This is a genomic window from Stenotrophomonas maltophilia group sp. Smal12 (assembly GCF_037079935.1).
Lineage (GTDB): Bacteria > Pseudomonadota > Gammaproteobacteria > Xanthomonadales > Xanthomonadaceae > Stenotrophomonas > Stenotrophomonas sepilia.
The window spans coordinates 113,678-171,348 of record NZ_JBAWUK010000001.1 but is presented as its reverse complement, the minus strand read 5'-3'; the positions used below and the strand labels follow the sequence as shown (position 1 = coordinate 171,348).

The following is a 57,671-nucleotide window of genomic DNA, read 5'->3' as shown; positions in this document are numbered from 1 at the left end:
GAGGATCTTGCGCAGGGCAGCGTAGCCACCGGTCTTCAGGTAGCTTTCGTACGACCACGGGGTGTCGTAATGCAGGGTGGTATAGACCACCTGGTGCGGCAGCGGCGCGGGGCCGACCGGACCCTTGGATTCGTGGTGATGTGCCATGCCCTTACTCCAGCCCGTCCAGCAGCTCGTCGACCTTTTCCAGGGTCAGACGCTCATGGTAGTGACCGTTGATGACCATCATCGGCGCGCCACCGCAGCCGGCCAGGCACTCTTCCTCGCGCTTGAGGTAGACGCGGCCGTCAGGGGTCGATTCACCGTGCTTGATGCCCAGCTTCTTCTCGCAATGGCGCACGATGTCCTCGGCGCCATTGAGCCAGCAGCTGATGTTGGTGCAGATGGCCACGTTGTTGCGGCCCACCTTCTCGGTCTCGAACATCGAGTAGAAGCTGGCGACCTCGTAGGCCCACACCGGTGGCAGGTCCAGGTACTTGGCCACGCCGGCGATCAGTTCGTCGGTCAGCCAGCCCTGGTTCTGCTCCTGGGCCGCATGCAGGCCCTGCAGCACGGCAGAGCGCTTGCGGTCCGGCGGGAACTTGGACAGCCAGTGATCGATGTGAGCGCGGGTCTTGTCGCTCAGCACCACCATCGGGTCGACGTCGCGCGCCGCCTCGAAATTACCTGTCGCCTTCATCGGCCGACCTCAGCGAAATGCATAACGTGAAATTCCAGAAACTGCGGCGCCGGCTTGCGCCGGCTGCCTGCAGCGGGCGTTGGCGTGGCGGACGGCATTACCGGTCAACCTCGCCGAACACCAGGTCGTAGGTGCCGATCATCGCCACCACGTCAGCCAGCATGTGGCCGCGCACGACCGAATCGATCGAGGACAGGTGGGCGAAGCCCGGCGCACGCAGGTGCACGCGGAACGGCTTGTTGGCGCCATCGGAGACCAGGTAGCAGCCGAATTCGCCCTTCGGGGCTTCCACCGCCGAGTAGGTCTCGCCGGCCGGCACGCAGTAGCCTTCGCTGAACAGCTTGAAGTGGTGGATCAGCGCTTCCATGTCGTCCTTCATGTCCTCGCGCCTGGGCGGAGCGACCTTGAAGTTCTTCACCATCACCGGGCCCGGGTTGGCCTTCAGCCACGCCACGCACTGCTTGATGATGCGGTTGGATTCGCGCATTTCGGCAACGCGGACCAGATAGCGGTCGTAGCAGTCGCCTTCCTTGCCCAGCGGGATGTCGAAATCGACGGCATCGTACTTGGCGTACGGACGCTTCTTGCGCAGGTCCCAGGCAATGCCCGAACCGCGCAGCATCACGCCGGTCATGCCCCACTGGTGGGCCAGTTCGGGAGTGACCACGCCGATGCCGACGGTACGCTGCTTCCAGATGCGGTTGTCGGTCAGCAGGGTTTCGTATTCGTCGATGCGCTTGGGGAACTCGACGGTGAAGTTCTCCAGGAAGTCCAGCAGCGAACCCTCGCGCGAAGCATTGAGCTGCTTCAGCGCCTTGCCCTTGTGCCAGCGCGATTCCTTGTACTTCGGCATGTGGTCCGGCAGGTCGCGGTAGACACCGCCCGGACGGTAGTACGCCGCGTGCATGCGCGCGCCGGAAACCGCTTCGTAGCAGTCCATCAGCTCTTCGCGTTCGCGGAAGGCGTACAGCATCACCGCCATCGCGCCCAGGTCGAGCGCGTTGGAGCCCAGCCACATCAGGTGGTTGAGGATGCGGGTGATTTCATCGTACATGGTGCGGATGTACTGGGCACGCTCCGGCGCCTCGATGCCCATCAGGGTCTCGATCGCGCGTACGTAGGCGTGCTCGTTGCACATCATCGACACGTAGTCCAGTCGATCCATGTAGCCGATCGACTGGTTGAACGGCTTGGACTCGGCCAGCTTTTCGGTACCACGGTGCAGCAGACCCACGTGCGGGTCGGCGCGCATGATGGTTTCACCGTCCATTTCCAGGATCAGGCGCAGCACACCGTGAGCGGCCGGATGCTGCGGGCCGAAGTTCATGGTGTAGTTGCGGATTTCCTGCCGGCTCTCGGCGGCGTTGCTGGCGAATGCTTCGCCGGCCTGGTGTACGTGGCTCACTTCACTGCCTCCTGCGCGCGCTCACCTTCTGCGGTCTGCAGACGGGCGTCGTCGCGGATCACGCGCGGCACGCCGACACGCGGCTCCACCGAGGTGACCGGTTCGTAGATCACGCGCTTCTTCTCTTCGTCGTAGCGGACTTCGACATTGCCGATCAGCGGGAAGTCCTTGCGGAACGGATGGCCGACGAAACCGTAGTCGGTCAGGATCCGGCGCAGGTCCGGGTGGCCTTCGAAGATCACGCCGTACAGGTCGAACGCCTCGCGCTCGAACCAGTTCAGGCCCGGCCAGATACTGGTCAGCGAGGACACCACCGGCAGCGCTTCGTCAGGAGCGAAGCAGCGCAGGTGCATCATCAGGTTGTGCTGGTAGGAACGCAGCTGCGCGACCACGGCGAAGCGCTGGGTCGGCATGTGCTGCGGGCGGGCACCGTCGGCACCGTTTTCCTCGGTGGGGAACTCGCCCCACGCGAAGCGGCCCTGGGCCTTGCCTTCGACGCCTCGGCTGAAGCCCTGCGAGGACACATCGGCGGTGTCCCATTCGTCGGAGCCATAACCGAGGTAGTCGACGCCGCACAGATCCACGGCCTGCTCGAAACCAAACTCGTCACGCAGCGCCAGGGCGGTGGCGTGCCACTCGGCGGCAGGCACTTCCAGCGTCACTTCGCCGCGGGGTTCGACCACGATGACCTTCGCACCAGCGAAACGTGCGGAGAGTCGGTCGATGAAGGATGCTTGCTCTGCCATGGGGGCTTGGCGCGCTCTAGTCAGGTGAAGGGGTCAGCGGGCGATGGTCTGTGTACGCCAGATCTTCTTCTGCAGCTGCAGGATCCCGTACACCAGCGCCTCGGCGGTCGGCGGGCAGCCCGGGACGTAGACGTCCACCGGCACCACGCGATCACAGCCGCGCACCACAGAATAGGAGTAGTGGTAGTAGCCGCCACCGTTGGCGCAGCTACCCATCGAGATGACCCACTTCGGGTCCGGCATCTGGTCGTAGACCTTGCGCAGCGCCGGGGCCATCTTGTTGACCAGGGTACCGGCCACGATCATCACGTCGGACTGACGCGGCGACGGGCGGAACACCACGCCGTAGCGATCCAGGTCCAGGCGCGCGGCGCCGGCGTGCATCATCTCGACGGCGCAGCAGGCCAGGCCGAAGGTCATCGGCCACATCGAGCCGGTGCGCGCCCAGTTCAGCAGTGCGTCGACGCTGGTGGTGACGAAGCCCTTTTCCAGCAGCGGGTTGTCGCCTTCCGGCCGCAGGATGTCATCAACCCGGCCTTCCGGCGACGGATTGTTCATGAGGCCATCGAGAGTCTGAATCACTCCCATTCCAGCGCTCCCTTCTTCCAGACGTAAATGAAACCGAGGAACAGCATGCCGACGAACAGGCCCATGGTGACCAGCGAACGGGCGCCCAGTTCCATGAAGACCTGGGTCCACGGCACGATGAAGATGATTTCCAGGTCGAAGACGATGAACTGGATAGCGATCAGGTAGTAGCGCACGTCGAACTTCATGCGCGCGTCTTCGAAGGCTTCGAAGCCGCACTCATACGGCGACAGCTTTTCCAGATCGGGGCGGCGGGGACCGAGGAATCGACCAACCAGCATCAGCGTAACGCCGATACCGGTGGCAACGATCAGAAACAGCAGAGACGGCAAATATTCGGCCAGCACAGCGATTCTCTCTTGCCTCTGCCGCCGCGCCTGCAGGCGCTTTGGCATGGGGGAGTGGACGGGAACCTGCCTGGCGCCTTGCGCGCCAGACGAACCCGCTTTACTTACAAATGGTGCCCAAGAGGGGACTCGAACCCCTACGACTTGCGTCGCTACCACCTCAAGGTAGTGCGTCTACCAATTCCGCCACCTGGGCAAACGATCACATCAGACTATCTTTCCGATGCGCCGCGTATTGTAACCGGCTTCAGTGTTTCTGGGAGCCTTCTGAAGGCTTTTCTTCACCAGAAACCGAAGATTCCGCCTGAGCCGGCACATTCGCGACCGGGACCGCATCGGCCTTCGGGACGGCCGGCAGCTCGCCCGCCGGAGCCGCCGGAGCAGCCGCTGCCGGGGCGGACATCAGACCCAGATCCTGGTCGGCCGCCGGAAGGGTGCCGTGACCGGCATACCAGGCCATGAAGAGGCTGATGCCAAAGAACACGACAGCCAGCCACTTGGTCGACTTGGACAGGAAGTTCGAGGCGCCGCGCGCACCGAACACCGTGCCCGAGGCACCAGCACCAAAGCCCGAACCTGCCGCCGCACCCGAGCCACGCTGCATCAGGATCAGCGCGATCATGGCCACAGCGACCAGCACGTAGACGACATTGAGGATCAACATCAGCATTGGAAACCGCCCTCGGACAATACTTCTAGGATTAGTTCGCGGCCGCCGCCCGTGCGATGGCCAGGAAGTCCGCGGCCACCAGGGAGGCGCCGCCGACCAGCCCACCATCGACATCCGGCTGCGCGAACAGTTCCCCGGCATTGTCGGGCTTCACGCTACCGCCGTAAACAATGGGCAGTGAATCGGCGATTCTAGCATCGATACGCGCGACTTCGCCACGGATGAACGCGTGCACCTGCTGCGCCTGCTCCTTGCTGGCGGTACGGCCGGTGCCGATGGCCCAGACCGGCTCGTAGGCGACCACGGCGCTGGCGAAACCGGCCGCACCGGCCAGTTCCAGTACCGGCGCCAGCTGGCTGGCGATGACCGTTTCGGTCTGCCCGGCCTCTCGCTGTTCCAGGGTCTCGCCCACGCACAGCACCGGGACCAGGCCAGCATGCTGGGCGGCGGCGAACTTGCGCGCGACCAGCTCGCTGCTTTCATGGTGGTACTGGCGGCGTTCGGAGTGGCCGACCAGGCCATAGCGGGCCCCGACCTCGACCAGCATGGCTGCGCAGACCTCGCCGGTGTAGGCGCCCTTCTCGTTGCTGCTGACGTCCTGTGCACCAAAGGCCAGGCCGGTCGCGCCGAAGTCCTCGACCAGCTCGCCCAGGTACGGCAGCGGCGGCAGGATCACCACGTCCACGCCCTCCAGTGGCAGCCCGGCGGCCACCTGCTCCAGCAGTTCATTGGCGAATTGACGGCTGCCGTGCAGCTTCCAGTTTCCGGCGACGATCTTGCGGCGCATGAGCGGGTGGCTCCTGTGTGAAGTCAGCCGGTCATGATACCCGCTACGGCAAAAATCCGTTTCTGTGTAAGCGGTTACATGGGTTTTCAGCCAACGGCGCAGCCCCTCGTGGCGGGGGTCGGGTTGGTCGCGGAGAGCCCGGCTGGATCTGGGGCTTGGCCGCGGCATGGTTGCCGCGAACACCCCCGTCATCCCCGCCCGCCCGGCCTCTGACACATTCCGACGGTTCCGCCCGCCACGGAAAGAAAAAAGAAGAGCAAGAGCAAAAGCGGCATTCCGGGTGCCCTGCCCCACTTCGATCTGACAGATCTCATCCACGCATGGCGTGGATCTACCGTGTCGACCAAGGTCGACACCTACCGAGAATCGGGATTTACCCACCGTCACCGGGAAACTGTCGGGGGTGGGGCGGTGTGGGTTGGCAGGACCGTTGGCGCCATGGATGGCGCCATCGAGCCCATGGACGGGTTCACGGCGTGTCCTGCCAACCCACGCCGCCCCGCTCAACCGGCACGAATCCAGAGCCGCTTTGGCTTTGGGCTTGCTGGCCAGCGGCCGGCACTACCGCGGGCGCAGGGTGCGACCCTGCAAAAAACAAGGCCGCCTTTCGGCGGCCTCACTTCTCTTTACTTCAGCTTGATCTCGCGCAGGCGCTCCTCGAGGAAGCCGTGGGCGGTGATCGGCTCCGGGTACCGGCTCGGGTTCTCCGGGGTGATGCACGAGGGCAGCACGTCGATCAGGAAGTCCGGGTTCGGGTGCAGGAAGAACGGCACCGAGTAGCGCGGCTGGCGCGCCAGCTCGCCCGGAGGATTGACCACGCGGTGGATGGTCGACGGATACACATGGTTGGTCAGGCGCTGCAGCATGTCGCCGATGTTGACCACGATGGTGTCCGCGTCCGAGGTGAACGGCACCCACTCGCCGTCGTGCGACTGCACTTCCAGGCCCGCGGCACTGGCACCCACCAGCAAGGTGATGAAGTTGATGTCGCCATGAGCACCGGCACGAACGTTCGGGATGTCGTCGGTGGTGATCGGCGGGTAGTGGATCGGGCGCAGGATCGAATTGCCGAAGTTGGTCTTGTCGGCGAAGAAATTCTCCGGCAGGCCGATGTGCAGGGCGAGCGCCGACAGCACGCGCGACCCCAGGTTGTCCAGCGCCTGGTACAGGCCGTACCCCCGCTCGCGGAAGCCCTCTACTTCGGTCGGCCACAGGTTCGGCGCCATCACGTCACGGTACTTGGAGTCGTCGGCGATCTCGCGGCCGATGTGCCAGAACTCCTTCAGGTCGAAGTGCTTGGAGCCCTTGGCGGTCTCCACGCCGAAGGGGGTATAGCCGCGGGCCCCGCCGCTGCCAGGCACGTGGTACTTGCGCTTGACCTCTTCCGGCAGGGCGAAGAAGGCCTTGAAGGCATCGTAGGCCGCGTCGATGTCGGCCTGCGGGATGCCGTGGTTGCGGATGCCCGCGAATCCCCATTGGCGATAGGCCGCGCCCAGCTCGGCCACGAAGGCCTCGCGGTCGCTGTCGAAACGGGTGATGTCGAGGGTGGGGATCTGGCTCACAGCGGTTCCTGGCTTGTCATTGGGTCTGGGGGGCCAGCGCATTCATGGCCCGCCTGAACATTGTGACAGATCGCCCGGGGGACGCCACTCGATACGAAGAAACAAACCGATACAGTGCGCGACCCGCGCGCGGATTAACGCTTCCGTCACGTGGGGCCCGACCTTTTCCCCGCTCCCTGAATCCGCTTCGCCATGTCTGCAGCCGCCCCTGCCGCACTCGCCCTTGAAGGCTTCACCCGGCGTTGGCGCCGGCTGGCCTGGTGGTCGCTGTTCGTCGCCGGCAATGCGGTCCTGGCTGCGGCGATCGCAGTGGGCAACGTGCCGCTGCGGGACAATCCAGGCGGCAGCGCGGGCCTGGCCTACCTCGCGATCGCCCTGCCCGGCCACCTGCTCGCGTTCGGCGCGCTGGCCGGCCTGCTGCCGTTGCTGCTGGGGCTGTGGCCACGCACTGCCCGTACGCTGAGCATCAGCGCCGTTCTCCTGCAGGGCCTGTGGCTGTGCCTGCTGCTGGTCGACGCCAAGGTGTTCACCCTGTACCGCTTCCACCTCAACGCCATGGTCGTGAACATGGTGTTCGGCGGCGCCCTGCAGGACCAGGTCGCCCTGTCCTGGAAGACCTGGCTGCAGGTCGCGCTGCTGGTCGCCGCGGTCTTCGCCGCCGAAGGCCTGCTGGCCTGGGCGTGCTGGAAGCTGCTGCCGGCAGTGCCGCGCCGGCGACGGGTGCTGCAGGCGTGGGCAGCGGTCGCGCTTCTGATGGCCGGCGGCCAGGTGGCCACCGCCTACTACGACGCCCGCGGCGACCGCGATGTGATCGCGCAGTGGAACTACCTGCCGTGGGCGCAACCGATCACCGCCAAGAGCTTCATGCGGCGCCTGGGCGTGGTCAGCCAGCAGCAGGCCGGCCTGCCCGACCCGCGCCATGCGCAGCTGCAGTACCCACTGCACCCGCTGCGGTGCCAGAACCCGCATCGTCCCAATGTGCTGATGGTGGTGCTGGAATCGCTGCGCCAGGACGTGCTGACACCGCAGCTGATGCCCAACACGTCGGCGCTGGCGCAGGACGCGCGCGTGTTCGACCAGCACTTCAGCACCGGCAATGCCACCCGCTACGGCCTGTTCGGGCTGCTGTACGGCCTACCCGGTGGTTACTGGCCAAGCATGCTCGACGAGCAGCGCGGCTCGCAGCTGTTCCAGGTGCTGGGCCAGCAGGGCTACGACCTGCACCTGTACGGCAGTGCGCCGTTGTACAGCCCGGAATTCGATCGCACGGCATTCGCCGATGTGCGCGACCAGCTGCACCAGGGGCCATCGGCACTGAAGTCCGACGGCCGCGACCGCGCGATCATCAGTGCACTGCAGCAGGACATCCGCGCCAGCCAGGCGGCGCAGCGCCCGTGGTTTGGCTTCGTGTTCCTCGACTCCACCCACGCGCCGTACCACATGCCCGATGGTTACCCGCCCGTGGCGACGCCGATGGCTGCGGACATCGACTTCCTCAAATTCGGCCCGGAGCATGACCCGACGCCGGAACTCAACCGCTACCGCACCGCCGTGCACTACGCAGACAGCCTGATCGGCTCGCTGCTGGACGACCTGCGCGCACAGGGCCTGGCCGAGGACACCATCGTGCTGGTCACCGGCGACCATGCCGAAGAGTTCAACGACCTCAAGCTGAACTATTGGGGCCACAACGGCAACTTCTCCGACTACCAGCTGCAGGTCCCGTTCGTGCTGCATTGGCCAGGCAGGGCCGCTGGCCGCGACGCCCGCACCAGCTCGCACGAAGACTGGGTACCGACACTGATGCGCCATGCGCTGGGCTGCGAGAACGCGCTGAGCGATTACAGCACCGGCCAGGACCTGCTGGCCGAACCGCAGGGCCCGCGTGCCCTGGTGGTCGAAAGCTGGTCGCAGCGCGCGATACGCCATGGCGACGCGATCTACGTGTTCGACAAGTTCGGCAACGCCACAGCGCTGGACCGGCACTACCTCCCGCTGCCCCAGCAGGCCCCTGATGCGGCTGCCGTACGCACTGCATGGGAAGCGTTGACCCGCTTCCGCAATCGTTGACCTTCAAGGATCGATCCCGCATGAACCGTCCGCTGCGCATCCTGCACACCGAAGCCGCCAAGGGAATGGGCGGACAGGAGATCTACATCTTCCGCCACATGCAGGTGATGCGCGCGCGTGGCCATGAGGTGGCGCTGCTGTGCCAGCCCGAAGCGCGACTGGCCAAGCTGGCACGCGACGACGGTTTCACCGTGCACACCCTGCGCATGGGGGGCCTGCTGCGCCTGCTGCGCGGCATCTGGTCGGTCTCGCGCCTGGTGCGTCGCGAGCGCTACGACGTGGTCAACACCACCAGCCGCCGTGACGCGCTGATCGCCGCCGCCGGTGCACGCCTGGGCGGCACACCGCTGGTAATACGCTCGCGCCACCTGATGAGCCCGGTCAACTCGCTGCTGACCTATACCGGCCTGCCGCACCGGGTGATGACCGTCAGCAGCTTCGTCAAGCAGCTGCTGACGGAGCGCGGCATTCCGGCCGAGCACATCGGTATCGTGCCGCCAATTGCAGTCCCGCCGCGCTGGAGCGAGATCCGCAAGGCCGATCCCTGGCAATGCCTGCAGGAGGTGCGCGCGGAGGTGCGCGCCGAGCTCGGTTTCGGCGAGCAGGACATCGTGGTCGGTTGCGTGGCGGTGCTGCGCGGACCCAAGGGCCATGCCGACCTCCTGCAGGCGATGGTGCCGCTGTGCAGGACGCATCCGAACCTGCACCTGGTGGTGATCGGCGATGGCCAGCCGGTCATGGATCGGCTGCAGGCGCTGCGCGACGAGCATGGGCTGCAGCAACAGGTCCACCTGCTCGGCTATCGTGACGGCGCGTGCCGGCTGATGGCCGGCTTCGACATCTTCGCGCTGGCTTCGCACAAGGAAGCGGCCGGTACCGTGTTGCTGGAGGCTGCCTATGTCGGGGTACCGATCGTGGCCACGCGCGTAGGTGGCGTGCCGGAGATGGTGGTCGAGGGCAGCAATGCGATCCTCACCCGATTGGGCGACAATGCAGCCCTGACAGGCGCACTGCGCCTGCTGGTGGAAGATCCGGAACGGCGGCGGCAGATGGGCCGCGCCGGGTGGGACTGGATGCACAGCGCGCACCGGTTCACCCCCGATGGCCACGGTGAGACCACCGAACACTACTACCGCCAGTGGCTGAAGGAGCTGGGACATGGCTGATGCCCGAACCGTACCGGTGCTCATGCACCACCACGTCAGTCCGTCGCCGGGCATGATCACCGTGTCACCGGAAAATTTCGAAAGCCAGATCGCCTGGTTGGCCGGCAACGGCTGGACTTCGCTGACACTGGACCAGTACGCCGGCTTCCTGGCCGGCAAGCCGGTGCCGCGCAAGTCGATCGTGATCACCTTCGACGATGGCTACCTGGACAACTGGGTGTATGCGCACCCGATCCTGCAGAAGTACGGCATGCACGCAGTGGTGTTCGTGGTCACCGGCTGGATGGGTGAAGGCCCGGAGCGGCCCCACGCGGGGCTTGCCGGGGCAGTGCTGCCTGCCACGCCGGACCACCGCGGTTGCGAAGCGGCGATCTACGAGCAGAACCGCAGCGACGACGTGATGATGCGCTGGAGCGAAGCGCGCGCGGCCATCGCCGCCGGCACCTTCGAAGTGCATTGCCACACCCATACCCACACCCGCTGGCTGCGCCGCGACGACCTGGACCGCGCACAGCGCCGTGCGGGCCTGAGCCACGACCTGGCAGTCTCGCGCGAAGTCCTGCGGGACAAGCTCGGCGAGGTGTCCGATACGCTGTGCTGGCCTTACGGCGATTTCGACCAGGACCACATCGAGGTGGCACGCGAGCACGGCTTTCGCTACCTGCACACCACCCACCCGTTCGGCCGTAACGTGGTCGGCGGCGATCCGGAACGCATCTACCGCTTCGCGATCCGCAACCGCCCGGCGAGCTGGTTGCGCAAGCGCATCGCCCAGAGCTACACCCCCCTGATCGCGCCGCTGTTCAATGGCTTCAAGGCGCGGCAGAAGAAGATGGTGCCGGGGCCGTGAGCCTCGCGCAGCCTTGCCGCCTGAACGAAAAAACGCCCCGGCATTGCGGGGCGTTTCTGTTTGGGCAAATGCACAGCTGCCTCAGGCGGCGGCTTCACGGACCGCTGCAGACAGGCGGTCCAGCGTGTCCTGCATCAGCGTTGCATCATCGGCCTCGACCGTGACACGCACCACCGGCTCGGTACCGGACGGGCGCAGGAACGCACGGCCACGGCCGGCCACTGACTGCTGCGCGACGGCCAGCGCGGCCTGCACGCTGTCGGCCTGCACGGTGGCCTTGGCCGAGACATTGCCCAGCCGCACGTTGACCGTCTTCTGCGGCACCCGCACCAGCCCCTTCAATGCCTGGCGCAGGGTCTGCCCGCTGTTGCGCAACGCCACCAGCACCTGCAGCGCATTGACGATGCCGTCACCGGTGGTGGCCCGATCCAGGCACAGCAGGTGGCCGGAGGCTTCGCCGCCGAGCACCCCACCGCCTTCGATCAGCGCCTGGTGCACATAGCGATCACCGACATTGCTGCGCACGAACGGAATCTGCAGATCGGCGAAGGCCTTCTCCACGCCGTAGTTGCTCATCAGCGTGCCGACCACCGGGCCGCGCAGGCGGCCTTCGGCTTTCCATGCCCGGGCCAGGATGTAAAGCAGGTCGTCGCCGTCGACCGGGTTGCCCTGGTCGTCGGCCATCAGCACGCGGTCGCCGTCGCCGTCGAAGGCAATGCCGAGATCGGCGCGGGTTTCGCGGACCTTGGCCGCGAGATTGTCGATATGGGTGGAGCCCACGCCGGCGTTGATGTTGACGCCGTTTGGCTCGGCGCCAATGCCGATCACCTCGGCACCCAGCTCGCGGAACAGCAGCGGTGCGATCTGGTAGGTGGCGCCGTGCGCGCAGTCCAGCACCAGGCGTACGCCACGCAGGTCGAACGCGCGCGGCACGCTGGCCTTGCAGAACTCGATGTAGCGGCCGACCGCCTCGCGGCCACGCGACGCCTTGCCCAGCTTCTCTGATTCGACGGTGGTGAACGGAACGTCCAGCGCCGCTTCGAGGGCAAGCTCGGTGGCATCGTCGAGCTTCTCGCCCTGGGCGGAGAAGAACTTGATGCCGTTGTCGTAGTGCGGGTTGTGCGAGGCACTGATGACGATGCCGGCATCCACGCCCAGCGTACGGGTCAGGAACGCCACCGCCGGCGTCGGCATCGGCCCCAGCAGCTGCACGTCGGCACCGGCGGCCACCAGGCCGGCTTCCAGCGCCGCCTCGAACATGTAGCCGGAAATGCGGGTGTCCTTGCCGATCACAACGATCGGCCGGCGCCCGTCCTGGCCGCGCTGGGCGACCAGGACACGGCCCAGGGCGTTGCCCAGGCGCAGCACGAAGTCGGCCGAGATCACGCCCTGGCCGACCCGGCCACGGATGCCATCAGTACCAAAGTACTTGCGGCCTCCCATCAAGCCACCTCCGGCGCCGGCTGACGGCCCAGCATCGCCAGCAGGTCGGACAGGCGGTCGCGCAGCTCGCGGCGATCGCAGATCTGGTCGATGGCACCATGTTCGAGCAGGAACTCCGAGCGCTGGAAGCCTTCCGGCAGTTTCTCGCGCACGGTCTGCTCGATCACGCGCGGGCCGGCGAAGCCGATCAGCGCCTGCGGTTCGGCGATGTTGATGTCGCCCAGCATCGCAAAGGAGGCCGAGACACCCCCGGTGGTCGGATGGGTCAGCACCGAGATGTACGGCAGCCCGGCTTCACGCAGCTTGCCCAGCGCGGCCGAGGTCTTGGCCATCTGCATCAGCGAGAACAGGCCTTCCTGCATGCGGGCGCCACCGCTCTGCGAGAAGCACACGTAGGGCGCCCCGATCTCGACTGCGGTTTCTGCGGCCAGTGCGAAACGCTCGCCGACCACCGAGCCCATCGAGCCGCCCATGAAGGCGAAGTCGAAAGACGATGCCACCAGCGCACGGCCCTTGAGCAGGCCGCGCATGGCGATCAGCGCGTCGTACTCGCCGGTATTCTTCTGCGCGATCTTGATGCGCTCGCTGTACTTCTTCTGGTCCTTGAACTTGAGCAGGTCGGTCGGCCCCAGGCGCGCACCGATCTCGGTGGTGCTGTCGGCGTCGAACAGGGCGGCCAGGCGCGCGCGCGCGCGGATCGCCATGTGATGGCCGCACTTCGGGCAGACTTCCAGGTTCTCTTCCAGTTCCGGACGGTACAACGCGCTGCCGCAGTTGCTGCACTTTTCCCACAGGCCCTCGGGGACACTGCGCTTCTTGCTGGGGGTGTTGTCGGTGCGGATGCCGGACGGCATCAACTTGCTGAGCCAACTCATGCGGGAGGACACTTCCGTTCAGGGCGGCCCTGGGGCCGCAAAGGCGGACAGTCTAGCTCCGCTTTCCCCGCCCGTGCACCCCCTTGCCAGCCGCGGGGCAGCGGGAAAAAACCATGCTGGGACGTACGTTTAGGTGCTGGACGGTGCCCGCCGCCGGCCGGCAGCCTTTGCACGCCAGCCATCAGGAGGACGCCGGCCAGCGGCCGGCAGTCCTGTTACGCGTCCAGCGCCTGCCGCAGCGGGGCGAGGAAGGCCCGGGCGCGCTGCACCGCGTCTTCCGCCGAGCCCGCTTCCGCCAGCGCCGCCACCAGCGCGCTTCCGACCACCACGCCATCGGCCTGGCGGGCCATGGCCGCGGCACTGGCGGCATCCTTGATACCGAAGCCCGCCACCACCGGCACCGATGCGCGCGCGCGCAACGCCTGCAGGCGGGTACTGGCGGCATCGCTGTCCAGGCGCTCGGACGCGCCGGTGACACCGGCAAAGCTGACGTAGTAGAGATAGCCACGGGCCAGCGCCAGCAGCTTGTCGGCTCGCGCCTCGCTGGTGGTCGGCGACGCCAGCAGGACCAGTGCAAGGCCGGCTGCGTCGAACGCCTGCTGGGCATCGCCCGCTTCTTCCGGCGGCAGGTCGACCAGCAGCACGCCGTCCACGCCGGCGTCGACGGCGGCCTTGGCGAAGGCCGCGTAGCCATGGATCTCCACCGGGTTGAGGTAGCCCATCAGCACCACGGGGGTCTGCGCATCGCGTTCGCGGAACTGCGCCACGGCCTGCAGGACGTAGCGGCTGCCGGCGCCGCGTGCCAGCGCGCGCTCGGAGCTGCGCTGGATGGTCGGGCCATCGGCCATCGGGTCGGAAAACGGCACGCCCAGTTCGATCACGTCGGCGCCGGCCTCGACCAGTGCGTGCATGACCGGCACGGTCGCCTCCAGCGAGGGATCACCGGCGGTGACGAAGGGAATCAGCGCCTTGCGCTGCTGTTCGCGCAGACGCAGGAAACAGGCATCGAGTCGGGATACGGGCATTTCAGGCACATCCTTCAATCAGTTCAATCGCATCGCTGGTTCCCCAGTACATCCGGGTGACCTTCCCTTCAAACAGTTCCAGGCGGATGCCCAGGTCCGAACCCGGGTCCTGCCAGGTGAGGTACTCGCCCTGGTCACCGTCGTAGGCATGCGGGCTGGATACCGGCGGCTTCGGGAACTGCGCCATGGCCTGGGCACGGGTCATGCCGATGCGCAGGCCGAAGGGACCGGGCTGTTCAACCGGCAGCTCCGGGTCGTCGCCCGGCTTCAGATCAAATCGGACCACGCGGTCGTCGTCAGTCATCATCGACACGCCCGGCGGCAACCCCCTGCCGTCGTAGTACTCGCAGTCGCCTTCGAAGAACTCTTTCGCGCCCTGTGCCTTCCACGGCCCCAGTGACTTCAGGTCCCCCATGTGCTGGCCAACCAGCACTTCGCCGGCATGGTCCAGTGCAACCGAGGCGACGGCGGGGGCGTTGTCGCCGTTGCTCTCTTCCGCAGACGGCGGATCGACGATCGGCGTACGCGCCATCGGGTCGAGGTCATCGTTGGCGGCCGGCTGCCGTGCGGGCTGCGCGGTGGCTTTGGCAGCCGGCGCAAGCACTGGCGGTTCCGGCGGCTGGCACGCGGCCAGGCCCAGCACCAGCAGAAGCACCCCGCTGTTCCGCAGCAGCGCGCTCACAGCACCAGCCCTTCGCGAGCGGCGATGGTGTGCACGTCCTTGTCGCCACGGCCGGACAGGTTGCACAGCACGATCTGGTCACGCGGACGCTCACGCGCCAGCTTGATCGCCTGTGCCAGTGCGTGGCTGGACTCCAGTGCCGGCAGGATGCCCTCGGTATGCGCCAGCAGGTGGAAGGCCTGCAGCGCTTCTTCATCAGTGATGCCGAGGTAGCGCGCACGGCCGGTATCGGCCAGGAAAGCATGCTCCGGGCCGACGCCCGGATAGTCCAGGCCGGCCGACACCGAGTGGGTCTCGATGATCTGGCCGTCGTCGTCGCACAGCACATAGGTGCGGTTGCCATGCAGCACGCCCGGCCGACCGGCGGCGATCGATGCGGCGTGGCGGCCGGTGCCGATGCCGTCGCCGGCGGCTTCGGCGCCGACGATCTCGACCTGGCGATCGTTGAGGAAGGCGTGGAACAGGCCGATGGCGTTGCTGCCGCCGCCGACGCACGCGGTGATCGCATCGGGCAGGCGGCCATACTCGGCCAGCATCTGCTCGCGTGCCTCGCGGCCAACGATGGCGTTGAAGTCACGGACCATGCGCGGATACGGATCCGGGCCGGCCACGGTGCCGATGATGTAGAAGGTGTCCTGCACGTTGGTCACCCAGTCGCGCATCGCTTCGTTGAGCGCGTCCTTCAGGGTGGCCGAGCCGGAGGTGACCGGCACCACCGTCGCGCCAAGCAGCTTCATGCGGTAGACGTTGATCTTCTGCCGCTCGATGTCGGTGGCGCCCATGTACACCACGCATTCCAGGCCCAGGCGGGCGGCAACGGTGGCACTGGCAACACCGTGCTGGCCGGCACCGGTCTCGGCGATGATGCGCTTCTTGCCCATCCGCGCGGCCAGCAGCGCCTGGCCGATGGTGTTGTTGATCTTGTGCGCGCCGGTGTGGTTCAGGTCTTCGCGCTTGAGCAGGATCTGCGCGCCGCCGACATGGTCGCTCAGGCGCTGGGCGTGGTAGATCGGGCTCGGCCGGCCCACGTAGTGGGCCAGGTCGCGGTCGTAGGCAGCCTGGAATGACGGGTCCTGGCGGGCCTGGTCATAGGCCTGGGCCAGTTCCTGCAGCGGACCCACCAGGGTTTCGGCAACGAAGCTGCCGCCGTAGCGGCCGAAATGGCCCTGGGCATCCGGGAAGGCGTGGTAGTCGGCAATGGGGGAGGCAGACATGGAAGCGACCGCTGGTTCGAGACAGGTGGATACTCTAGCGCACGGGTCTTGACCGGAAAATGGATATTATCTGGCGCATATCGTCAGGAAATCTCACATGAGCCGTTCCCTGCTGCCGCCACTCAATGCGCTGCGTGCGTTCGAGGCCACCGCCCGTCTCGGCGGCGTCGGCCGCGCCGCACACGACCTGCATGTCACCCACGGTGCGGTCAGCCGGCAGCTGAAGCTGCTGGAAGACCATCTCGGCCTGGCGCTGTTCCAGCGTGCCGGTCGCGGCCTGCGCCTGACCGCTGCGGGCACGCGGCTGCAGGCAGCGTGCAGCGAGGCCTTCGGCGGCATCGAAGACTGCGTGCGCGAACTGCGGCGGCCGGCGGCGGCCCCGGCGCTGGTACTGGGCTGCAGCGGCAGCGTGCTGGCGCGCTGGATGATCCCGCGCCTGCCTGCGCTGCAGGCCGCCCTGCCCGGCGTGCGCCTGCAGTGGTCAGCGCTGGATGGCAGCTTCACCGAGGCACAGGCGGCACTGGATGCGGTACTGCTGCTGGCACAGGGGCCGTGGCCCCGGGGCTGGCAGGTGCGTGAGCTGGCCCCGGAACGGGTGGGCGTGGTGGTGGCCCCCTCGCATCCGGCCGCGCAGCGCCTGCGGCAGGCACCGCCCTCGGCGCTGCTGCAGGAGACGCTGCTGCACACCCGCTCACGGCCGCAGGCGTGGCCGGCGTGGGCGCAGGCGCACTCTCTGGACCCCGCGAAGCTGCAGCTGGGCACGGCCTTCGAGCATCTGTACTACCTGCTGGAGGCAGCGGTGGCCGGGCTGGGCCCGGCGATCGCACCCGAGCCACTGGTGGCCGAGGACCTGGCCGCCGGACGACTGGTCGCGCCGTGGGGGTTTGCCGCCACTGGTGGTTTCTGGGTGCTGGCGCAACCGGACGGACCACCTGATGCGCGCGTGGATGCGCTCGCCGACTGGCTGGGCCAGCAACTCCGATGACAACAAAAAGGGGACGGAGGGAATTAAGTCGCAAGTGGCACAAACGACTTAATTCCCTCCGTCCCCTTTTTTCAGCTGGCGGTCGGTGTGGCCAGGCGCTGCTGCAGGTCTTCGCGCAGGCGCGACAGCTCCGCTTCCGCCTGCTGCCGCTGCTGCATTCCTTCGCGATGGATGCTGCGCACTTCTTCCACCGTGGCGATCAGCTGGTCGTGTACATGGCGCAGCGTGGCAACGTCGATCACGCCGCGCTGGTTGCTGCGCGCGGTATCCACCGAGGCCTGGCGCAGCAGGTCGGCATTGCGGCGCATCAGTTCGTTGGTGGCGTCATCGATGGCCGTGGACAGTTCGACCGCAGCCTTCTGTTCGCCCAGCGAGAGCTGGATGGCGAACTGGCGCTTCCATGACGGAATGGTGATGTCGCGGACGGTGTTGAACTTCTCGATCAGCTGCAGCGCGTTGGCCTGGATCAGGCGGATCATCGGCAGCGACTGATCGGCGGCGTGCTGCATCAGCTGCAGGTCGGACACGCGCTTCTCGATCAACCGGATCGCATTGTCGATCTCGCCCTGGCGGATGCGCTGCTGGGGGTCCTCGCTGGCCTGCCCGGCCAGCTGTTCGGCCTGCAGTTCGGCCAGCCGCTGCTTGCCCGCTGCCGCATACAGGCCGAGCGCACGACGTTCTTCGCGGACGATATCGTGCATGCGGTCGAACTCGCCCACGCGCTTGCCCATCAACGCCTGCTGCACGCCGACGTCGGCCAGCAGCTGTTCGATCTGCGCGTTGGTGTCGCTGAACTTCTGCACCAGCTCGCCCTTGGAGGCGCGCATGCGGTCGATCAGGCCACCGATCACCGGCACCTTCGAACGCTGGGCGAAGCCATCCAGCTTCAGGCTGCGCGCGATGCGCACCACCTCGCCCAGCTTCTCGCCACTGGCATCCAGGTCACGATTGCGCACCTGGTCCAGCAACTGGCTGGAGAACGCGGCGGTGCGCGTGGCCGCCTCGCGGCCGAACACCTGCAGGTTGCCCGGGCGCAGATCGTCCAGTTCCAGACGGATCTCGGCGATGCGCGGCAGATCCTCGCGGACCAGCCCAAGCGCCTGCAGTGCACCTTCGTCGAGCGCAGTGGCGGTGGTCGTGCCGGGTACGAGGGCACCGGGGGTCTGGCTGTCCTGGGTCATCGGGCAGTCTCCTTGCAGTTGGGTAAGCGGCAGCGGCGGCCGGCTCAAGGCAGTCTAGCCTGAGCCGCGGCCACCTCGTCATCGATCTGTGCGTGCAACGTGGCAGCCTTGCCGGCCAACGCAGCGCCCGCAGCGGCCTGGCCCGCCAGTGCAGCCTGCCGCCAGGCTGGCAGCAGCACGTCATGGATGCGCGCGAAGCGTTGCAGCAGCATGTTGTCCTGGTCCTGCAGCAGCTGCCATTGGCCGGCTTCCAGGCGGCGCAGCGAGGCCAGCCGGCGAAGATGGTCCAGCCGGTGCGACAGCGCGGCCTGACCGGCGATATCCAGCGTCGTCAGCCGCGACGCAGCCAGTTCGGCCCAGCCGTCCAGCGCCGCGGCCGCCGCGGAATGCTCAACGATGGCCATGGCCCGCAGCTGCATGTGCTGCTGCAGGTGCTGGGCCTGCTCACGCGCCTGCAGGGCCAGTACGCCCAGCTGCGACTGCAGCGCGTGCCCTTCTGCTTCGCGAGCGACATCGCGCCCCAGCAGCCGTCCCCACCAGCCTTCCTGCTGCCGGATCTGCGCCGGGTTGCCGGCCTGCAGGGCCAGCGCGATGCGCGCAAGCGCAGCCACCAGGCGCTCGCCCGCACCCGGTGGCAACGGCGTTTCGCGCCGCGCCAGCGCCTGCAGCAACGGCGCACCATAGTCGGCCAGCGCAGCGACATCGACCGTATCCGGCAGCATCGGTGGCGGCAGTGGCACGCGCGTGGTCACGGCAGCGGCGGCGGCTTCGGCGTGGATGCCGGCATGCCATCGCCGTCTTCCGGTGGCAATGACTCGCCGTAGAAGTGGCGCATCAGCGCCTCATCCAGCGCCCGCTCCTCCGGCGTCGCGGCGCGGCGCACGCGCGCGCGCTGCGCCACCACAGCGCTCGGCGTGCCCCGCTCGACCTGCTGTCGCGCCCAGCCGGCGAACGCGGCCAGGGTCTGCGACACCTGCACCTGCTGCGCCTGCGATGCCGCCAGCAGCTCCACCAGCGGCGCCAGGCCCGCCTGCAGGTCTTCGGCCAAGGCCGTGGCCGGCACGCCGGGGGCTGCCGCGACCGGCGCCGGCGCAGCGGCCGGACGCGCCTCTGAAAGGCGATGCAGGGCCTCCAGCAGCGCCGGCCACGGCGCCGGGTCCGCAACGGCGATCGCTTCCGGCGCGGGCGGTGGCAGCTGCAGCGCGGTGGCGATATCGGCCAGCTGCGCCACCACGCGCCCGCCGACATCGCTGTCGTCGGCCCCCATGGCCTTGTTGCGCAGGAAGTCGCGCTTGATCTGTGCCCAGCGCTGCGCCTGCGTGTCATCCAGTAAGCCGCGCAGTTCGGCCAGCTTCAACAGGTTCTCTTCGGCACCGGTGGTCAGCAGCTGCGCCTCGCCCAGGTAGTGGTCGGAGATCAACTGCTGCAGTTCGTCCTCGTTCATCACCGGGGAGATCTTCTCGGCCAGCTTGTTCATGTTGCGGTAGCTGCCTTGCAGGCGGAACGGCGGCTCGGTGCGGTAGCGGTCGTCCTGTGCGGCGCTGGCGATGTACTGCTGGTTGACCCGGTAGACTACGTCACGCACACGCAGCATGCGCTGCAGGGTGGCGGTGATCTCGTTGATCTCCGCGCTGCTGTAGGCGTGGCTGAGGCCGTTGGTCGAGACCTCCTTGCCCATCGCGCGGTCGACCAGTACATACAGGTCGGCCATGTCGCGCGTGGCCAGCGGCGCCAGCACCGGATTGGAGGTCAGGCTGTTCTCGATGTAGCTGAGGGTGAAGGCGGCCTCCATGCCACCGAGCACGTCACCGAGGTTGTAGATGTCGGCACGGTTGGCCAGCATGTCCGGAATCTTGAACACCTCGCCGGACTCGGTGTACGGGTTGCCGGCCATCACCACGCAGAACTTCTTGCCGCGCATGTCGTAGGTGCGGGTGCGACCGCGCCACACGCCCTCGATACGGCGGGTGCCATCGCACAGCGAGATGAACTTCTGCAGGAACTCGGGATGGGTGTGCTGGATGTCGTCCACATACAGCATGGTGTTGTTGCCCATTTCCAGCGCCAGGTTGAGCTTCTCCAGCTCCTGCCGCGAGGTCGCGTCCGGTGCCTGGGCCGGGTCCAGCGAGCGCACCTCGTGGCCCAGCGCCGGGCCGTTGATCTTCATGAAGACCAGGCCCAAGCGGTGCGCCACGTATTCCATCAGCGTGGTCTTGCCATAGCCCGGGGGCGAAATCATCATCAGCAGGCCCATCAGGTCGCTGCGCTTGTTCTCGCCGACCGTGCCCATCTGCTTGGCCAGGTTGTCACCGATCACGCCCAGGTAGACATCGTTGATCAGCTTGTTGCGTACGAACGAGGACAGCGGCCGCGCCTTGAACTCGGAAAGCCGCAGGGTCTCGCGCTCGCGACCGATGATGCCCTGGCGCAGCGCCTGGTAGGCATGAAACGCTGGCACGAAATGACGCAGGTGCTGCTGCAGGCGCGCGAGGAAATCATCCAGCGATACCATCAGCGCGCCATTGCTGATGCGTGCGTGTTCACCCAGCAGGCCATTGACCTCCGCCTGCAGTGCGGCATCGCTGGCACGGGTGCGCAACTGGCGCTGCACCAGCAGCAACGCGGCGGCTTCGTCGACATAGCCGGCATGCTGCGCATGCGCCGGCATCCGCGCCACTGCGCGCAGCCACTGCCCAGCCAATGACCAACGCGTAGCCAGTGGATCCTGGCCGCGCTGCAGGGCACGCTCGACCGCCTCACGCTGCCCCGCCTGTTCCAGCTGCTCGGCCAATGCCTCCAGCAGCGCCACCGCGTGGCGGCTGCTGCTGAACACCGGATCGCCCGCCGCCAGTTCTTCGCCCAGATAGGCGGCTGCAGCCTCCGCGGCATCGGCATCGAACGGCAACGCGTGGGACTGCGCATACCCCAGCAGCGCCTCGGCCATTTCTGTGCGCAACGCCAGGCGCCCTTCGTCGGACCCCAGCAGGCGTGCCAGCGCCTCGGCGCCCACCTGCCGCGCCGGCCATTGCGCCACCGCTTCGCGCCGCTGCTCAGCGGCCCAGAACAGCAACGCCAGCGCACGCACCCGCGGTGCGTGACGCAGGCTGCCGGCCGCCTGCTGCAAGGGCAGTAGCGCACGCAGGATCAGTGCCGCATCGTGGTCATGGATGCCACGCTCGTAGCCTTCGCGATAGCGTGGTGCGGCGAACGCACGCACACGCTGATCCAGCGCTTCCGGGTTGGCGACGTCGTGCTGCAGCGCAGCCAGATCGAGGCCATCGCGCCCCTCCTGCGCGGCCAGCAGCAGGCTGCCGGCCAGATACTCGCCGCGATACAGCGTGGGCGATTCCGAGTCGAGGGTGACCGGCCAGAACGGCTTGAGTGCGTCCAGCTCCGGATCGTGCAGGGTCTCCAGGAAGTCGGTGCCGGTCAGATGGATGGCCAACGTGTCGCCACGCGGCAACAGGGTCAGGTCCAGTGCCTGCGTATTGACGCTGAAGCGATGGCGCGGGCCCAGCCGCACCACGTTGCCGCCGGCTTCGTACAGGTCACTGCGGTCGCGCAGCTGGCGCACCGCCTGGTCACGCACGCCCTTCAGCCGCGCCTCGATGTCGTCGGCCTTGACGTTGTCGTGCAGCGTGCGCAGGCGCTCGGCCAGCTCACGCAGCTTGAGGATCAGCGGATCACCGGCAAAGAACGCGTTGAGCTCATCGGCGGTGTCGAAGCGCTCGGTGCGCCTGGCCAGGCCGTCGAGGATCCGATTGGCCGCATCCAGTACCGAGCGCGCCTTGCGCTGGCGGTCATCCAGCAACGCCTGCTTGTGCGTTTCGAAGGCCTCGACCAGCTCTTCGCGCTTGCTCAGGATGTCGCCGAGGAACTGCTCGTGTTCGCCGAACTGGCTCTCCAGTTCCTCCAGCTGCACCAGCAGGCGCGACAACTGCTCGTCGGCACGTTCGGGATCGGTGGCCAGCGCCAGCGCGCTGGTGATCGACTGCGAGAACAGCGCGAACTGGGCGGCGAACTGCGCCACGGCCTCGGCCGAACCGAGTGACCTGCGGCGCTGGTCAGCACGCGCGCGCGCCTGGTTGAGGCGACCGTACAGCACCGAGATCGACTCGACCACGCGGGTGCGGGCAGTGGCATCGTCCACCTTCAGGCCGGCCATCAGCTCGGACAGCATGTCCAGGTCGGACGCCATGCCACGCAGGCCTTCCAACTGCTCGTCCAGCTGGCGCGCCGTCTGTGCCTGCTGCGCGGCATCATCCAGCGCCTGCAGGCGCGTGGCCAGCGGCGCCAGCGCTTCCTCGCCAGCGAGGAAGTCACCGGTGGCGGCGCCAACACGGTCCTGTGCCTCCACCAGTTCGACGGTCATCGCCTCGATGCGCGCGGTGTCGATGTAGCGCAGCTCGCGGAGGGTCAGCAGCCGCCCGCGCAATGCGGTGATCGCGTTGAGGGCCTCGACGAAGGCCTGCACCTCGCTCCAGTTCTGCGGTTGCAGCCGGCCCAGCAGCGCCTTGTGCGCGGCCTCGGCCTCCCGCATCGCCTGTGCCGATTGCTGACGGATCGACTGCACCTTCTCGTACTCGTCCAGCACCGATTCGCCGGTCGCGCTGATCTGCCGCAGCAGCGCCTCGGCGCCATCGCAGGCCGCGTCACCCAGCCAGTGGTGCGCATCGAACAGACGCCGCGTATCGGCCACCAGGCGCTGGTAGCGCTGTACCGACACGTCCTGGCCATCGATCTCGCGCGCCAGGTTGAACAGGTTGGAAATGCCGCGCACCAGCTCGGCGTTGCCGATGCGGCCCATGAACGTGTTGCCGGGCGGCCGGTTGGCGGCGAACTCGTCACTGCTGAACGGCGTCTGCCAGACCTGCATCGGATGGATGCGGGTCGGTTCGCTGCCCTCGGCATGGAACAGCACCATGCGCCCGTCCTGCATCAAGGCGTAGCCATGGCCGAACACCGGGTTCTGCAGCACGCGCTGGATGGTGTTGTAGACGAACAGCGCCGAGCGCCCGCCTTCGCGCTCGTAGAAGATGTACAGCACGTCCTCGCCGTTTGGCGAACGGATGCTGCGCTTGAACTGCATGCCGGCCATCGAGGCAACAAATGCCTTGTGCTCGCCGCCCTGCAGGTAATAGCCACCCGGGAAGATCACGCCATGGTCTTCGGGCAGCTGCACGCAGGCCTGCACGATCGCATCATTGCGCACGATGCCGCCGGTCAGCGTGTTGTAGATCAGGCCGCGCCATTCGGTCTCGCGGTACGGCAGCACCTTCAGCAATACCAGCGAGCCGACCCGGGCGAACTCGAACTGGGCGTCGTCCAGCGACTGCGTGCTGTCCTCCACGGGTTCACTGTAGATGCCCTGCCCGGTTTCGGTGTTGTTTTCGACCTTGATGGTGAGGTCGCCACCGGTGGTTTCCACGAACAGGGTGTCGAGGATGTTCAGGTGCGAATGGCGGCCGTTGACCGCCAGGTCGCGGGTCGCCCGGGTCCATTCGAAGTCGAACGGCGGCGGCAGCGCGATATCGCGCTCACCGCGCGCATCCAGGTAGGTCAGCTCGCCCTCGCGCGACAGCGCCCAGCGGAACACGCGCACGTCGCTGCTGCGCTCGCCGATCTGGAACGAGGCCAGCAGCTTGTCGCCGACCACGATCAGCTGCAGCAGGCGCGCGTGCTTGTAGTAGGCATACAGCTCGTTGAAATCGTGCACGAAGCCGGGCTGGTCGAGGAAGCTGCCCTTCAGCTCCAGGGCAGCGACGTCGTAGCCATCGCTGCCCTGCACCAGCCGGTACAGGCCGAACACATCCTCGATGCGGGTCTGGGTCTTCAACCCGATGAACACGTTGTAGCCGAACAGCAGGCGGTCCGGGCCCACCTGCACGATGTCACGGCCGACGCAGTTGTTGTCGCTGCGGATGCGGAAGCGCCCGACCACCTCCAGGCGGCTGTCGCCGAACTCGGCCAGGCGCTGGCGGTTGAGTGTTTCGGCCAGGCCCTGCAGGCGCTGGCCCTGCTCGGCCAGGCGGCGGCGCAGGACTTCGTAGGCGCCGCCCTGGGCGACAGCCTGGTCGACGGTGCTGCCGCCGGCCTCCGGCGCAGTGGATTCGGCGGACGGATGGGTTTCAGACATCAGCAGGTTTCCGGCTCACGGGCGGACGGCCGCGGTTGCGGCCGGCGCGGGCGGGCGATGGCGGCGGCCATCGCCCGATGCATCAACGGGCGCTGTCGACCACGGTAGCCGACACGGTCGGTACCGCTTCGGCATCCTCGGCGATCTGGCGCGGCGCCGGTTCGGCCACGGCCACGCCCAGGTAGCGCTGCATCAGCTCCTGCACGATCGGGCTCTTGCCGGCGAAGCCTTCGATCGACTTGCCCAGCGACACCGCCTTGACCAGGTTCTCGAACATGCCGCCGTCGCCGCCGACCAGGTCGATATCGGCGTTGCGCAGCGCGCTGGCGATGACATTGGCGTTCTCGCGCGAGACTTCCTTGCCGGCTTCGATCGAGGCCAGCGCCTGCTTCAGGCTGTTGTCCAGCATCATGCGGAACTCTTCATGGCCACGTGCCTGGTCACTCAGCGAGGCGATGGCTTCGAACTTGCGCACCAGGCCCTCGGCCTCGGCCAGCAGCTTCTTCTGCACCACGCCGGCTTCGGCATTGCCCAGCGACTCGGTGGCGGTGGCACGGGCCAGGCCCATCTTTTCCTCACCCTGCGCCTGCGCCTGCAGGGTCTCGGCCAGAACGCGGGCTTCGTTGCTGCCCTGCTTCAGGCTGGCTTCGGCCTTGGCTTCGATCACGCGCGCTTCGGCAATGCCGACCTTCTCGATGGCCAGCGCCGAAGCTTCACGCACCTGCGCTTCGGCCAGGCCCGGCGCTGCCTGTTCGGCACGCAGGGCATCGGCCAACAGGCGCTTGGCTTCGGCCTGCTTGCCGGCCGCTTCATGCTCGGCCTGGGCCAGCGTGGTCAGTTCCACCGCGCGATGCTTTGAAGCGGTCTCGCGCGCCTGCGCTTCCTTGACTTCGCGCACCAGCGCTTCCTGCGCCTTGGCCTCGGCTTCCAGGATCAGCACCTGCTTCTGGCGGTCGGCCTCGGAGACTTCGCGCACTTCCTTGATGCGCTCCTCTTCCTGCGCCACGGTCTTGTCGATGGAGATGCGTTCACGGGTGATGTTGGCCACGTCCATCTTGCCCTGCTCGACCACCTTGTCACGCTCCACGCCCTGCAGCTGCACTTCACGATCGGTGGTGACCTGCTCCAGCTGGCGTGCGCGCTCCACGCGCTCGGCCTCGATGGCCACGGCACGCTGGCGGTTCTGCTCGGCCACTTCCACTTCGCGCAGGCGGTTCTGGTCGCGGATCTCGATCAGCTGCTGCGCTTCGATGCGGGCGTTCTCGGACAACTGGCGCTGCTCCTCCTGCACCTTGGCGGTTTCGGCCTCCTCGCGTGCGCGGATGGTCTCGATCTCACGCTTCTGCCGTGCTTCGGCTTCGGCCTGCTGGCGTTCCAGGGCCAGCAGCGCTTCGCGCGCTTCCACGTTCTTCTTGGTGATGGCGAGCTTCTCGTTCTGCTCCAGCTCGTTGGTCACAACGTTCTGCGCGGCCGTCAATTCGGTGATCTTGCGGATGCCCTGCGCATCGAGAATGTTGAACTGGTCCAGCAGCGACTTCGGGGTCTGCTCCAGGTAGTCGATCGCCACGTCCTCAAGGACGTAGCCGTTCAGATCATTGCCGATCACCGCGATGATCTCGTCGCGGAACTCCTGGCGCTTCTCGAACAGTTCGGTGAAGTCGAACTTCTTGCCGACCGTCTTCAGCGCTTCGGAGAACTTGGCGTTGAACAGCTCGTCGACGGCATGCTTGTCCGATGCACGGTCGGCACCGATGGCCTTGGCCACGCGCAGGACGTCGGCCTGGGTCTCGTTGACCCGCAGGTAGAACGCCACGGCGATATCGGCACGCATGTTGTCGCGGCAGATCAGGCCTTCCTTGCCGCGGCGGTCGATCTGCAGCGTGATCAGGCTGATCCGCATCAGCTCGGCGCGGTACAGCACCGGGATGATCAGCGCACCGGTGAAGTGCACCTTGGGCGTGGAGCTCATGTCGTTGACGATCAGGGCCACGCCCTGGTCGACCTTGCGGTAGAAGGCCTTGAACAGGCCGGCCAGGCCGAGCAGTGCGACCAGCAGCACGGCTACGCCGATCAGGAAGGGGGCCATGGTTGCCAACGTCATCAGTGATTCTCCTTGTTGCCCGGAAGCAGGTTGTCCTGGAAGTCGAGGGCGACCGCGTCGGCGCGGACCACCCGGTAATGGTGTTGATCAGCCACGTGTTCGACCAGCACGATGCGCTCGCCACGCTGCAGTTCGATCTCGCTGCGCACCTGCAGCACCAGTCCGGCGCCGCCATCGTCGAAGGTGGCGTGACCGCCGCGGGCATCCACCTTCGGCGAGGCAACCACGCCGGTACGCCCCAGCAGCGAGGCCTGCGCCACCGGGCGCAGGCGCAGCAGGAACCTGCGGACGGGGCGCAGCAGCAGCGCGGTGAACGGAACCGCCGGCAACGGCGCCAGAAGGGCCACGACCGCACCGATCGCCCAGCGCAGCAGGTCCGGCAGCGGCAACAGCACGAACAGATGGACGAAATAGGTGACGATCCAGGCGAAGAAACCCAGCAGCGTCACCACAAGCATGAGGGGAACCCCACCCAGGCCCCAACGCGCCAGCAGTGCGGACAGTCCCTGCAGATCATGTGGGTCGCCATGCAGCGCCCCATCGGCGCCGGCATCGCCAAACCCGTCGTCGACCAGGCCGAAGGCCGCCAGTGCCCAATACAGCACCGCCACCGCCAGCACGATGCTGTACGGCAGGGTCGGGAAACCGAACACGACGGTGAGGAACTCCTGCATCGCTTGCCCTCCTGGGCGGTGGGCGGCGGCCGCCCGTTCGGGGCACGCCGAGCGCGTCCCGTCGATCCCCGCGCCAGCCCTCATGGCAGGCGCGCTTGGGACCATCCTATGTGAAGAATGCGTGCAGGCTCAAATCCAGGTCCAAATCACGACAAATAATGACGCCAATCACTCGAGAACCGTGCAATCGGCGCGGCGCACTTCCTCGACGAAGGTGCGCATCTTGTCGCCGTCCTTGATGCCCGGCTCCAGTTCGATGCCACTGGAGACATCCACGCCCCACGGCAGGGTACCCAGCACCGCGTCGTAGACGTTTTCCGGGTTCAGGCCACCGGCCAGCAGGAACGGGCGATGCAGGCCGGTCGGGATCCGGCCCCAGTCAAAAGCCACGCCGGTGCCGCCACCGCCGCCCGGCGCGTGGCTGTCGAACAGGAAGCCGGCGGCGCTGGGATAGCGCAGCTGCAGGGTGCGGGCGTTGATCTCTTCACGGCCGCCCATGGCGATCGCCTTCAGGTACGGCATGTTGAAGCTGCGGCAGAAGCTCTCGTCTTCCTCGCCGTGGAACTGCAGCAGGGTCGGTCGTACCGTGCGCAGCACCTCGCGCACTTCTTCCTTGCTGTTGTTGCGGAACAGCGCCACCACGTCGACCATGGGCGCGATCGCCTGGCGCATCGCGCGTGCCTCGGCTGGAGCGACCCGGCGGCTGCTTTCACGGGCGAAGATGAAACCCACCGCGTCCACGCCCAGCTCACCGGCCAGGCGGACGTCGCCGGCCCGGGTCATGCCACAGAACTTGATGCGTGTGCGGTAGTAGGAACGGCTCATAGCGTGACCTCGGCGGGCAGGTGCCAGTTGTCGGGGTACAGGGGCCCAAGGAACACCAGGCCCTGCGGCGGTGCGGTGGGACCGGCTACGGTGCGATCGCGCCCGGCCAGCAGTTCGGCGATCCATTCCACCGGCTTCTCGCCACTGCCCACCAGGATCAGCGATCCGACGATATTGCGGACCATGTGATGAAGGAATGCATTGCCCTGCACGGCGACCTCGATCACCTCGCCCTGGCGGCTGACCTGCAGTGACTGCAGCTCACGCCGGGCGTGCAGCGCCTGGCACTGCACCGAACGGAACGCGCTGAAGTCGTTCTCACCGAGCAGGGCCTGGCCGGCGGCGTGCATCAGGGTCTCGTCCAGCGCGCGGCGCTCCCAGCTCAAGGTCTGCCGGTCCAGCGCGGGCCGCACTTCGCGGTTGAGCAGGCGGTAGCGGTAGCGGCGTGCGCGCGCGGAGAAACGCGCGTGGAAATCCTCGGCCACCGGCACGCACCAGCGCACTGCGATCGAGCGCGGCAGGCGGGTGGTAGTGCCCAGCATCCACGCGCGCGGATCGCGCACCACGTCGGTATCGAAATGCACGACCTGGCACTGGCCGTGCACGCCGGCATCGGTGCGGCCGGCACAGACCACCTGCAGCGGCGCATCGGCCACCGACGACAGGGCCTGCTCAAGGCTGGCCTGCACGCTCGGGCCACCCTCGCCCAGGTTCTGCCAGCCCCTGAAATCGCTGCCGTCGTACTCGACGCCAAGCGCGTAACGCATGTGCTACCTCAGATGTTGCGGGAGGGGCGGCGCTCAGGCCGGATCGCGTTCGGACCACACCGCCAGTTCGTTGCCACCAGGCTCGACGAACTGGAAACGGCTGCCGCCGGGGAAGGAAAACACCGGCCGCACGATCTCACCGCCAGCGTCAAGCACCGCCGCTTCGATCGGTGCCAGCTGGTCAGCGTACAGCACCAGCAGCGGGGCACCGGCATCGCTGGCACGCAGCGGCTGGCCGCGGAAGAAGCCGCCCTGCAGGCGGCCGTCGTCGAACGCGGTGTAGTCGCTGCCATAGTCTACGAACGACCAGCCGAACGCCTTCTCGAAGAAGGCGCGGCTGGCTGCAGGATCCGTGGAAGCGAATTCAACGTAGTCGATGCGGCGCTCGCGGCTCATGACGGGGTCCTTGTCGGCGGGTTCGATCACGGCAGGCGGGCCAGCAGTTCGCGGGCCTGGGCCTGGCAGTGCAGGTCGCCGCCCTCGGCCACTTCCTGCAGCAACGTACGCGCGGTCTGGGCATCGCCCAGGTCGAGGTAGGCGATGGCCAGCTCAAGGCGTTCCTGGCCGGCGCGCGGCGCCCAGCCGGCATCGCTGGCCGGCGGCGCAGTACCGTCTTCATGCGCCGCCGCGGCCAGCGCGTCATGCGGCGCTGCGCCCGAAGCCTCGCCGTCATGGTGCTCGGCCGGCAGGTCGAACACGCCGCGGAACTGCGGCTGCTGTTCGGCGTGCAGCGCGTAGTCCGGCACTGCCACCTCGCCAGGGGCCGCCTGCGCGAGCGGCTCATCCTGCGCGGCGGCGGCCGGCGCGGAATCCTCCTGCGTGACCACCGGCTCGTCCCAGCGCGGCAGGTCGGTCACTGCCTCGGGCAGCTCCATCACTTCGTCATCGCGCAGCGTCTGCGCCTGCCAGTCAGCCTGGGCGGCGACGTCGGCGACCGGTTCGGCAGCCACGTCATCCTGCCCCCCGGTTTCGCTCGCCCAAGCCGGCATCGCCGGCTCCTGGCGGCCCGCTTCGGGCACCACAGACGACCATGAGGACTGCTCGGCCAGCGTATCCAGCGCCGCGCCCGCCGGTACCGCAGCGGTCAGGCCGGCGGCATCGTCTTCGTCGCGCAGCGGCGGCAGCGGCGATGGCTTGCGACGACGCAGCAGCCAGGCTGCACCGGCCGCCAGCAGCAGCACCGGCAGCCCCAGCCAGTACCACGGCGTTGCCGCATCGCGGGTATCCGGTGCCTGCGCCAGTCGCTGCTGCGCGGCGGCCAGGTCGTTGTCCTTCATCGCGATCAGCGACTGCTGCTGTTCCTTGAGTTTTTCCAGGTCGGCGACGCGCTGCTTCAGCTCGCCAATCTCGGCATCGCGGGTCGCGATGTCCTCGCGTGCCTGGCGCAGTTGTTCGTTGCCCAGCATGTCACCCTCGCTGCCGGCTCCAGTGCCGGTGGTTGTGCCCGCGCGCGCGGCGTCGGAAGCCAGCGCCGGAGCGATTTCAAGTCGTGCCCCATTGGCCGCGGCCGGGGAAGAAGCGTTCGTGGTTGCGGCCGCGGCCACCGGGGCGACGGTACCCGCCGGTTGCGGCACGGTGCGCGCCTGCCGCCACTGCGCGGCGTGCTCGCGCACCAGCGCTGCGGCCTCGGCGGCATCGACCGCCGCCAGTGCATCGCTGCCGGGCATGCGCAGTACGGCGCCTTGCTTGAGCAAGTTGACGTTGCCGCGGATGAAGGCCTCCGGGTTGGCCCGCAGCAGGGCGATCATCGCGCGGTCGCGGCTGACCTGGTTGCCGCGGGCCACCGCGCTGGCGATCTGCGACAGGGTCTGCCCACGCTGGACGATGACGCTGCCATCGGCTGCCTGCGCGGCAGCGGGTGCAGCCCCTGCACGCGGGCGAGCCGATGCAGGTGCCGGCGCTGCCGCAGTGGACGGCGCAGGTGCGCTTGCGCTCTCCGCAGCGGCCGGTGCCGGTGCAACGTCACGGACGATGGTGTTGGAGAGGGTACCGGCCGGCGCGACGATTTCCGGTTCGGCCACCGCCAGTGCGCTGGAGGGCGCATCAACCAGTGCCGAGTATTCGCGCACCAAGCGGCCCTGGCCCCAGTCGGCCTCGATCAGGAAGCTCAGCGACGGGGTTTCGACCGGCGTCTGCGAGGTCACCCGCACCACCGCCCTGCCCTGCGCATTGCGGGTCAGTTCGAACTGCAGCTCGCTGACCAGCCCGGCCGGCCGCTGCAGGCCGACGCGTTCGAAGGTGACCGCAGAGGCCAGCGCGACGCGCAGGTTCTCCAGTTCGGATGGATCGGCCGAGACTACCGGGATTTCGGCCAGCAGGGGCTGGCCCGGCTTGGACAGGACACGGATGTCACCCAAGCCCAGGGCAAGCGCCGAACTGCTGGCCAGGGCCAGCAGCGCGGTGGAAAGATAGAGGAGCGGGCGCTTCGCGCCCCTGGCCCGTTTATTCATGGGCGACACTATAAAGCGTGCGGACCGGGGTCCGCACCCACCGAGGGGACCTTCGGTAGCGCCGGCCGCTGGCCGGTAGCACCACATGCCAATCACGGCAATGCCGGCCAGCGGCCGGCACTACCGGTGAGGCAACCGCTGTGATCAGCGCTGCTCGGCGGCGACCAGCTCGGCCAGCTGCACGGCGTTCAGGGCAGCGCCCTTGCGCACGTTGTCCGACACGATCCACAGGTTCAGGCCACGCGGGTGCGACAGGTCCTCGCGGATGCGGCCGACGTACACCGCATCGGTCCCCGAAGCATGGGTAACCGGAGTCGGATAGCCACCGGACTCGTGACGATCCACCACTTCGATGCCCGGCGACTGCTCCAGCAGCGCGCGCGCTTCAGCGACGGTGACCTTGTCGCGGGTCTCGATCGCCACCGACTCGGAGTGGCCGTAGAACACCGGCACGCGCACCGCGGTCGGGTTCACCAAGATGCTGTCGTCGCCGAGGATCTTGCGGGTCTCCCAGATCAGCTTCATCTCTTCCTTGGTGAAGCCATTGTCCTGGAAGTCATCGATGTGCGGGATCAGGTTGAAGGCGATCTGCACCGGGAAGCGCTGCGGATCGATCTCCTGGAAGCTGAGCAACTGGCCGGTCTGCTTGCCCAGTTCCTCCATCGCCGAGCGGCCACCGCCGGACACCGACTGGTAGGTGGACACATTGATGCGCTCGATACCGTACTTGCGGTGCAGCGGCGCCAGCGCCACCAGCATCTGCATGGTCGAGCAGTTAGGGTTGGCGATGATGCCACGCGGACGGTTGGCGACCTGTTCCGGGTTGACCTCGGACACCACCAGCGGCACGTCATCGTCGTAACGGAAGGCCGAGGAGTTGTCGATCACCACCGCACCGGCGGCGGCGAACTTCGGTGCGTATTCCTTGGACACGCTGCCGCCAGCCGAGAACAGCGCGATCTCGACACCGGTCGGATCGAAGGTGGCCAGGTCCTGGACCTTGACCTTCTGGCCGTTGAATTCAATCTCGCCACCGGCCGAACGCTCGGAGGCGAGGACGCTCAGGGTGCCGACCGGGAAATCACGCTCGGCCAGGATCGACAACATGGTCTCGCCAACGGCGCCGGTGGCACCGACGACGGCGACGTGGAAACTGCGCTGTGCATTGCTCATGGGGAACTCTCACGAAAACGGGAATGGGGGAAAACACGCACGACAGCTGGGTTCGGGGAACCTCCTCAAGCGGGGCGCGCGGAGGTTCCCTATCGTTTCCCGGTTTTTTTGCCCAGCATCACGCGCGCGGCCATCGCCGCGTCAGCGTTGATCGAGCTCGGCATGCGCGACGGGCCGCCGTCCAGGCCGAGCCCGGCAGCCAGATTATCCACGGCCAGCTGTACCATCGCCGTGCGCGTGGCCAGCGAGGCGCTGCCGATATGCGGCGTGAGCACCACGTTGCGCAGCGCCAGCAGCTCCGGGCGCACCTTCGGCTCGCCCTCGTACACATCCAGGCCAGCGGCCGCCAGGTGGCCGTTGGCCAGTGCGTCGGCCAGCGCCAGTTCGTCGACGATGCCGCCGCGGGCGATGTTCACCAGGGTTGCCGTCGGCTTCATCTTCGCCAGCGCAGCTGCGTCGATGATGTGATGCGAGGCCGGCGTGTAGGGCAGCACCGTTACCAGATGGTCGGACTGTGCCAGCAGTGTATCCAGGTCCACGTAGGTCGCGCGGAGCGACGCCTCGGTGTCGGCCGGCAACCGTGAACGGTTGTGGTACAGCACCTTCATGCCGAAACCGTGCGCGCCGCGGCGGGCGATGCCCTGGCCGATGCGGCCCATGCCAAGGATGCCCAGCGTGCTGCCATGGACATCCGCGCCCAGCATGGTCTGGAACGACCACTGCTGCCACTGCCCGTCACGCAGCCAGCGCTCGGACTCGGTGATCCGGCGCGCGGTTGCCATCAGCAGCGCGAAACCGAGATCGGCGGTGGTTTCGGTCAACACGTCCGGCGTGTTGCTGGCCAGGATGCCGGCCGCGCTGAGCGCGTCGACATCCAGGTTGTTGTAGCCGACGCCGACATTGGCGATCACCTGCAGCTGGGTGGCATCGGCCACCTGCGCCGCACCGATGCGCTCGTTGAGGGTGATGATCGCGCCGTCGGCGCTGGCCAGCTGTGCGGCGATCTGGTCCGGCGACCAGGCGGTGACGGTGTCGGTGCTGCGCAGCTGCACGCGATCGCGCAGCGGCGCGATGGCCGCCTCGATCAGCGGCTGGCTCACCCACACGGTCGGCCGCGTGTCAGCCATCGATCTGCCCGGGAATGCGCGGGGTGATCGTGCCGACATCGCCGCACTGCGCGCGATGACGCAGCGCCTGATCCATCAGCACCAGCGCCACCATCGCTTCGGCGATGGGCGTGGCGCGGATGCCGACGCAGGGATCGTGGCGGCCGGTGGTGACCACCTCGACCACGTTGCCGTCCGTATCCAGCGACGGGCCCGGCAGGCGCAGGCTGGACGTCGGCTTCAGGGCGATCGACGCAACGACCGGCTGGCCGGTGGAGATGCCACCGAGGATGCCGCCGGCATGGTTGCTGGCGAAGCCCTGCGGGGTCAGCAGGTCGCGGTGTTCAGTGCCCTTCTGCGCGGCGCTGGCGAATCCGTCGCCGATCTCCACGCCCTTCACCGCATTGATGCTCATCAGCGCAGCGGCCAGTTCGCCATCAAGCTTGCCGTAGATCGGCTCACCCCAGCCCGGCGGCACGTTGTCGGCGACCACGTCCACGCGCGCACCGACCGAATCACCGGACTTGCGCAGCGCATCCATGTACGCCTCGAGTTCCGGCACCTGTGCGGCGTGCGGCCAGAAGAACGGATTGTCTTCCACCGCCGACCAGTCGAAACCGGCCGGGGTGATGTCGCCCAGCTGCGACAGGTAGCCACGCACGGTGACGCCGAAACGCTCGGCCAGCCACTTCTTGGCGACCACGCCAGCGGCCACGCGCATGGTGGTCTCGCGTGCCGAGGAACGGCCACCGCCACGCGGATCGCGGATGCCGTACTTGTGCCAGTAACTGTAGTCGGCATGGCCCGGGCGGAACTGCTGGCCGATATTGGCGTAATCCTTGCTGCGCTGGTCGGTGTTACGGATCAGCAGCGCGATCGGGGTGCCGGTGGTCAGGCCCTCGTATACGCCGGACAGGATCTCGACCTCGTCGGCCTCGCGCCGCGCGGAAGTGTGCCGGCTCTTGCCGGTCGCACGGCGCTGCAGGTCGTGGGCGAATTCGGCCGCGTCCAGCGCCAGCCCCGGAGGGCAACCATCGATCACGCAGCCGATGGCCGGCCCGTGCGACTCGCCGAACGTGGTGACGGTGAACAGCTTGCCGAACGAATTGGAGCTCACGGGCGCTGCGCCGCCAGTTCGGTGATGCGTGCGCTGTGGGCGATCAGCTCGCGGCATTCGACCGCAAAGATGCCCATCTGGCCGACCTTGAACTCGATCCAGGAAAAATCGACTTCCGGCAGCAGCTTGACCAGATGCTGTTCGGACTCACCCACTTCACAGATCAGCAGACCGTCTTCGCTCAGGTGCAGCGGGGCGTCGCGCAGGATCTTCAGCACCAGGTCCAGGCCATCGTCACCGGCACGCAGGCCCATTTCCGGCTCGTAGGAATATTCCTGCGGCAGGGCATCAGTCTCGTCGTTGGTGACGTACGGCGGGTTGGTGACGATCAGGTCGTAGTGGCGGCCGGTCAGGCCATTGAACAGGTCCGACTTGATCAGGGTGACGTTGTGCGCCTGCAGGCGCTCCTTGTTCTCCTCGGCCAGCGACAGTGCGTCGTCACTCAGGTCGACGCCGTCCACTTCCCAGTTCGGGTAGTAGTGGCCCATGGCGATGGCGATGCAGCCCGAACCGGTGCAAAGATCCAGCGCGCGGCTGACATCGCGGCCGGCCAGCCACGGTTCGAAACCACATTCGATCAGTTCGGCGATCGGCGAGCGCGGCACCAGCGCGCGCGTGTCACTCTTGAAGCTCAGGCCGGCGAACCAGGCCTCACCGGTCAGGTAGGCAGCGGGGATGCGTTCGTCGATGCGACGCTGGAACAGTTCCAGCACGCGCAGCTTTTCGGCCTGCAGCAGGCGTGCCTGGCCGTAGGCCGGGCCGAGGTCGTGCGGCAGGTGCAGGCTGTGCAGCACCAGTTGGGTGGCCTCGTCCAGCGCATTGTCGTAGCTGTGCCCGAAGGTCAGCCCGGCTTCGTTGAAACGGCTGGTGCCGTAGCGGATCAGATCGATGATCGTATGGAGTTCGGCGGCCGTTTCAGCGGTCATGGCGGTACTGCGGGCAAAGTGGCCCCCGATTATAGGGGCTGGCGCCCGTGGCGGCATCCGTTGCGGCGGAAACAATCGGGCCACAGCCGGTATGATGGAGCCCATTTCGCGCGGGAGCCCCCATGTTCAATCGCAACGCCGGCATCATCCTGCTGATCGCCCTGGCCGCGGGGCTCGGCCTGCTCGCCGCCCAGCAGGTGTTCGCGCCGAAGCCGCCGGCCAACGCCCCGGCCACCGAAGCGATCACCCTGTACCCGCAGCCGCGTGAACTGCCCGACTTCAACCTGGCCCAGTCCGACGGCACCCGCCTGATCCCGGGCGAACTGAAGGGCCACTGGACCCTGGTGTTCCTGGGTTTCACCTTCTGCCCGGACGTCTGCCCGACCACCCTGGCCGAGCTGGCCGGCGCACAGAACCAGTGGGAAGCCCTGCCCGACAGCCTGCGCCCACGCGTGCTGTTCATCTCGGTCGACCCGGACCGCGACAGCGCCACCCGCCTTGGCGAGTACGTGCACGGCTTCCACAAGGACACCCTGGCCGCCACCGCCGATATCCCCTCGCTGGAGCGCTTCGCCACCTCGCTGGGTTTCGTGTTCCAGAAAGTGCCGGGCAAGCATTTCGACGAAAACCCCGAGGATTACACCGTCGAGCATTCGGCCAGCCTGGCCGTGCTCGACCCGCAGGGCCGCCTTGCCGGCCTGGTGCGCCCCCCGTTCAATGCGCCGGCGATCGCCCGCGACCTGCACAAGCTGACCGAGAAAACCGCCCCATGAGCCTCACCACCGCCCTGACGTACGCCCTGCCCCATCGCCTGCTGTCCTCGATGGCACGCTCGCTGGCGTACTCGGACGATCCGCGCGTGTCGCGCTGGCTGATCGACACCGTCACCCGCAAGTTCAACGTCAATCTGGACGAAGCGGCCAACCCGGACCCGCGCAGCTACGCAACCTTCAACCAGTTCTTCACCCGCGCGCTGAAGCCGGGCGCGCGCGTGGCCGATGCCGATCCGCGCAGCCTGGTGATGCCGGCCGACGGCCGCATCAGCCAGCTGGGGAAGATCGAGGCCGGCCGCATCTTCCAGGCCAAGGGCCAGTCGTTCACCGCCGCCGAGCTGCTGGGCAGCGACGAGGACGCCAAGCCGTACAACGACGGTCTGTACGCCACCGTGTACCTGTCGCCGCGCGACTACCACCGCGTGCACATGCCGTGGACCGGCACCCTGCGTGAAACCGTGCACGTGCCAGGACGCCTGTTCAGTGTCGGTCCTGCGGCCGTCAACGGCGTACCGCGCCTGTTCGCACGCAACGAGCGCCTGGTCTGCCACTTCGACACCAGCTTCGGCCCGATGGTCAGCGTGATGGTCGGCGCGCTGCTGGTGTCCGGCGTGGAAACCGTGTGGAGCGGCGAGGAGATCCCGGCCTACGGCGATCGCATCACCCGCAAGGACTACCGCGGCAAGGGCATCAAGCTGGAGCGTTTTGCGGAGATGGCACGCTTCAATTACGGCTCGACCGTGGTGGTGCTGCTGCCGCCGGGCGTAGCCGAATTCGCACCGCATCTGGATGCCGAGCATCCGGTGCAGCTGGGCCAGGCGCTGGCAAAGCTGCGCTGACAAAAAGGGGACGGAGGGGATTAAGTCGTTTATGCATAAACGACTTAATCCCCTCCGTCCCCTTTTTCCACAACGGAATGCCGGCCAGCGGCCGGCACTACCGGTCGCGCGTTACTGCAGGACCGGTGCTGGGCCGACGTCCATGCCGTCGTAGTCTTCCACGCCGTGCTCCGCGGCCAGCGCCGCGAATTCCTGGTTGCGGCGGTCCAGCGAGGCTTCGTCGTGGATTTCCACGCGCTCCACGTGCAGCACGTGGAACGGCGCGTCGCCCTCTTCCGGTTCCTGCTCGAAGAGTTCCACGAAGGTGTAGCCCTGTGCCTGCAGGTGCTGGGCCAGCGCCTGCAGCGGCTCGGCACTGGCGTGGACGAAGAAATACCCCCACAGCAACGGGCCGTTGATGTCCCAGTCGGTGTTCTCGCGGAGGTTGGCGAACAGGTTGCGGGTGGCTTCGAGGTCCATACAAATTCCAGTGGTCTTGGGAATTACTTGTCGCAGCCCTGCAGCTTCAGCGTCTGGCCCTGGCGCAGGCTGTAGGCCGGCGCCTTCAGGCCGTTGGCGCGGGCCAGGGTCGGCAGGTCGCACTGGAACTTGGCGGCGATGGCGCCCAGGGTCTCCCCCCGGCCCACCTTGTGGCTGCGCGCCGGCTTCGGCCGGGCGGCCGGCGCCGGGCGCGGTGCCGCCACTGCAGCCACCGGTGCGGTCGGCACGCTGGTGGATGCAGCCGCGTCGGCCACCGGCACCACGCCGCCCACCGCCACGCTACCGGTATAGCTCGACGCGGCCGGGCGCTTGATCGCCGCGTTGAGATCAGCGGTGATCAGCGTGCGGGCGAGGTCGGCACGCGGGCCACTGACGCAGTTGCGCTGGTACAGGCCGGCGATGCGGGTGGTGGCATTGATCAGCGTGCCGGCCGGGATCCAGCCATCGGCCTCATAGCGCGGGTTGAGGTTGCGCAACGCACGCATGTAGCCATCGCGGGTACCGTGGCTGCCCAGGCAGATGGTCAGTTCATAGATGGTGGTGGACTTGGCCAGCCGCAGCGTGGCCGGCTGCGCGCTGATCTTCGGGAACTCCACGCCGTACTGCTGCGGGTGCAGGAAGATCCATGCCGCGGCAATCACCATCGGCACGTAGTCCTTGGTCTCGCCCGGGAACTGGTTGTAGACGCTGTCGGTCCAGAAGCTCTGCCCACCGCTCTGCTTGAACACGCGCGCAGCACGGCCTTCGCCACCGTTATAGGCGGCCACCGACATTTCCACGTTGTTGTTCAGTTCGCGCAGGCGCTCGTTGAGGTAGCTGGCGCTGGCCTCGGCGGCGCTGCGCGCGTCGAAGCGGGTATCGAAGCCGGTGCCGTCCGGGCCCAGGCCGAAACGGCGGCCAGTGGCTGGCATGAACTGCATCAGGCCGGCGGCGCCGGCGCGCGAGGAAGCATGCACACGGCCATTGGATTCCTTGGCCATGATCCCGAACAGCAGCGCCTCGGGCAGGCCGCGCTTTTCCCACTCCGGCCACATCACCGCGCGCAGGTTCTGGTAATTCTCGTAGCTGGTCAGCAGCGCCGGGCGCATGTCGGTCAGCCAGCGGCGGATGCCGGCCTGCACCGCCGGGTTGTACTCGACCATCGTGTCGAAGGCGTGCCGCTTGTCGTTCAGCAGCGCGGCAGCGCGTGCGGCCTCGGGCACGTCGGCGGTGAGCGGGCCGATGTGATCCGGGTCGGCTTCCAGGCGGTCACCGCTCTCGTCGGCCACGTCATCGCTGGCGGCGGCATCGGCGTCGTGCTTGAGCAGCCGCTTGTAGCTGGCCAGCAGGGTCCCCATCTGGCAGCCCTTCTGCTTCACGCAGTCGTTGAGGACATCTTCCATGTCCTCCAGCGCGGCATCGGCCTCGTTGCTGCCCTTGGGGTCGGCATTGGCGACCAGCAGCAGGGCATCGCCGTAGCGCTTTTCGGCGGCGGTCATGCGCTGCTGCAGCGCATCCACCTTCACCTTGTCCCGGGCCGAAACCCGCTGTGCGTGGGCGTCGGGCGCCAGGGAAACCAGGCCGGCCAGGGCCAGCAGCGGCCAACCGCGGGAAATCAGGACAGGAACGGGCATTGATGGCACTGTGTGCAAAACAGGCAGGCAGAGTAGCGGCGCCGCCAAGGTCCGGGCAAGCCGACCTTCGGACCGTCACTGCCGGCGGTTAACATTGGGCTATTCATCACAAGGGCTGGACAATGGATCCGATTCTGCTCGGCAAAGGCATTACCGACGATATTGCCGTCACCCTGCTGCCGAAACTCGGCAACCGCCACGGTCTGGTGGCCGGCGCCACCGGTACCGGCAAGACCGTGACCCTGATGACCCTGGCCGAGGGCTTCTCGCGACGGGGCGTGCCGGTGTTCCTGGCCGATGTGAAGGGCGATGTCTCCGGCCTGGCCGTGCCCGGCAGCGGCGCCGAGAACCTGCTCGAGCGTGCCGTCGAGATCGGCGTGGCCGACTATGCGCCGGCCGCCAGCCCCACCATCTTCTGGGACCTGTACGGCAAGCTGGGCCACCCGGTGCGCACCACGGTCAGCGAGATGGGCCCGACCCTGCTGTCGCGCATCCTCGAATTGAACGACACCCAGGCCGGGGTACTCGACATCGTATTCAAGCTGGCCGACGACCGCGGCCTGCTGCTGCTGGACATGGACGACCTGCGCGCCCTGCTCGGCCTGGTTGCCGAGGAGCGCAAGGACATTTCCACCGAGTACGGCCTGGTCAGTGCGCAGTCGATCGCGGCGATCCAGCGTTCGGTGCTGCGCCTGGCGCAGGACGGTGGCGAGCATTTCTTCGGCGAACCGGCGCTGGAACTGGCCGACATCATGCGGGTCAACCACGACGGCCGCGGCATGATCGGCATCCTCGCCGCCGACCAGCTGGTGCTCAAGCCGAAGCTCTATTCCACCTTCCTGCTGTGGCTGCTGTCGGAGCTGTTCGAGCAGCTGCCGGAGGTGGGCGACCTGGACAAGCCGAAGCTGGTCTTCATCTTCGACGAAGCGCACCTGCTGTTCGACGATGCACCGCCGTCGCTGGTGCAGCGCATCGAGCAGGTGGTGCGCCTGATCCGTTCCAAGGGCGTGGGCGTTTACTTCTGCTCGCAGTTCCCCGACGACGTGCCGGGCAACATTCTCGGCCAGCTGGGCAATCGCGTTCAGCACGCACTGCGTGCGTTCACCCCGCGCGACCAGAAGGCGGTGAAAACCGCGGCCGAGACGTTCGTGCCGAATCCCAAGCTGGACGTGGCCAAGGTGCTGAGCCAGCTCGGCACCGGCGAGGCACTGGTATCCACGCTGCAGGACAAGGGCGTGCCGATGCCCGTGCAGCAGACGTTGATCGCGCCGCCGCGCTGCCGGATGGGACCGATCACCGAGGCCGAGCGTGCACAGGTACGCGCCGGCAGCCCGGTCGGCAGCCGCTACGACACCGCGATCAACCGCGAATCGGCCGCCGAACTGCTGGCCAAGCGCGCGCAGAAGAGCATCGAGCAGGCACAGGCGCCGGCCGCGCGCAGCCGCGAGCAGGACGAAGCTCAGGAAGGGGGTTTCGGCCAGGCCATCAAGGACGCGATCTTCGGCACCAAGCGCCGCCAGGGCATGATCGAGACCATGGCCAAGCAGACCACGCGTACTGTCGGCACCAAGCTGGGCAACCAGATCGTGCGCGGCATCCTCGGTGGCATCTTCGGCGGCAAGCGCTAGCTGCCCCTGCTGGGGTCAGAGCCCTTTCCGCTGGAAAGGGATCTGACGCCGCTCTCTCATTCGTCATCCAGAAAAGAAGTCGTATTGCATGTCTCGTTGGCGTCCCCCCGCAGAAAAAAGCACCGCCCTGATCACCGCTTCCGGGCATGCGCGACTGAAGGCCGAACTGGATGAGCTATGGCGCGTGCGCCGTCCGGAGGTGGTGAAAGCGCTCGCCGCCGCTGCCGCAGAAGGCGACCGTTCCGAGAACGCCGAGTACACCTACCGCAAGAAGCAACTGGGCGAGATCGACCGCCGCGTGCGCTACCTGACCAAGCGGCTGGAATCGCTGCGCGTGGTCGATACCACGCCGACCGATCCGCTGGCAGTGTTCTTCGGCGCGTGGGTGGAACTGGAGAACGTGGACAGCGGCGACACCAGCCGCTACCGCATTGTCGGCCCGGATGAGACCGATGCGGGCCTGGGCTGGATCAGCATCGATTCCCCCCTGGCGCGTGCGCTGCTGAAGAAGCGGCTGGATGATGAGTTCTCGGTGGAGCTGCCCGGCGGGCAGTTCACCTTTGCAGTGATCGGCGTGGAGTACGAGCCTGTGTAGCGTCGAGCCATGCCCGACCTCGCCGCCGTTGTAGAGCCGAGCCCATGCTCGGCTGAAGCGCCGCGCAGCCGGGCATGGGCTCGGCTCTACAACGGTGGCGGGTACGTGCGCCCTGCACGCAGCGGGCGGAAATAGTCGGCATTGCGGTAGAAGGCGGAATCCTGCACGTCGTGCCAGCCTGGGATTCCAGCCAACGGCAGCGGACGCAGCTGCAGCGGATCGGTCACTGCCCTGCCCTCGGCAATGGCCGCAGTCATCACGTCAACGCAGGCAGCATCGGCATCACCCTGCACCACCACGCACTTGCCGACCAGCAATCGCCCCGGCAGCAGTGCCTGTTCCATCAGCGCATGCCCGAATACCACAGTGATGGCGATGTCACCGCTCTGCCAGTTCACCGGCTCAAACAACGCGGGCCAGTCGTGTGCGTCCCAGGCAGCCAGCAGTGAGTCATCGCGCACACGCACGATCACGCCGGTTTCGTCGAACTGGGTCAAGGCGGCCTGCGCGCGGTTGCGCTGGCCGGGTGGCATCGCCTCGATATGCAGGCACTGCCGCACGTTGAGCGCGCGCTTCAGCTGCGGCTGTGAGGCCCACACCAGCGCATTGAACAGGTCGTGCCAGTTGCCGGCACGGGTGGCGATGCGTCCCTGCGCGATACGCACTTCGTAGTGCAGGCCATCGGCCAGCAGCGCGGCGTCCTGTTCAACCAGGCGCTTGCCAGGCACGGCCAGGCGTGCATCGAGCGCCGCGATGGACGGCCATGCGGTGCCGTCCAGCAGGTCACGGAAGTCCTGAAGCCCGGCAAACAGCGGGTGCTCGAACCGCCGTGCAGCTACCGCCGCACGTGGCGGCGGTACGAAGCGCCGTGAACCGCCGCCGTTGCCGGTGGCGGCCGTCGCTGCGATCACAGCACCTTGAGGTCGAACACCGGACGGGGGGCGGCCGCCAGCGCGTCACCGTACAGGTCATGCTCGTCGCTCTCGGTGATCTCCACGTCGACGAATTCGCCCACGCGCAGCGGCACCTGGTCGGCATTCTGGATGTGCACCAGGCCGTCGATCTCCGGGGCATCGGCCTTGGAGCGGGCCACGGCGATGTCGCCTTCGATGCCGTCGACCAGGCACTGCTGCACGGTGCCGATCTTGGCTTCCAGGCGCGCGGCGGAAATCTGCGCCTGTTTCTCCATGAAACGGGCCAGGCGTTCCTGCTTCACCTCTTCCGGCACGGCGTCAGGCAGGTCGTTGGCGGTGGCACCCTCGACCGGCGAGTAGGCGAACGCACCGACGCGATCCAGCTGCGCTTCGTCAAGGAACGACAGCAGTTCCTCGAACTCGGCTTCGGTCTCGCCCGGGAAGCCGACGATGAAGGTCGAACGCACAGTGATGTCCGGCGCGATACGGCGCCAGTTCTGCACGCGCTCCAGGGTCTTCTCCACCGCGCCGGGGCGCTTCATCAGGCGCAGGATGCGCGGGCTGGCGTGCTGGAACGGGATATCCAGGTACGGCAGGATGCGGTTCTCGGCCATCAGCGGCACCACTTCATCCACGTGCGGATACGGGTAGACGTAGTGCATGCGCACCCACGCATCCAGCTCCGACAGGCCTTCGCACAGCGCCTTCAAACGGGTCTGGTAGGCCTTGTCGCGCCACATCTTTTCGGCGTACTTCACGTCCACGCCGTAGGCCGAGGTGTCCTGCGAAACCACCAGCAGCTCGCGCACGCCGCCACGCACCAGGCGCTCGGCTTCACGCAGCACCTCGTCGACCGGGCGCGAAACCAGCTTGCCGCGCATCGACGGAATGATGCAGAAGCTGCATTTGTGGTTGCAGCCCTCGGAGATCTTCAGGTACGCGTAGTGCCGCGGGGTCAGCTTGATACCGTAGTCGGGCACCAGGTCCACGAACGGGTCGTGCTTGGGCGGCAGTGCTTCATGCACCGCTTCCATCACGCTCTGGTAATCCTGCGGGCCGGACACCGCCAGCACGTTGGGGTACGCCTCGCGGATCTGCTCCGGGCGCTTGCCCAGGCAACCGGTGACGATCACCTTGCCGTTCTGGTTCATCGCCTCGCCGATCGCGTCCAGCGACTCGGTCACCGCAGAATCGATGAAGCCACAGGTGTTGACCACCACCACGTCGGCCGAATCGTAGGACGGGACGATGTCGTAGCCTTCCGAGCGGAGCTGGGTGAGGATGCGCTCGGAATCGACGAGGGCCTTCGGGCAGCCAAGGCTGACGAAGCCGACTTTGGGGTTCAGCTGGGACATGGAAATCGCGGGACTCTGGGGGCCTGGGCCCCTGCCGCCATGGCAGGGGTTCCTGGGGGCCGGGGCCTGAAAGGGCGCCAGTATACCGGGGTTGGCGGCCGCGCTCTGAATGCCCAGCCGACCGATACGGCACAGCCACTGACGCCGCGCTAACCGGCGCAGCACCGACAATGCAGTTCTGTTTCCAGCAACGAGGAAGATGACGATGGCCGAGTGGATCACCCTGGATACGCATCACGGCCCGGTACGGGCCTGGCAGGCCCTGCCGGAAGGCACCGCGCGCGGCGGCCTGGTGGTGGTGCAGGAGATCTTCGGCGCCAATCCGCATATCCGCAGCGTGGCCGAGCGCTTCTTCGCGGCGGAAGGCTATGCGGTGCTGGCGCCCTCGTTCTTTGACCTGCTCGATGGCCCCGACGCCGATCCGGACGCGCTGCCCTACGACGCCGACGGCGTGAAGCAGGGCCTGGAACGGGTCGGCGCGCTGGGCATGGAGCGGGCGCTGGAAGTGGTCCGCGCGGCGGCCACCCGGCTGGCCCCCTACGGCAAGGTGGGCACCGTCGGCTACTGCTGGGGCGGCACGGTGGCGATGCTGTCCGCAGTGCGCCTGGGGCTGCCGTCGGTCAGCTACTACGGCGCCCGCAACGTCCAGTTCCTTGATGAGACACCCAAGGCGCCGGTGATCTTCCACTTCGGCGCCCAGGACCGCAGCATCCCACCGGAAGCCGTGCAGGCCCACCGCGAGAAGCTGCCGCAGATGGCCACCTACGTCTATCCGGCCGATCATGCCTTCAACCGGGAGGTCGGACATGCGTATGATCCAGACAGCGCCGCCCTGGCGCTGCAACGCACCCTGGACTTCTTCTCGGAGCATCTTGGATGAGCGAATTCGAACTCGATTCACGCCTGGCCACCGATAGCGTGCTGGTGGCGGAAGGACCGTTGTCGCAAGTGCGGCTGATGAACGACGAACGATTCCCCTGGCTGGTGCTGGTACCGCGCCTGGCCGGGGTCACCGAGTGGATCGAGCTGGACGGCGAGCAGCAGGACAAGCTGCGCACCGAGCTCAACCGCGCCTGCAAGGCCCTGAAGGGCTCCGACGGGGTGGAAAAGATCAACATCGGGGCGCTGGGCAATATCGTGCGCCAGCTGCACTTCCATGTGATCGGCCGCCATGACGGTGATCCGGCCTGGCCGGGCCCGGTCTGGGGCAGCGGCCCGGCGCACCGCTACGAGCCGGCGGCGCTGGACCAGCATGTCGCCTACTGGAAGGAACGGCTAGGATATCCGGCCCTGTCCTGAGCCTTCGCCGACCCGATGCGATTCAACCTCGTTGCCGCCGTCCTGCTGATCCTGATCGGCCTGTTCATGCTCGCCAGCAATCTCGGCTGGACGCACCTGAACCTGTCCAAGCTGCTGCTGACCTGGTGGCCGGTGGCCCTGGTGGGTGTCGGCATCGCGATGCTGTTCGGTCGCGGCAAATAAGAAAGGCGGCGCATTGCGCCGCCTTCCTTCATGTGGAGCCGGGCCATGCTCGGCTGCCCTGCCTTGAAGCCGAGCATGGCTCGGCTCTACAAATCGCCTGCAATCTTCAGGTCCGCGGCAGGGTCACGCCGGTCTGGCCCTGGTACTTGCCGCCACGGTCGCGGTACGACGTCTCGCAGATGTCATCGGCGGCCGCCTGGAAGAACAGCATCTGCGCCACGCCTTCGTTGGCGTAGATGCGCGCCGGCAGCGGCGTGGTGTTGCTGAATTCCAGGGTGACGTGGCCTTCCCATTCCGGCTCCAGCGGCGTCACGTTGACGATGATGCCGCAGCGCGCGTAGGTGCTCTTGCCCAGGCACACCACCAGGGTATCGCGCGGAATGCGGAAGTACTCCACGGTACGCGCCAGCGCGAAGCTGTTGGGCGGGATGATGCACTCATCGCCGACGATATCCACGAAGCTGCCCGGATCGAAGTGCTTGGGATCGACGATCGTCGAGTTGATGTTGGTGAACACCTTGAACTCGCGCGAGCAGCGCACGTCATAGCCATAGCTGGACGTGCCGTAGCTGACGATGCGCTGGCCGTTGGCCTGCTTGACCTGCCCGGCCTCGAACGGCTCGATCATGCCGTGCTGCTCGGACATGCGGCGGATCCAACGGTCACTCTTGATGCTCATGCTTTGTCCTGGGGGTACGAGGGGGCGCGAGGATTCTAGCAGGGGGCCGGCCTGCGCCGGCGGCCCCTGCCCCAGCACTTACAGCAGCGAGGACAGGATCGGGATCGAGGCCCGCGGGCGCTTGCCGACTTCCTCGATCAGGCGCTGCGCGGCATGGCGGTAGGCCTGGGCCGGTGCCGAATCCGGCTGGGCCACGGTGATCGGCGTGCCTGCATCGCCCTGCTCGCGGATGCCGATCTGCAGCGGCAGCGACCCCAGCAGCGGCACGCCGTACTGCGCGGCCATGCGCTCGCCGCCGCCCTCGCCGAACAGGTGCTCGATGTGCCCGCAGCTGCTGCACGTGTGCACCGCCATGTTCTCGACGATGCCCAGCACCGGCACCTCGACCTTCTCGAACATCTTCAGCGCCTTCTTCGCATCCAGCGTGGCGATGTCCTGCGGCGTGGTGACGATCACTGCACCGGCCAACGGAATCTTCTGGGTCAGGGTCAGCTGGATGTCACCCGTGCCCGGCGGCAGGTCGATCAGCAGGAAATCCAGGTCGTCCCACAGGGTATCGTTGAACAGCTGGGTCATCGCCGAGGTGGCCATCGGGCCGCGCCAGATCATCGGGGTGTCTTCTTCGATCAGGTAGCCGATCGACATGGTGTCCACGCCGAACGCACGCAGAGGCTCGATGCTCTTGTTGTCCGGGCTTTCCGGGCGGCCGGACAGCCCCAGCATGGCCGGCACGCTGGGGCCGTAGATGTCGGCGTCGAGCACGCCCACCCGCGCACCGAGCTGCTGCAGCGCCACGGCCAGGTTCACCGAGGTGGTGGACTTGCCGACGCCGCCCTTGCCCGAACCGACCGCGATGACATTGCGGATGCGGGCATGCGGCGTAAGTCCCTTCTGGACCTGGCTGGCATGGGGACGGCGGGGAGAACTGTTCACAACGAGCACCGGCGGAGTCAGGGGGATAACCCGACATCATACAAGCTGGACGTAACCTGACTGAAATTCAGGATTGCGACGGATCCGTGCACAGATTGTTAAGTTCATGTTACGTTCGATCAGCACTGTTTTGAGCTGCGGAGCCCGTTGTTCCGGCCCGCGCGATGGCGCATGCGCAGTGCCGTTTTTGTTTTTTGCTCTCCATTGGAACTACATGAAACACGTCAGCAATACCGCACGTCGCAACACGCTCGCCGTCGCCCTGATTTCCGCTCTGATGGCCGCCGCCCCGGCAATGGCCCAGGACAAGGCGACCAACCTGGACAAGATCACCGTCACCGGTTCGCTGATCCCGCAGACCCAGGTCGAAACCCAGACCCCGGTGATGTCCATCACCGCCGAAGACATCCAGACCCGCGGCTTCAGCAGTGTTGCTGAAGTGCTGCAGCAGTCATCGCTGACCACCGGCGGCCTGCAGGGTGGCCAGACCTCGGGTGCGTTCACCCAGGGCGCCGAAGCCGCCGGCATGTTCGGCCTGAATCCGGGCTACACCAAGTACCTGATCAACGGCCGCCCGATGCTCTCCTATCCGGCGCTGTACAACGGCAGCGAGTCGTTCAACAACATCAGCGGCATTCCGATCGACATCGTCGAGCGCATCGAAGTCCTGCCGGGCGGCCAGTCGTCGCTGTACGGCTCGGACGCGATCGCCGGCGTGGTCAACATCATCCTGAAGGAACGCATGGACGGCGGCACGATGTCGATCCGTGGCGGTACCTACACCGAAGGTGGTGGCAGCAACATCCGCTTCAGCGCCGCCAAGGGCTTCAACGCGTTCGACGACCGCTTCCACGCCCTGGTCAACGTGCAGATCGAAAACGGCAGCCCGATCTGGGGCTACCAGCGTGACATCACCAAGCAGAACAACCCGGTCGGTTACACCGCGCAGTTGCCGTCGAACGACTTTGCTGTCATCGGCAACGCCGACAACAAGCTGTACATGATGGACCCGACCCGCTGCGCCAACGTGGCAGGCCTGTACGACGGCACCACCACCGTCGGCAAGCGTGCATCTGGCGAATCGTGCGGCTCGGTGTACAGCGCCGGCTACAAGACCCTGAAGAACGGCAAGAACAGCGGCCAGTTCTACTCGTCGATGACCTTCGACGTGAACGACAACTTCCAGCTGTTCGCCGACGTGCTGTACAGCAAGGAAAAGACCGAATTCACCTCCGGCTCCAGCGCCCTGTGGTGGGGCACCAAGTCGGTGATGGGCGGCTTCTACGACCAGGGCCTGGGCAAGGTCGTGAACCTGCAGCGCGCCTTCGCGCCGGAAGAAATCGGCCCGGGCCACTACAACAACATCCTGAACTCCGATGAGAGCCGTTCCTACCAGGTCACCCTGGGCGGCAAGGGCATGGTCGGCGACTGGGACTACAGCGCCAGCTTCACCCGCGGCGAATACCGTCTGGACCAGAACCGCTTCGCGCGCTGGAAGGACAAGATCGAAGGCTTCTTCGGCGACACCGTGCTGGGCCCGCGCCTGGGCACCACTGCTGATGGCTTCGGCATCTACAACCCGAACTACACCGCCTTCTACTCGCCGATCACCCCGGACCAGTTCGCCAGCTTCACCGGCTATGGCACCCACCGCAGCAAGACCTGGCAGAACCTCGGTCGCGTGCAGGTGACCAACGGTTCGCTGTTCTCCCTGCCGGGCGGCGACGCCGGCCTGGCCGTCGTGCTGGAAGGCGGCAGCGAAGGTTGGGACTACTCGCCCGACCAGGCCTTCGTCGATGGCAACGCGTGGGGCGCCAGCGCCGTGGCCGGTGCCGGCCACCGCAGCAACTACGCGGTGACCAGCGAACTGCGCATGCCGGTGTTCGAGTCGCTGACCATCAGCGCCTCGGGCCGCTATGACGCCTTCAAGATCGCCGACAAGACCGTCGACAAGGCCACCTACAGCATCGGCCTGGAATACCGTCCGGTGGAAAGCCTGCTGCTGCGCGGCAAGTACGGCACCGCGTTCCGCGCGCCGACCCTGTCCGATGCCTTCCAGGGCATGAGCGGCTCGTTCGCCTCCGGCCAGAACGACTACTACCGCTGCAGCCAGATGGGTTACGCGCTGCGTGACGAAGCCTGCTCGTTCTACAAGACCACCTCGGTGTACAGCGAAAAGTCCGGCAACCCGGACCTGAAGCCGATCACCGCCGACGTGTGGAGCGCAGGCGTGGTGTGGGCCCCGGTGAGCAACTTCTCGCTGTCGGTCGACTACTACAACTGGAAGATCAAGAACGAGGTCAAGACCCTGAGCACCGACCAGCTGCTGCTGGCCGAGTACCAGTGCCACAACGGCCTGCCGAACAACACCTCGGCCAGCTGCCAGAACGTGACCGACTGGGTGACCCGCGACGCCGGTGGCAACCTGACCCGCGTGTACACCCCGAAGCTCAACGTGGCCAGCCAGAACCTGGAAGCGGTGACCGTCGGTGCCAAGTACCAGCAGGACCTGGGCCGCTTCGGTTCGCTGATGTTCTCCGGCAACTACACCAACATGCTCAAGCGTGAAGTGGTGGCCCTGCCGGGTGCGCAGAAGCTGGACCTGCTGAGCGATCCGTACAACATGTGGTACTACGACAACTTCGCCAAGGTACGCGGCGACGTGTCGGTGGGCTGGGCCATCTCCAAGTTCACCACCACCGTGTACGCCAACTACGTCGGCAGCACCCCGAACTACCTGGCCTACACCGGCCGCAGCTACGACTACGTCCACTCCTCCGGCGCCAAGGCCGGCAAGTGGGGCTCGTACACCACGTACAACATGAGCCTGAACTACCAGGCACAGGACGATCTGACCCTGTCGCTGATGGTCAACAACGTGTTCAACAAGCTGCCGGAAGGCCAGCGCTACAACTACCCGGGCAACGAATCGACCCCGTTCAACGACGGCTTCTACAGCGTCTACGGCCGTCAGATCTCGGCCCAGGTCAAGTACGACTTCTGATCCCGTCGTATTCCGGACCGCGTGTCTGGACCAGGCCCCGCTTCGGCGGGGCCTTTTTTTTGCCTACGATCAGGCCGAACCGTCCCGTTCAGAAAAAAGTCACTTTCGAACGGAATGGTGACAATGCGATACAGATCAACCAGATACGTTGATTTCGACGCGCGTTCTCGCAGTCAGCACGGCTGACCAATCACACCTCCATGACTGCATCATGAATGCTTGACAGCCTTGGTTAATGTGATGTTAATCTCGAGTCATCGGCACGTGAAGCCGGTACCAGCGCCGGGCGGCGGCACGCTGCCGACACTGGGCAAGGGACACACGGAGACGTCGACAAGGACCAGTCCCGGTGTACGACGCAATCATTCGATTCAAGGGGATTTCAGATGATCAATCGCAAGTCGCTCAGCAAGCATCCGCTGAGCTTCGCCCTCGCCTCTGCCGTGCTGCTCGCCGCAGCCGCCCCGGCGATCGCCCAGGACGCCTCCAGCACGACGCAGACCGAGGAAGCGCCCAAGTCGAAGGCCACCAACCTGGACACGGTGACCGTCACCGGTTCGCGCATCAGCCGCGACGTGTTCAACTCGGTTTCGCCGGTGCAGGTCGTCACCCGTGAAGAAACCACCCTGGCCGGCTTCAACTCGACCACCGCCGCCCTGCAGAGCACGGCGGTCACCGCCGGTGCGGCACAGATCAACAACGCCTACGGCGGCTACGTCACCGACGGCGGCCCGGGCGCCAACACCCTGGGCCTGCGCGGCCTTGGCCCGACCCGCACCCTGATCCTGCTCAACGGCCGCCGCGTATCGCCGGCCGGTACCCGCGGCTCGGTCGGCTCGACCGACCTGAACGTGCTGCCGAACTCGATCGTCGACCGCGTCGAGATCCTGAAGGACGGCGCCTCGTCCATCTACGGCTCCGACGCCGTGGCCGGCGTGATCAACATCATCACCAAGACCAAGGTCGACGGTGTCACCTTCGAAGCGCAGCACAACGCCACCGACGGTGGCGGCGGTGAAGAGCGCCGTTACTCGATCATGTTCGGTTCCACCGGCGAGCGCTCGCACTTCTCCGGTTCGTATGAGTACTACACCCGCAACGAACTGACCCTGGCCGACCGCAGTTGGGCAGGCGGCTGCCCGACCGACATGTACCGTGACATCGAGGCCGGCGACTCCTGGGGCAGCGGTGACTTCATCGATCCGCTGACCGGCAAGCCCAAGTGCTGGTCGCTCGATGCCGGCGGCACCACCCTGAACACCATCGGCACCAACACCCGTACCGGTGTGGCCGCTCCGGGCGGCGTCGGCACCCGCTTCAACCGCTGGCGCCCGAACGCGGCGATCACCACCGGCCTGGTCGGCTACGAAGGCGTGGACCTGAACACCCGCGACACCTTCGACCCGGCCATGCGCAACGAGTCGCTGATCTCGCCGACCAAGACCCACACCCTGTACTTCCAGGGCGGCTTCGACCTCAATGCACTGGGTGATGCCGAGCTGTACTACGAGTTCCTGGGCAACAAGCGCAAGTCGACCCAGACCGGTTACCGCCAGCTGACCCTGGACTACGCCGTGGGCAGCCCGCTGATCCCGGCCAACCTGCGTGACAGCGTAGCCGGCGCCCCGACCGACCAGACCAGCGGCAGGAACCTGGGCGTGCGTGCGTTCATCGGCTTCGGCAACGACACCAACAAGCAGAACGTCGACTTCCTGCGCTTCAATGCCGGCCTGCGTGGCCACCTGAGCTCGGAGTGGAACTATGACTTCAACGTCATGCACGCCCGCAGCGACGCCGACTACACCTTTGAAAGCTTCCTGACCAGCCGCCTGCGCCAGAGCCTGGACGTGGTCTCCAACGGTGCGGGTGGCTATGTCTGCCGCGACGCTTCCAACGGCTGCATCGCCGCGCCGGCGCTGAACACCAACACCATCGGCGGCAAGCTGCCGCAAGACTGGAAGGACTGGGTGTTCGTGCCGGTCACCGGCAACACGCTGTACAAGGAAACCACGGTCAACTTCAACGTCAACGGCCCGCTGTTCGACATGCCCTACGGCTCGGCCGGCGGCGCGTTCGGCGTCGAGTACCGCAAGGCACGGATCGACGACACCCCGTCGCCGTACTCGATCAATGCCGACCTGTACAACCTGACCAACGCCACCCCGACCCGCGGTTCGGACTCGGTGCTCGAGGCCTACGGCGAACTGGAACTGCCGCTGCTGTCCGGCGTCACCGCTGCCGAGGAACTGACGGTCAACCTGTCCGGCCGCTACACCGACTACAAGTCCTACGGCTCGGATGAGACCTACAAGATCGGCGCGCTGTGGACGCCGGTGAAGTGGCTGTCGTTCCGTGCTTCGTACGGCACCTCCTACCGCGCACCGGCGCTGTTCGAGCAGTTCCTGGGCGGCACCACCGGCTTCCTGAGCAGCAGTGCCGACCCCTGCAACGAGTATGGTGATCGCAACCCGAGCTCGCCGCGCTACCAGAACTGCGCATCGCTGGGCCTGGCACCGGACTACCTAGCCACCCAGGGCGTGACCGTGGTCACCCAGGGTGGTGCCGAGGCCGGCCTGGAAGCCGAAACCTCCAAGGCCAAGACCCTGGGCGTGGTGATCCAGCCAGAATTCGGCAGCGGCTTCGGTGACCTGTCCTTCGCCGCCGACTACTTCGACATCGAAGTGAAGAACGGCGTCGACAGCGCGGGCGGCGCGAACATCCTGTCGCGCTGCTATGACAGCGGCAGTGCCGACTTCTCCTCCGGTTCGGGTCTGTGCCGCCTGGTGGCCCGCAACCCGGTCAACAACCAGCTGGTGGTGACCAACGGCTTCATCAACCTGTCCACCGACAAGGTCCGTGGCCTGGACTTCACCACCCGCTATGTCCGCGAAATCGGCCCGGGCACCCTGCGCACCACGCTGCAGTTCACCCACTACCTGGAACAGGCCAGCAAGGTCTTCTCCGACGATCCGCTGGTGGACTACAACGGCATGCTGTCGCGTCCGGAAAACACCGCCTCGCTGGACCTGAGCTACAAGTGGAAGAACTGGCAGGTGCGTTACGGCCTGGACTGGATCGACAAGATGGACAGCTACGCGTACTACGAGGAGCGCAACCCGGGTGACTTCGATCCGGCTACCTCGGCGTACAAGCTGTACACCCCGAACTACTTCCTGCAGGCCATCTCGGTGAAGTATGAAGCGGATAAGTGGTCGGTCACCGGTGGCGTGCGCAACTTCGCCGACCGCAAGCCGCCGACCATCTCCCAGGGTGTCTACAGCACCGTCGGCAACGCGCTGTTGTACAGCGGCTTTGACTACTTCGGTCGCAGCTACTTCCTGAACATCACGCGTTCGTTCTGATCCTGCTCCCTGCAACCGCCGCCCTTCGGGGCGGCGGTTCCATTTCAGGCACTGCCTTTTCCACAGGCAGCTGCCACTGCATTCCGAGGTTGCAATGAAGCGAACCCTGTTGCTGGCGGCCCTGGCCAGTGTTTCCCCGTCCCTGCACGCCAAGCCCGAAGCTCCGACCATTGAGCAGATGGCGGCCTTCCCCGCCATCTCCAGCCTGTCGCTATCGCCGGATGGCCAGCACATCGCCGGCCTGCGGGCCAATGGCGAAGAGCGCGTGATCGTGGTGTGGCGCACCGATGCACTGGACAAGCCGCCAACGGTGATCGGCGCCAACCGCATGAAGTTCCAGAGCGTGTCGTTCATCAAGAACGGGCAGCTGGCGGTGGTGCTGTGGCAGCCCTACGACCTGCGCGCGGACCGGGTGACCAAGACCTTCGTCAGCAAGTTCTTCATCACCGACATCGAAGGCAAGCAATGGAAGGAGCCGATCACGCCGCCACGTGCCAGCAGCCGCAGCGAGGAGCTCGAGCAGGCCCTGGCCAACGCCACGGTACTGGACACCCTGCCCAACGATCCGGACCACATCCTGGTGGTCAACGGCAGTGGCAGCAGCTCCGGTGACGTCTACAAGGTCGACCTGCGCAACTTCACCTCGCAGCGCATCCAGAAGACCGAAGAGCGCGTGGCCGGCTACATCACCGACCTCGACAGCGAGCTGCGCGCACGCCTGCGCCAGGATGTTGACGGCACCGGTGCCTACGTCGCCACCGAGTTCCGGTCGCCCGCCACCGGTACCTGGGAAGAGCACTTTCGCTCCTATGTGAAGAACCGCGACGTCAACCAGGTGATCGGCTTTGCCGACGACCCGAACATCGCCTTCGTGCTCAGCAATGTCGGCCGCGACAAGGCGATCGTGTATGAGTACGACATCAGCGCGCGCAAGCAGAAGGAAGTGCTGTTCGAGCACAAGCTGTTCAACGCCGGTTCGATGCTGATCAACCGCTTCCGCAAGGGTGCGGTGCCGTTCGGCGAGATCATGGGCATCGGCTACGCCGGTCCGCGCGGTGACGACATGCAGTGGACCTCGCCGCGCATGAAGGCGCTGGACCAGGGCCTGCGCCAGGCCCTGGGCATCACCCAGGAACCGCTGGCGATGGTCGATACCGCCAACGGCCAGCGCTTCACCGCCAACTACGATACCGGCGTGAGCCTGCGCATCGTCGACTACACGGCGGACCTTTCCAACGTGCTGGTCGTTACCTCCGGGCCTTCCAATCCGCCCGAATACCACCTGCTGCACGACGGCAAGCTGACCCTGCTGGCGAAGACCTACCCGCAGATCCAGCCTGCCGCGCTGGGCCAGACCCGGCTGGTCTACTACAAGGCACGCGACGGGCTGGACATTCCTGCATTCCTCACCACGCCCAGCACCGAGCTGTGCGGCGCCGGCCCCTGGAAGGCGGTCGTGCATCCGCACGGCGGGCCCTGGGCGCGCGATGGCATGGACTTCGATGGCTCGATGTGGGTCCCGCTGATGGCATCGCGCTGCATGGCGGTGCTGCGCCCGCAGTTCCGTGGCTCGGCCGACTGGGGCCGCAAGCTGTGGATGGCCGGTGACGCCGAGTGGGGCCAGAAGATGCAGGATGACAAGGACGACGGCGCGCAGTGGATGATCGACCAGAAGATCGCCCGCCCCGGCCACATCGCCATGTTCGGCTTCTCCTATGGCGGCTATTCGGCGTTTGCGGCCTCGGTGCGCCCCAACGGCCTGTACAAATGCGCCATTGCCGGCGCCGGCGTCTCGGATATCAAGAAGATCTGGTCGCGCTTCTATACCAACCCATTCTTCCGCCAGGCCCAGGCCCCCACGGTGGCCGGCCTGAACCCGGTGGACAAGGCCGGCGAGATGAAGATCCCGTTGATGGTCTACCACGGCGATCGCGACCGCACGGTGCCGATCGAACAGTCGGAGTGGTTCGTGAACAAGGCGAAAGGTTCCGGCCAGCCGGTCGAGTTCCACGCCATCGCCGACTACGCCCACGGGCCGGCCTGGACGCGCCGCATCATGGCCGACCAGTTGCAGCTGATAGACGACTACCTGGGCAAAGGCTGCGGCGGCGGCGGCCTGTAAGCGTTACCGGCCTACAGCAGGGGCGCCCGGCGGGCGCCCTTGCACGTTCTGGCCCTTGCGCGGGGACATGACCTTCGACACCCTTGCAGGTCTGGCCGGCGGCGTATCGTTCGGCCCACGGTCGCACCTGCGGCCACTCCCTGACTCACTCGGCCCGGAGGCCATTCAAGTGACCCGTACTCCCAAGATCGTGCTGCTGACCCTGGCCGTTTCGGCCGCGCTGGTCGGCTGCGGCAAGACTGAAACCCCGGCCAAGGACGCCGCCGCCTCCGCCCCGGCCACTGCCGAAGCCACCTATAAGCTGGACGAGAGCAAGCTGCCGGCCTACAACGCCTTCCAGCCGAGCGACCTGGACACCACCAAGGACGCCTGCACCGCCTTTGGCGACTACGTCAACAGCAAGTGGCTGGCCGCCAACGAAATCCCGGGCGACCGCACCAGCTGGGGCGCGTTCACCATCCTCGACGAGCGTTCGGTGGCCGTGCAGCACCAGCTGGCCGAACAGGTCGCGCAGGTCAAGAACCCGAACCACATCGAGAAGATCGTCGGCGACCTGTGGGCGACCGGCATGGACGAAGCGAAGATCAACGCGCAGGGCATCGAGCCGCTGAAGGCGGACCTGGCGGCGATCGACGGCCTGCAGGACAAGGCAGCGATCGCCAACTACCTGCGCACCAGCGCCGCCAAGGGTGACAACGTCCTGTTCGGCTTCGGTGCCGAAGCGGACTTCAAGAACTCGGCCATGAACATGGCCTACGCCAGCCAGGGCGGCCTGGGCCTGCCGGATACCACCTATTACACCGATGCCAAGAACGCCGACAAGCTGAAGGCCTACCAGGCGCACGTCGCCAAGGTGCTGGAGCTGTCCGGCGTCGCCGCGGCCGACGCGGCCAAGCAGGCCGAGGACGTGGTCAAGTTCGAAACCCGCCTGGCCAAGGCTTCCAAGTCGCGCGTCGAGCTGTCGCGCAACGTCGAGCTGTACTACAACCCGGTCACCCTGGCCGACGCCGACAAGCTGACCCCGAACTTCAGCTGGACCGAGTTCTTCAAGTCGCAGGGCGTGGCCGCACCGGAGAAGTTCTCGCTGGCCATGCCGGCTTTCCATGAGGAAGTGAGCAAGGCGCTGGGCGATACCGACCCGTCGGTGTGGCGCGCCTACCTGCGCTTCCACACCGTGGACAGTGCCTCGCCGTACCTGGCTGACGCCTTCGTGCAGGAGAACTACGAGTTCTACGGCAAGACCCTCAACGGCCAGAAGGAACAGAAGCCGCGCTGGAAGCGCGTGCTGGGCACCATCGAGAATGATGCCGGTGAAGCCTTCGGCCAGCTGTACGTGAAGGTTGCCTTCTCGCCGGAAGCCAAGGCGAAGATGGAAGAACTGGTGAAGAACCTGGCCGCCGCGCTGAAGGACCGCATCCAGGGCCTGAGCTGGATGAGCGAGGAAACCAAGGCCAAGGCCATCGCCAAGTGGGAGACCTTCACCCCGAAGATCGGTTACCCGGACAAGTGGCGCGACTGGTCGGGCCTGCAGACCCAGCGCGACAGCTTCCTCGGCAACGTGCGCGCGGCCAACGAGTTCAACTACAAGTTCAACCTGTCCAAGATCGGCAAGCCGGTGGACAAGACCGAGTGGGGCATGACCCCGCAGACCGTCAACGCCTACTACAACCCGCTGCAGAACGAGATCGTGTTCCCGGCCGCCATCCTGCAGCCGCCGTTCTTCGATCCGAAGGCCGACGACGCGCTGAACTACGGCGGCATCGGTGCGGTGATCGGTCATGAGATGACCCACGGCTACGACGACCAGGGTGCGCGCTTCGGGCCGACCGGCAACATGGAAGACTGGTGGACCCCGGCCGACAAGAAGAACTTCGAAGGCCTGACCGGCAAGCTGGTCAAGCAGTTCGACCAGTACAAGGTGGACGGCCAGGCCGTGAACGGCCACCTGACCCTGGGCGAGAACATCGCCGACCTGGGTGGCCTGGCCACCGCCTACGACGCCCTGCAGAAGGCCTCCGCCGGCAAGGAAGATGCGAAGGTCGATGGCTTCACCCGAGACCAGCGCTTCTTCTTCAACTGGGCCACCGTGTGGCGCACCAAGTACACCCCGGAAAACGCCAAGGTCCGCCTGGCCACCGACCCGCACGCCCCGGCGCAGTTCCGGGCCATGGGTGCGCCGTCGAACCTGCCGACCTTCGCCGCCGCGTTCCAGTGCAAGGCCGGTTCGCCGATGGCCCGCACCGGCGAGCAGCAGGTGGTGATCTGGTAAGCAACGGCTGACGTTGCGGCGTACCTGCAAGGGCCCGGGAATTCCCGGGCCTTTGTTTTTCACAGCGCCCGTC

General features: G+C 66.7%; 48 protein-coding genes and 1 tRNA gene (1 of these 49 cut by a window edge). 15 read left to right on the top strand and 34 right to left on the bottom strand.

The window, feature by feature from the left end; translation table 11 throughout:
- From nuoF to WDC87_RS00730, 10 genes are all read right to left on the bottom strand, one after another.
- On the bottom strand, positions 1-147 hold the beginning of the coding sequence (gene nuoF, locus WDC87_RS00775) for an NADH-quinone oxidoreductase subunit NuoF (protein ID WP_072168489.1). 1,194 nt of this gene lie to the left of the window's left edge; only the first 147 of its 1,341 coding nucleotides appear in the window; it begins with the start codon at positions 145-147; the stop codon falls past the left edge of the window.
- A 4-nt stretch (positions 148-151) separates the two neighbouring features.
- On the bottom strand, positions 152-679 hold the full coding sequence (nuoE, locus tag WDC87_RS00770) for an NADH-quinone oxidoreductase subunit NuoE (protein ID WP_005410460.1): 528 nt from the start codon (positions 677-679) through the stop codon (positions 152-154).
- A gap of 97 nt (positions 680-776) precedes the next feature.
- Complete coding sequence (locus WDC87_RS00765; protein WP_005417935.1) at positions 777-2,084, bottom strand: NADH-quinone oxidoreductase subunit D; 1,308 nt, start codon at positions 2,082-2,084, stop codon at positions 777-779.
- On the bottom strand, positions 2,081-2,830 hold the full coding sequence (locus WDC87_RS00760) for an NADH-quinone oxidoreductase subunit C (protein ID WP_010486428.1): 750 nt from the start codon (positions 2,828-2,830) through the stop codon (positions 2,081-2,083). The genes WDC87_RS00765 and WDC87_RS00760 overlap by 4 nt, the downstream gene beginning before the upstream one ends.
- Positions 2,831-2,863: 33 nt before the next feature.
- Positions 2,864-3,418, bottom strand: a complete 555-nt coding sequence (locus WDC87_RS00755) for an NADH-quinone oxidoreductase subunit B (protein WP_005417936.1) — start codon at positions 3,416-3,418, stop codon at positions 2,864-2,866.
- The gene (locus WDC87_RS00750) at positions 3,409-3,765 is read right to left on the bottom strand and encodes an NADH-quinone oxidoreductase subunit A (RefSeq protein WP_005417937.1); all 357 of its coding nucleotides are present in this window, start codon (positions 3,763-3,765) and stop codon (positions 3,409-3,411) included. The genes WDC87_RS00755 and WDC87_RS00750 overlap by 10 nt, the downstream gene beginning before the upstream one ends.
- Positions 3,766-3,876: 111 nt before the next feature.
- Positions 3,877-3,961 (bottom strand) — tRNA-Leu (locus WDC87_RS00745).
- Positions 3,962-4,012: 51 nt separating this feature from the next.
- Positions 4,013-4,435, bottom strand: a complete 423-nt coding sequence (gene secG, locus WDC87_RS00740; protein WP_301655258.1) for a preprotein translocase subunit SecG — start codon at positions 4,433-4,435, stop codon at positions 4,013-4,015.
- Positions 4,436-4,466: 31 nt separating this feature from the next.
- On the bottom strand, positions 4,467-5,222 hold the full coding sequence (tpiA, locus tag WDC87_RS00735; protein WP_072168490.1) for a triose-phosphate isomerase: 756 nt from the start codon (positions 5,220-5,222) through the stop codon (positions 4,467-4,469).
- A gap of 626 nt (positions 5,223-5,848) precedes the next feature.
- Complete coding sequence (locus WDC87_RS00730; RefSeq protein WP_049414703.1) at positions 5,849-6,826, bottom strand: 2-oxoglutarate and iron-dependent oxygenase domain-containing protein; 978 nt, start codon at positions 6,824-6,826, stop codon at positions 5,849-5,851.
- 150 nt (positions 6,827-6,976) lie between these two features.
- On the opposite strand from WDC87_RS00730, the gene WDC87_RS00725 reads away from it, so the two are divergent.
- The 3 genes from WDC87_RS00725 to WDC87_RS00715 are packed head-to-tail and all read left to right on the top strand — an operon-like array spanning position 6,977 to position 10,870.
- Positions 6,977-8,854 carry a sulfatase-like hydrolase/transferase gene (locus WDC87_RS00725; RefSeq protein ID WP_301655185.1) on the top strand — a complete coding sequence of 626 codons (1,878 nt, stop codon included), beginning with the start codon at positions 6,977-6,979 and terminating at the stop codon, positions 8,852-8,854.
- Between the two features lie 20 nt (positions 8,855-8,874).
- A complete protein-coding gene (locus WDC87_RS00720; RefSeq protein ID WP_088497825.1) occupies positions 8,875-10,020 on the top strand; it encodes a glycosyltransferase family 4 protein in 1,146 nt (381 codons plus the stop codon).
- Positions 10,013-10,870, top strand: a complete 858-nt coding sequence (locus WDC87_RS00715) for a polysaccharide deacetylase family protein (RefSeq protein WP_061480014.1) — start codon at positions 10,013-10,015, stop codon at positions 10,868-10,870. The genes WDC87_RS00720 and WDC87_RS00715 overlap by 8 nt, the downstream gene beginning before the upstream one ends.
- Before the next feature lie 81 nt (positions 10,871-10,951).
- Here WDC87_RS00715 and glmM read toward each other — a convergent pair whose 3' ends face one another.
- The 5 genes from glmM to trpB form a co-directional block, all read right to left on the bottom strand.
- The gene (gene glmM / locus WDC87_RS00710) at positions 10,952-12,313 is read right to left on the bottom strand and encodes a phosphoglucosamine mutase (RefSeq protein ID WP_252745400.1); all 1,362 of its coding nucleotides are present in this window, start codon (positions 12,311-12,313) and stop codon (positions 10,952-10,954) included.
- Entirely contained in the window at positions 12,313-13,188 is an 876-nt protein-coding gene (accD, locus tag WDC87_RS00705) for an acetyl-CoA carboxylase, carboxyltransferase subunit beta (protein WP_005417947.1), read from the bottom strand. The genes glmM and accD overlap by 1 nt, the downstream gene beginning before the upstream one ends.
- A gap of 215 nt (positions 13,189-13,403) precedes the next feature.
- Positions 13,404-14,213 (bottom strand): tryptophan synthase subunit alpha, encoded by an 810-nt coding sequence (gene trpA / locus WDC87_RS00700; protein ID WP_005417949.1) that lies wholly within the window; start codon positions 14,211-14,213, stop codon positions 13,404-13,406.
- A 1-nt stretch (position 14,214) separates the two neighbouring features.
- A complete protein-coding gene (locus WDC87_RS00695; protein WP_072168496.1) occupies positions 14,215-14,895 on the bottom strand; it encodes a hypothetical protein in 681 nt (226 codons plus the stop codon).
- Positions 14,892-16,109 carry a tryptophan synthase subunit beta gene (gene trpB / locus WDC87_RS00690; RefSeq protein WP_072168497.1) on the bottom strand — a complete coding sequence of 406 codons (1,218 nt, stop codon included), beginning with the start codon at positions 16,107-16,109 and terminating at the stop codon, positions 14,892-14,894. Before trpB ends, WDC87_RS00695 begins: the two co-directional genes overlap by 4 nt.
- Positions 16,110-16,206: 97 nt before the next feature.
- Between trpB and WDC87_RS00685 the strand changes: the two genes are divergently transcribed.
- Positions 16,207-17,094 (top strand): LysR family transcriptional regulator, encoded by an 888-nt coding sequence (locus WDC87_RS00685; protein WP_252745399.1) that lies wholly within the window; start codon positions 16,207-16,209, stop codon positions 17,092-17,094.
- Positions 17,095-17,165: 71 nt separating this feature from the next.
- Here WDC87_RS00685 and WDC87_RS00680 read toward each other — a convergent pair whose 3' ends face one another.
- From WDC87_RS00680 to prmB, 13 genes are all read right to left on the bottom strand, one after another.
- Positions 17,166-18,275, bottom strand: coding sequence for a toxic anion resistance protein (locus WDC87_RS00680; protein WP_072168499.1), 1,110 nt, complete (start codon positions 18,273-18,275; stop codon positions 17,166-17,168).
- A gap of 44 nt (positions 18,276-18,319) precedes the next feature.
- A complete protein-coding gene (locus WDC87_RS00675) occupies positions 18,320-19,027 on the bottom strand; it encodes a hypothetical protein (protein ID WP_188240775.1) in 708 nt (235 codons plus the stop codon).
- Positions 19,024-24,411 (bottom strand): DNA repair ATPase, encoded by a 5,388-nt coding sequence (locus WDC87_RS00670; protein ID WP_301655186.1) that lies wholly within the window; start codon positions 24,409-24,411, stop codon positions 19,024-19,026. Before WDC87_RS00670 ends, WDC87_RS00675 begins: the two co-directional genes overlap by 4 nt.
- Before the next feature lie 82 nt (positions 24,412-24,493).
- Positions 24,494-26,512 (bottom strand): hypothetical protein, encoded by a 2,019-nt coding sequence (locus tag WDC87_RS00665; protein ID WP_005417967.1) that lies wholly within the window; start codon positions 26,510-26,512, stop codon positions 24,494-24,496.
- Complete coding sequence (locus tag WDC87_RS00660; protein WP_134969110.1) at positions 26,512-27,186, bottom strand: DUF1449 family protein; 675 nt, start codon at positions 27,184-27,186, stop codon at positions 26,512-26,514. Before WDC87_RS00660 ends, WDC87_RS00665 begins: the two co-directional genes overlap by 1 nt.
- Positions 27,187-27,354: 168 nt before the next feature.
- Positions 27,355-28,011 (bottom strand): phosphoribosylanthranilate isomerase, encoded by a 657-nt coding sequence (locus tag WDC87_RS00655; RefSeq protein WP_065179160.1) that lies wholly within the window; start codon positions 28,009-28,011, stop codon positions 27,355-27,357.
- Positions 28,008-28,778, bottom strand: coding sequence for a tRNA pseudouridine(38-40) synthase TruA (truA, locus tag WDC87_RS00650; protein WP_088497829.1), 771 nt, complete (start codon positions 28,776-28,778; stop codon positions 28,008-28,010). Before truA ends, WDC87_RS00655 begins: the two co-directional genes overlap by 4 nt.
- A 33-nt stretch (positions 28,779-28,811) precedes the next feature.
- On the bottom strand, positions 28,812-29,174 hold the full coding sequence (locus WDC87_RS00645) for a VOC family protein (protein WP_049414720.1): 363 nt from the start codon (positions 29,172-29,174) through the stop codon (positions 28,812-28,814).
- Positions 29,175-29,200: 26 nt separating this feature from the next.
- Complete coding sequence (locus WDC87_RS00640; RefSeq protein ID WP_072168505.1) at positions 29,201-31,228, bottom strand: FimV/HubP family polar landmark protein; 2,028 nt, start codon at positions 31,226-31,228, stop codon at positions 29,201-29,203.
- 144 nt (positions 31,229-31,372) lie between these two features.
- The gene (locus WDC87_RS00635; protein ID WP_072168506.1) at positions 31,373-32,401 is read right to left on the bottom strand and encodes an aspartate-semialdehyde dehydrogenase; all 1,029 of its coding nucleotides are present in this window, start codon (positions 32,399-32,401) and stop codon (positions 31,373-31,375) included.
- An 89-nt stretch (positions 32,402-32,490) separates the two neighbouring features.
- The gene (locus WDC87_RS00630; protein WP_088497831.1) at positions 32,491-33,528 is read right to left on the bottom strand and encodes a D-glycerate dehydrogenase; all 1,038 of its coding nucleotides are present in this window, start codon (positions 33,526-33,528) and stop codon (positions 32,491-32,493) included.
- A complete protein-coding gene (gene aroC / locus WDC87_RS00625; protein WP_061480026.1) occupies positions 33,521-34,624 on the bottom strand; it encodes a chorismate synthase in 1,104 nt (367 codons plus the stop codon). The genes WDC87_RS00630 and aroC overlap by 8 nt, the downstream gene beginning before the upstream one ends.
- A complete protein-coding gene (gene prmB / locus WDC87_RS00620) occupies positions 34,621-35,550 on the bottom strand; it encodes a 50S ribosomal protein L3 N(5)-glutamine methyltransferase (protein WP_069139585.1) in 930 nt (309 codons plus the stop codon). The genes aroC and prmB overlap by 4 nt, the downstream gene beginning before the upstream one ends.
- A gap of 122 nt (positions 35,551-35,672) precedes the next feature.
- Between prmB and WDC87_RS00615 the strand changes: the two genes are divergently transcribed.
- Positions 35,673-36,323, top strand: a complete 651-nt coding sequence (locus WDC87_RS00615; RefSeq protein WP_072168509.1) for an SCO family protein — start codon at positions 35,673-35,675, stop codon at positions 36,321-36,323.
- Entirely contained in the window at positions 36,320-37,162 is an 843-nt protein-coding gene (gene asd, locus WDC87_RS00610) for an archaetidylserine decarboxylase (protein ID WP_069139587.1), read from the top strand. Before WDC87_RS00615 ends, asd begins: the two co-directional genes overlap by 4 nt.
- 111 nt (positions 37,163-37,273) lie before the next feature.
- Here asd and WDC87_RS00605 read toward each other — a convergent pair whose 3' ends face one another.
- Both WDC87_RS00605 and WDC87_RS00600 read right to left on the bottom strand, forming a co-directional pair.
- Positions 37,274-37,621: a ribonuclease E inhibitor RraB gene (locus tag WDC87_RS00605; protein WP_049414732.1), complete on the bottom strand. Its 348-nt coding sequence runs from the start codon at positions 37,619-37,621 to the stop codon at positions 37,274-37,276.
- Between the two features lie 23 nt (positions 37,622-37,644).
- Positions 37,645-39,255 carry a transglycosylase SLT domain-containing protein gene (locus WDC87_RS00600; RefSeq protein WP_252745397.1) on the bottom strand — a complete coding sequence of 537 codons (1,611 nt, stop codon included), beginning with the start codon at positions 39,253-39,255 and terminating at the stop codon, positions 37,645-37,647.
- A gap of 122 nt (positions 39,256-39,377) precedes the next feature.
- Here WDC87_RS00600 and WDC87_RS00595 point away from each other — a divergent pair, with 122 nt between their 5' ends.
- The gene (locus WDC87_RS00595; protein ID WP_252745396.1) at positions 39,378-40,883 is read left to right on the top strand and encodes a helicase HerA-like domain-containing protein; all 1,506 of its coding nucleotides are present in this window, start codon (positions 39,378-39,380) and stop codon (positions 40,881-40,883) included.
- Between the two features lie 88 nt (positions 40,884-40,971).
- Complete coding sequence (greB, locus tag WDC87_RS00590; protein ID WP_005418006.1) at positions 40,972-41,478, top strand: transcription elongation factor GreB; 507 nt, start codon at positions 40,972-40,974, stop codon at positions 41,476-41,478.
- Between the two features lie 86 nt (positions 41,479-41,564).
- Here greB and WDC87_RS00585 read toward each other — a convergent pair whose 3' ends face one another.
- The gene (locus WDC87_RS00585; RefSeq protein WP_088497836.1) at positions 41,565-42,389 is read right to left on the bottom strand and encodes a DUF3025 domain-containing protein; all 825 of its coding nucleotides are present in this window, start codon (positions 42,387-42,389) and stop codon (positions 41,565-41,567) included.
- A complete protein-coding gene (rimO, locus tag WDC87_RS00580) occupies positions 42,386-43,747 on the bottom strand; it encodes a 30S ribosomal protein S12 methylthiotransferase RimO (RefSeq protein ID WP_111201698.1) in 1,362 nt (453 codons plus the stop codon). Before rimO ends, WDC87_RS00585 begins: the two co-directional genes overlap by 4 nt.
- A gap of 205 nt (positions 43,748-43,952) precedes the next feature.
- On the opposite strand from rimO, the gene WDC87_RS00575 reads away from it, so the two are divergent.
- From WDC87_RS00575 to WDC87_RS00565, 3 genes are read left to right on the top strand one after another with little or no spacing between them, the layout of a single operon-like run.
- Complete coding sequence (locus WDC87_RS00575; protein ID WP_301655187.1) at positions 43,953-44,627, top strand: dienelactone hydrolase family protein; 675 nt, start codon at positions 43,953-43,955, stop codon at positions 44,625-44,627.
- Entirely contained in the window at positions 44,624-45,046 is a 423-nt protein-coding gene (locus tag WDC87_RS00570) for an HIT family protein (protein ID WP_049414742.1), read from the top strand. Before WDC87_RS00575 ends, WDC87_RS00570 begins: the two co-directional genes overlap by 4 nt.
- A 15-nt stretch (positions 45,047-45,061) precedes the next feature.
- Complete coding sequence (locus tag WDC87_RS00565; protein WP_005418011.1) at positions 45,062-45,229, top strand: DUF5668 domain-containing protein; 168 nt, start codon at positions 45,062-45,064, stop codon at positions 45,227-45,229.
- Between the two features lie 106 nt (positions 45,230-45,335).
- Here WDC87_RS00565 and dcd read toward each other — a convergent pair whose 3' ends face one another.
- Both dcd and apbC read right to left on the bottom strand, forming a co-directional pair.
- Positions 45,336-45,908, bottom strand: a complete 573-nt coding sequence (gene dcd, locus WDC87_RS00560) for a dCTP deaminase (RefSeq protein ID WP_005418012.1) — start codon at positions 45,906-45,908, stop codon at positions 45,336-45,338.
- Positions 45,909-45,986: 78 nt separating this feature from the next.
- Positions 45,987-46,841, bottom strand: a complete 855-nt coding sequence (gene apbC, locus WDC87_RS00555) for an iron-sulfur cluster carrier protein ApbC (protein ID WP_005418013.1) — start codon at positions 46,839-46,841, stop codon at positions 45,987-45,989.
- A gap of 214 nt (positions 46,842-47,055) precedes the next feature.
- Between apbC and WDC87_RS00550 the strand changes: the two genes are divergently transcribed.
- The 4 genes from WDC87_RS00550 (at position 47,056) to WDC87_RS00535 (ending at position 57,598) form a co-directional block, all read left to right on the top strand.
- Positions 47,056-49,845 (top strand): TonB-dependent receptor, encoded by a 2,790-nt coding sequence (locus WDC87_RS00550; protein ID WP_072168514.1) that lies wholly within the window; start codon positions 47,056-47,058, stop codon positions 49,843-49,845.
- A 386-nt stretch (positions 49,846-50,231) separates the two neighbouring features.
- Complete coding sequence (locus WDC87_RS00545; protein ID WP_005418015.1) at positions 50,232-53,207, top strand: TonB-dependent receptor; 2,976 nt, start codon at positions 50,232-50,234, stop codon at positions 53,205-53,207.
- A gap of 94 nt (positions 53,208-53,301) precedes the next feature.
- Positions 53,302-55,329: a prolyl oligopeptidase family serine peptidase gene (locus WDC87_RS00540; RefSeq protein ID WP_072168515.1), complete on the top strand. Its 2,028-nt coding sequence runs from the start codon at positions 53,302-53,304 to the stop codon at positions 55,327-55,329.
- Between the two features lie 169 nt (positions 55,330-55,498).
- Entirely contained in the window at positions 55,499-57,598 is a 2,100-nt protein-coding gene (locus WDC87_RS00535) for a M13-type metalloendopeptidase (protein ID WP_252745395.1), read from the top strand.
- The last annotated feature ends 73 nt before the right edge of the window (positions 57,599-57,671 follow it).

Coding starts and splice junctions, on each gene's coding strand:
- tpiA (WP_072168490.1), bottom strand. CDS start 5,222: ATGCGCCGCAAGATCGTCGCCGGAAACTGGAAGCTGCACGGCAGCCGT.
- WDC87_RS00655 (WP_065179160.1), bottom strand. CDS start 28,011: ATGAGCCGTTCCTACTACCGCACACGCATCAAGTTCTGTGGCATGACC.
- prmB (WP_069139585.1), bottom strand. CDS start 35,550: ATGACCGCTGAAACGGCCGCCGAACTCCATACGATCATCGATCTGATC.
- WDC87_RS00665 (WP_005417967.1), bottom strand. CDS start 26,512: ATGACGTTGGCAACCATGGCCCCCTTCCTGATCGGCGTAGCCGTGCTG.
- WDC87_RS00725 (WP_301655185.1), top strand. CDS start 6,977: ATGTCTGCAGCCGCCCCTGCCGCACTCGCCCTTGAAGGCTTCACCCGG.
- WDC87_RS00760 (WP_010486428.1), bottom strand. CDS start 2,830: ATGGCAGAGCAAGCATCCTTCATCGACCGACTCTCCGCACGTTTCGCT.
- WDC87_RS00615 (WP_072168509.1), top strand. CDS start 35,673: ATGTTCAATCGCAACGCCGGCATCATCCTGCTGATCGCCCTGGCCGCG.
- WDC87_RS00570 (WP_049414742.1), top strand. CDS start 44,624: ATGAGCGAATTCGAACTCGATTCACGCCTGGCCACCGATAGCGTGCTG.
- WDC87_RS00645 (WP_049414720.1), bottom strand. CDS start 29,174: ATGAGCCGCGAGCGCCGCATCGACTACGTTGAATTCGCTTCCACGGAT.
- WDC87_RS00660 (WP_134969110.1), bottom strand. CDS start 27,186: ATGCAGGAGTTCCTCACCGTCGTGTTCGGTTTCCCGACCCTGCCGTAC.
- WDC87_RS00565 (WP_005418011.1), top strand. CDS start 45,062: ATGCGATTCAACCTCGTTGCCGCCGTCCTGCTGATCCTGATCGGCCTG.
- WDC87_RS00600 (WP_252745397.1), bottom strand. CDS start 39,255: ATGCCCGTTCCTGTCCTGATTTCCCGCGGTTGGCCGCTGCTGGCCCTG.
- WDC87_RS00670 (WP_301655186.1), bottom strand. CDS start 24,411: ATGTCTGAAACCCATCCGTCCGCCGAATCCACTGCGCCGGAGGCCGGC.
- WDC87_RS00545 (WP_005418015.1), top strand. CDS start 50,232: ATGATCAATCGCAAGTCGCTCAGCAAGCATCCGCTGAGCTTCGCCCTC.
- WDC87_RS00755 (WP_005417936.1), bottom strand. CDS start 3,418: ATGGGAGTGATTCAGACTCTCGATGGCCTCATGAACAATCCGTCGCCG.
- WDC87_RS00630 (WP_088497831.1), bottom strand. CDS start 33,528: ATGGCTGACACGCGGCCGACCGTGTGGGTGAGCCAGCCGCTGATCGAG.
- asd (WP_069139587.1), top strand. CDS start 36,320: ATGAGCCTCACCACCGCCCTGACGTACGCCCTGCCCCATCGCCTGCTG.
- trpA (WP_005417949.1), bottom strand. CDS start 14,213: ATGCCCGTATCCCGACTCGATGCCTGTTTCCTGCGTCTGCGCGAACAG.
- WDC87_RS00595 (WP_252745396.1), top strand. CDS start 39,378: ATGGATCCGATTCTGCTCGGCAAAGGCATTACCGACGATATTGCCGTC.
- accD (WP_005417947.1), bottom strand. CDS start 13,188: ATGAGTTGGCTCAGCAAGTTGATGCCGTCCGGCATCCGCACCGACAAC.
- WDC87_RS00685 (WP_252745399.1), top strand. CDS start 16,207: ATGAGCCGTTCCCTGCTGCCGCCACTCAATGCGCTGCGTGCGTTCGAG.
- WDC87_RS00635 (WP_072168506.1), bottom strand. CDS start 32,401: ATGAGCAATGCACAGCGCAGTTTCCACGTCGCCGTCGTCGGTGCCACC.
- WDC87_RS00550 (WP_072168514.1), top strand. CDS start 47,056: ATGAAACACGTCAGCAATACCGCACGTCGCAACACGCTCGCCGTCGCC.
- WDC87_RS00715 (WP_061480014.1), top strand. CDS start 10,013: ATGGCTGATGCCCGAACCGTACCGGTGCTCATGCACCACCACGTCAGT.
- WDC87_RS00640 (WP_072168505.1), bottom strand. CDS start 31,228: ATGAATAAACGGGCCAGGGGCGCGAAGCGCCCGCTCCTCTATCTTTCC.
- WDC87_RS00720 (WP_088497825.1), top strand. CDS start 8,875: ATGAACCGTCCGCTGCGCATCCTGCACACCGAAGCCGCCAAGGGAATG.
- WDC87_RS00540 (WP_072168515.1), top strand. CDS start 53,302: ATGAAGCGAACCCTGTTGCTGGCGGCCCTGGCCAGTGTTTCCCCGTCC.
- glmM (WP_252745400.1), bottom strand. CDS start 12,313: ATGGGAGGCCGCAAGTACTTTGGTACTGATGGCATCCGTGGCCGGGTC.
- trpB (WP_072168497.1), bottom strand. CDS start 16,109: ATGTCTGCCTCCCCCATTGCCGACTACCACGCCTTCCCGGATGCCCAG.
- rimO (WP_111201698.1), bottom strand. CDS start 43,747: ATGTCCCAGCTGAACCCCAAAGTCGGCTTCGTCAGCCTTGGCTGCCCG.
- dcd (WP_005418012.1), bottom strand. CDS start 45,908: ATGAGCATCAAGAGTGACCGTTGGATCCGCCGCATGTCCGAGCAGCAC.
- WDC87_RS00680 (WP_072168499.1), bottom strand. CDS start 18,275: ATGACCCAGGACAGCCAGACCCCCGGTGCCCTCGTACCCGGCACGACC.
- WDC87_RS00605 (WP_049414732.1), bottom strand. CDS start 37,621: ATGGACCTCGAAGCCACCCGCAACCTGTTCGCCAACCTCCGCGAGAAC.
- WDC87_RS00730 (WP_049414703.1), bottom strand. CDS start 6,826: ATGCGCTGGCCCCCCAGACCCAATGACAAGCCAGGAACCGCTGTGAGC.
- secG (WP_301655258.1), bottom strand. CDS start 4,435: ATGCTGATGTTGATCCTCAATGTCGTCTACGTGCTGGTCGCTGTGGCC.
- greB (WP_005418006.1), top strand. CDS start 40,972: ATGTCTCGTTGGCGTCCCCCCGCAGAAAAAAGCACCGCCCTGATCACC.
- nuoE (WP_005410460.1), bottom strand. CDS start 679: ATGAAGGCGACAGGTAATTTCGAGGCGGCGCGCGACGTCGACCCGATG.
- WDC87_RS00575 (WP_301655187.1), top strand. CDS start 43,953: ATGGCCGAGTGGATCACCCTGGATACGCATCACGGCCCGGTACGGGCC.
- truA (WP_088497829.1), bottom strand. CDS start 28,778: ATGCGTTACGCGCTTGGCGTCGAGTACGACGGCAGCGATTTCAGGGGC.